A 52,823-nucleotide genomic window follows, 5' to 3' on the forward strand; every position below is an offset into this window, starting at 1 on the left:
GATCTCCGGCCGCGGTACCGTTGTGACCGGCCGTGTGGAGCGTGGCGTGATCAACGTTGGCGACGAAATCGAAATCGTCGGCATCCACGACACCAAGAAAACCACCTGCACCGGTGTGGAAATGTTCCGCAAGCTGCTGGACCGTGGTGAAGCCGGCGACAACATCGGCGCCCTGCTGCGCGGTGTTGACCGTGACGGCGTTGAGCGTGGTCAGGTTCTGTGTAAGCCGGGCTCCGTGACCCCGCACACCAAATTCGAGGCAGAAGCATACATTCTGACCAAAGAAGAAGGTGGCCGTCACACCCCGTTCTTTGCGAACTACCGTCCGCAGTTCTACTTCCGCACCACCGACGTGACCGGCACCGTGACCCTGCCGGAAGGCACCGAGATGGTGATGCCGGGCGACAACCTGAAGTTCGAAGTTGAACTGATCGCGCCGATCGCGATGGAAGACGGTCTGCGTTTCGCCATCCGCGAAGGCGGCCGCACCGTTGGCGCCGGCGTCGTGTCCAAGATCCTCGCGTAAGTCTCGCGAAGATCTGAGAGTAGAGAGGGCCTCCCAACGGGAGGCCCTTTTTTGTTGCGAGGCGCTGCCTCGCGCTCCGAGGTATTTGTAAAAAGATGAAGCGCTCGCCCCAGGGGATCCGGCGGCGCGCCACCTTAGCGCTGCGGTACCTCTATAGGTCCTCAAGCGCAGATCTGATCTCGTCGAGCTTGAACTGCGGGAGGGTTCTGACCTTGATGATAGAGGTCAGATGGTCTGGTTTACTGATGCCGACAAGGCTGCACAGCGACACTTCATTCAACAAAGCCGCAGCAATAGCAAACTCGCTGAGCGTGAGATCAAGGGCCTGGGCGACTGGGCGCAAGGCAGAGATTTTCTCGTGTATTTCGGCCAGAAGCGCCTGAGGAAGCTGGTCTCTGGCGTCATGAAAGCGGCAGGCCGGACCTTCGCGAAAGAAGGTCTCGGTTATCAGGCCGCGAAACAGGGTGGAGCGGCCAATAAACTTCTGCCCGCGCTGATGTAGCCTCGATAAGAACGGCTCATCGCATCGACGCTCGAGTGCTGAATAGTTCCATTGCAGATAGCTGCCAAACCCGATGTCAGCCGCATGTTGCAGCTCCTCCCAGCTGCGCGGGCTGACACCATAAGATCCGATGTAGCCCTCCTCTCGCGCCTTCTCAAACAGCGACCGGGTGTTATCGGAGAGCAGCGCTGGCGGTGGACCATGCAGCAACACCACATCGATCACATCCATCTGGAGCCGCCTGCGGCTATCATCGAGACAGGAGAGGAATGTCTGCCAATTGATCTCGTCCGGTGCAGCTGCGTTGAGGCGCGAGAGTTTTGTCACAATCAGCAGATTATCTCGCTGCCCGGAACGGTTTACGGCTGTCCCCAGCAGGGTTTCACTGACACCGTCACCATAGGCTTGCGCCGTGTCGAAAACATCAATCCCGCTCAAGATTGCGTCTTCGATCAGCTTGATGCGTTGCGCCTCGGGACCGGCGCGCCAACCGTTTTGCATTCCGTTGAGGGTCTGTTCCCCGCCAAGTTGCCAGCAACCAAACCCGATCTTGCCATAGCCCATTTGTCAGAGCTTTTCGTACAGTCTGAATTCGAAGGAGACGCGCGTTTCATCCTCGTTGTTGTTCAGGGCGAGACCATGAATCAGGTGGGAGGAAAAGATCAGGAATTCATCAGGTTTGGGGTTTTCACGGACCAGAGCGGTGTTTCCGCCCCAATCGAGAATACTTGCAACGCTGTAGCGCTGAGCGTTCATCGTGCTGCCGGCTTTGGTGCGGGTGATCTTGCTCTCAGGCAGAAGGTGGCTCCCAGGGGCCATCGGGAGCCCGCTACAGTCATTCACACCACACACGGGGATCCAGATATTGACCATTTTGGGCACGGAACCGTGTTGGTCGAAGGCTTCGTAGATGTCTTTGTGAACCGTATTGTAGTTGTGACTTTTGGGCTTGTTGATGCGCGCGATCATCCAGACATCCGTATTCGTCTGCGGATTGGTAAAGCTCAGATCAACCCCGAGATAGGCGCTGAAATTCTTGACGATCTTGGCACTGTCAAAGCCGAGGTCGGAGGGAAACAGGCGTCGGCTGCGTTTGATCACCTCGCCATGGAGCGCATCGTCGACGTAAGCGTGATACCGTTCAAGCGTGAAACCGCTAAGGTCGATTTCCGGGCGCAACTCTGAGACGATCTGCATGATTGCTGCTGTGGTTTCTGTATAGATCGCGTCGGGATCATAAAAATCATCAGCCTTCAGCGTCGTATAGCCGGCGTTATACCAGTCGGTGTGTTTGGTGATATCGTCGAACTTGGTGGACAACACCTCGTCTGATCCCACACCGTAAACGTCCTCAGCTGCAAGCTGTACTGGGATTTCTGTGCCGTTGATGAGATATTGGGTTTTCATAATTGGTCGCTCTAAAGTTGATTGGACCCGTTGCGAGTCGCTCAGAATGATGTCCATAATTCGTTTAAAACGAGTGAAAAATTCTAGCGATTGGGGCGCTGGCCACGTGCGGGGCAGTGGCGCATCGCGATCAGTCCAAAGGGGGAAAGACCAAACCGACTTAGGAGATCGTGGACCAAGTGGAGACGCTGCGGCCTTGCGCTCCGAGACATTTGCGCAAAGGTGAAACAAGCCATTGCCGCCCCGGGGATGGTGGGCTCGGCATCCTTGGAGCGCGTCGCGTGTGGAACCGACTTTGCTGAATTTGGCCCTTGGTCGCACCGCACTCGCGATGACGGCGGTGAGATGCTCTGGCTCGCTGACGCGCCCAACGTGGTGTGGACGTGATCCGAGGTGCGCGTCGTCATGAATGGCTGTCGAATTCGCGCGCCGATAGGTGCCGGGCTAGCGAATTCTGTCCAACTGTTTGCGCACGGCCAGGAGCATGTGTAGCGCGGTCTGTTGGTCCCCCTCCGAAAGATGGTATTGGGACAGCCTCAAATCAGTGCCTGATTGCGTCAGAATCTGATCCAGCGGCTCCCGTGGTGACCACACCCCGCCAGCGTGGACACGATAAATGGACGGCTCCACGTCCTGCATATACTTGAAGCCACCGTAGCTGCCGAGCGTGCTCCAGAGAACCCGGTCCTCATTGACCACAGTGCCGATTTTTTCAGGGATCGAGATTCCACCCCGGAAGAAGAGTGTGTTGGTCAACAGCCAACAGGCACATCTCTTCAATTCCGCGGGAGAATAGTCGCGCTGAAACGCCGGTGGTAGCTTACTGTCGGATTGTACGTCGTAGTTCACATCTACGACGGTAGAGTTGTGCCCGCATGCGACAAAGCTCTTGTTTGCCTCCAAGAAGTCAAATTGCTTCTGGATCTTGGATACATCCGACCAGGCGTCATCTCCATCGCAAAGAGCGATGTACTTCGGACTCATGGCGTTGACGATGCGCTTGAACGGAAAGGCGCCTTTGCTCCAGAAGTTGTCTGCGGCATTGATCACTCTGACTTCGATGGGTTTGTCCCGAAATCTCTCAAGGCACTCATGTATTTTCTGGGGTGTCTGATCGGTCGAGCAATCATTAAAGATCACGAGCCCTAATGTACCCGAAAACTCTTGGGTCAGTACGGAATTCAGGCACTGCTCGATGAAAGCTTCGTGGTTGTAGGTGACCGTGATGACAACGACGTCCAAATGGTCCATCTCAAGATTGGGTTTTGGCAGTTGCATCGAAAGATTTTCAATATGCATGGATCGGTTACACCTCAACTGAACAGCCCTCTAAGCCGCGTGCAAACGTGGTACGTTCAATTCCTTTAAATCGAGTGAAGCCTCTGCGCTTGCTTGCGAGGCAGGCCGCCCAGCGGTGCACCCGTTTGGGGGAGGGGGAAGCGCCGAGTGGCTATCCCCCTTTCTGATGTACGTCGCGCGGTCTATGTGGCATGTGGCTGGCACGCCGTTGCGGTGACCGGCCAGATTGACGACTGCATTTTTGGGGTTCGGATTTGATTGCGCAGCTGTTCTCTTTTCTGCGGAGCGTTGCGATTGGGATATGGGGCGCTGTTGTTATGTACATGGGAGGTGCCCTCATGCTTGTTGCGCTCCCTTCGCTTCAGGACAATGCCGAGAAATCCATCAATGACAATGGCGTGCGTCCGGAGGCTGTTCAGCTACGTTTTCTGCATCCCGGCTATTTTGTGGGTGCCTTCAATGAGTTTGAAGCCAGCGGTTGGTTCAACGGTTTGTTTGGCTCCTTCGTTGTCGAAAAGAACGACGTGAAATCCTACGCCGTGTTCAGCGCCGCCGCTGGTGACACCGACGGCCCGCATCTGATTGCAGTGCGACAAGATGATGGCATTCGCGCGTATCTGCGCGCCATCTTGCGGGGAAAGCAGTCGTTGCCCGCACAGGTGCGCATCCGTGGCTTCGTGACCGCCCGGGAGTATTACGATTTCGAGATTAAGCGGGACCTTCGACGCAAGGGGCACGTTCTGCGAGGCCGAATATACTATGTGGAGGTCTTCACGGATCGGCGCGGGCGAACACTTGCTTTCCTTTGGGGCCGTGAAGTTGGTCTCCTGGGCTTTAGTGTCGTCACGGTGTTTGTTGGCTTTGTTTTGATCCGTTCAGAGAGGGAGACCGCGCGATGATCTATAAAGCCGCTCCTCCCCCTTGCCACACTGTACCAACAGGTGTAACAGGCCCCATCCCGCACTGCGGGAAATGGGCGGGGTGATTCCCGCCTTTTGGGTTCGATGAGGGTACGTGATGAGCACGGGACCTTCCTCTCAACCCCAACGCCTGACTAAAAGGCTATACGATGCAAAGCCAAAACATCCGTATCCGGCTGAAGGCATTTGACTATCGCGTGCTGGATGCCTCCACGCAAGAGATCGTCAACACTGCCAAGCGGACCGGCGCACAAGTGCGCGGCCCGATCCCGCTGCCGAACAAGATCGAGAAATTCACCGTTCTGCGTGGTCCCCACGTGGACAAGAAATCCCGCGATCAGTTCGAGATCCGGACGCACAAGCGTCTTCTCGACATCGTCGACCCGACCCCGCAGACCGTGGACGCGCTGATGAAGCTCGACCTGGCTGCCGGCGTTGATGTCGAAATCAAGCTGCAGTCATAAGATCGGAGGGTAATTCATATGCGCTCTGGTATTATCGCAAAGAAAGTGGGCATGACCCGCTTGTTCATGGAAGACGGCAAGCAGATCCCTGTGACCGTTCTTTCCCTCGATGGCCTGCAGGTTGTCGCTCAGCGTACCGATGACAAAGACGGCTACACCGCCGTTCAGCTCGGTGCTGGTTCCGCAAAGGTCAAGCGCGTCTCCAAGGCGATGCGCGGTCACTTCGCGGCCTCCAAGGTTGAGCCCAAGCGCAAGTTGGTCGAGTTCCGCGTTCCCGCGGATGGCCTGATCGAAGTCGGCGCGGAAATCTCCGCCGAGCACTTCCTGGAAGGTCAGAAAGTCGACGTCACCGGGACCTCCATCGGTAAAGGTTTCGCCGGTGCGATGAAGCGTCACAACTTCGGCGGTCTGCGGGCTTCCCACGGTGTGTCGATCTCTCACCGTTCGCACGGTTCCACCGGTCAGTGTCAGGATCCGGGCAAAGTCTTCAAAGGCAAGAAGATGGCCGGTCACATGGGCGCTGCTCGCGTGACCACCCAGAACCTCGAGGTTGTCAAAACCGACGCCGACCGTGGTCTGGTCTTCATCAAAGGCGCTGTTCCCGGTCCGAAATCCGGCTGGGTCACCGTCAAAGATGCCGTGAAGAAGAAAGCACCCGAAGGTCTGCCGTTCCCGGCGGCTCTGAAGACTGCTGCTGAAGCTGCGGCTGAAGCACCCGCGGAAGGGGGTGAAGCATGAAACTTGACGTGATCAAACTGGACGGCGGCAAAGCGGGCGACATCGAACTGTCCGAAGACCTGTTCGGCCTGGAGCCGCGTGCGGACATCCTGCACCGTGTGGTCCGTTGGCAGCGCAACAACGCGCAGGCCGGCACCCACAAGGTGAAGACCCGCTCCGAGACCTCCTACTCCACCAAGAAGATCTATCGCCAAAAAGGCACCGGTGGCGCACGCCACGGCGACCGTAATGCGCCGATCTTCCGCAAAGGTGGTATCTACAAGGGTCCGACCCCGCGGAGCCACGGCCACGATCTGACTAAGAAATTCCGCAAGCTGGGTCTGCGCCACGCGCTGTCCGCCAAAGCAAAAGCGGGTGAACTGGTCGTGATCGAGAACGCCGAAGCCGAAGGCAAGACCGCCGCTCTGGCCAAACAGGTTGCAAACCTGGGCTGGAAACGCGCTCTGGTCATCGACGGTGCTGCCGTCAACGAAGGCTTCGCTCGTGCCGCCAAGAACATCGAAGGTCTGGATATCCTGCCGTCGATGGGCGCAAACGTCTATGACATCCTGAAGCGTGACACCCTCGTGCTCACGAAGTCGGCTGTCGAAGCACTGGAGGCTCGCCTGAAATGAGCGCGAAGGCAGAACACTACGACGTGATCCGCAAGCCGATCATCACCGAGAAATCCACCATGGCGTCCGAGCACGGCGCAGTGGTGTTCGAGGTGGCAATCGACTCCAACAAACCGCAGATCAAAGAAGCTGTCGAAGCTCTCTTTGGTGTGAAGGTCAAAGCGGTCAACACTACCGTCACCAAGGGTAAGGTCAAGCGCTTCCGCGGCCAGCTGGGCAAGCGGAAAGACGTGAAAAAAGCCTACGTCACCCTGGAAGAAGGCAACACCATCGACGTGTCCACCGGACTCTGAGATTTGGTTGCTTGAGAATTGAGAAGGCCCCTGCGAAAGCGGGGGCCTTTTTCTGTTAGTGGATACCACAAACGGCAGCGCCTGACTCTGGGTGGGCGTGAAGCGCCCTCCCGTGGGAGTAATAAGAAAACAAAAAAGGCTCACCCAAAGGGTGAGCCTTCTCTCAATTAGGCGGGGGGTCCGTCACTGCCAGAGCAGCGCTGCCGACCTTTTCCCCTGCCTTTCAAGGCTAGACATAGCATTGGCCGCACAGATATTCAAGGTGTTGTCAGGGGAGTTTTGATTTGAAAATTGTTGACTATATTTCCCAAGAGAGATTGGCCACGTTCGAGGGCTTTACGGACACTCAGGATAGGGCGATCATACTCCACAATCATACTTTGCAGCTTGGTTCGTCCCTGATGTCAATGATTGCGTTGTTCGAACTGGCCTTAAGGAACAGTACAAATCACCAATTGGTCACGGATTTTGGGGATGACCAATGGCTGCTACCGGGAAGTACATCGATTCCGCTGAAGCCATTCGAAGTGAAAGCACAAAAAACAGCGGTTCGTCATGCCAGAAAGGCCGCTTACTCTAAACTTAGTTACAAAGAGAAGACATATCTCGATGCTTTTGCATATCCGGGTGGTGTACCTTCTGGTGCCTCACATGATGAAAAAGCTAGGGAAAGGCAGAAGCTTTTTGTTGTGTCACACGGTCAAGTGATTTCGCAGACCACCTTTTCCTTTTGGAAGCGTCTATACTCCGGCGATTATGCTGGTACGCTATGGAAGAAATCCCTAAAAAAGGTTTTCCCCAACAAAGATATCGAGCGCTCTGACGTAGCAAGGGCGTTGGAGGTCGTCTATGCAACCAGAAATCGCGTCGCTCATCATGAGCCAGTTTACGGTGTTAGGTTGGGTGAAGCGATGGACGCGCTTAAATTCCTGCGGGATACGCTCGGTGCGAAGAGGGCGGAAAACCCATCTGAGTTTCAAAAATTTTCGAGAATTCAGTACTTACGACTGCGCATGGACTACGAGAGTTTTCAAGAGGTTTGGAATACTCTCACCTAGAGCATAGTCGGTATCCCCCATTGCCACCTCCCTCAACCTCTGCTACATCGCACCAATCCTGACAGGCCTCGGATTCGTTCCGGGGCCGTTATCTTTGTCGGGACATTCGACCCAGGGACCTTCGGGGCCCTTCATCGGTCACCTGAACCCGGCGCGGATGCGCCAAGGCAGGGGGCTTTAACATAGCTGGGCCAAAGATAATAACCTAAGGCTCGGCACGCTAAACGGAAGACAGAAAGCATGGCACTTAAGTCGTATAAACCGACGACGCCGGGCCAGCGTGGGCTGGTTCTGATCGACCGTTCGGAGCTTTGGAAAGGGCGTCCGGTCAAGTCTCTCACTGAGGGTTTGACCAAATCGGGCGGCCGGAACAACACCGGACGGATCACTTCTCGCCGCCGTGGTGGTGGCGCAAAGCGTCTTTACCGGATCGTTGACTTCAAACGGAATAAATTTGATGTCGCCGCGACCGTCGAGCGCATTGAATATGACCCCAACCGGACTGCCTTCATCGCATTGGTGAAGTATGACGACGGCGAGCAGGCTTATATCCTCGCGCCGCAGCGTCTGGCAGTTGGTGACAAGGTCATCGCCTCCGCAAAGGCAGACATCAAGCCGGGCAACGCAATGCCGTTCTCGGGCATGCCGATCGGTACCATCGTTCACAATATCGAAATGAAGCCCGGCAAAGGCGGCCAGATCGCCCGTGCAGCCGGTACGTATGCTCAGTTCGTTGGTCGTGATGGTGGCTACGCTCAGATCCGCCTGTCCTCGGGCGAACTGCGCTTGGTCCGTCAGGAATGCATGGCCACCGTTGGTGCCGTGTCCAACCCCGACAACTCCAACCAGAACTACGGTAAAGCCGGTCGTATGCGCCACAAGGGCAAGCGTCCGAGCGTCCGTGGTGTGGTTATGAACCCGATCGACCACCCCCATGGTGGTGGTGAAGGTCGGACCTCCGGTGGTCGTCACCCGGTGACCCCATGGGGTAAGCCGACCAAGGGTAAGCGCACCCGCAACACCAACAAGGCGTCGCAGAAGCTGATCATCCGCTCGCGTCACGCTAAGAAGAAAGGGCGCTAATCTATGACTCGCTCTGTATGGAAAGGCCCCTTCGTCGATGCTTACGTGCTGAAAAAAGCCGAAGCAGCGCGCGAGTCCGGCCGCAATGAAGTGATCAAGATCTGGTCCCGTCGTTCCACCATTCTGCCCCAGTTCGTGGGTCTGACCTTTGGTGTGTACAACGGCCAGAAGCACATTCCTGTCAACGTCTCGGAAGACATGATTGGTCAGAAGTTCGGTGAGTATTCCCCGACCCGCACCTATTATGGTCACGCCGCTGACAAAAAAGCGAAGCGGAAGTAAGTCATGGGCAAGGATAAAAACCCCCGCCGCGTGGCAGACAACGAAGCAATGGCGAAAATCCGCATGCTTCGCACCAGCCCGCAGAAACTGAACCTGGTGGCTCAGATGATCCGTGGCAAGAAAGTGGACAAGGCTCTGACCGACCTCACTTTCTCCAACAAGCGGATCGCGCAGGACGTGAAGAAATGCCTTCAGTCCGCCATCGCGAACGCCGAAAACAACCACAACCTTGACGTCGATGAACTGATCGTCGCCGAGGCATGGGTCGGCAAGAACCTGACCATGAAGCGCGGTCGTCCGCGGGCCCGTGGTCGCTTCGGCAAGATCCTGAAGCCGTTCGCTGAGATCACCATCAAGGTGCGTCAAGTTGAGGAGCAAGCCTAATGGGACATAAAGTCAATCCGGTTGGCATGCGCCTGCAGATCAACCGCACCTGGGACAGCCGCTGGTACGCTGACACCAAGGACTACGGTGATCTCCTCCTCGAGGACATCAAGATCCGTGAGTTCATCAAGGAAGAGTGCAAGCAGGCCGGTGTTGCCCGCGTGATCATCGAACGCCCCCACAAGAAGTGCCGTGTGACCATTCACACCGCGCGTCCGGGCGTGATCATCGGCAAAAAAGGCGCGGACATCGAAGTTCTTCGCAAGAAGATCGCTTCCATGACCGATTCCGAGCTGCACCTGAACATTGTTGAGGTTCGCAAGCCGGAACTCGACGCACAGCTCGTTGGCGAGTCCATCGCCCAGCAGCTGGAGCGCCGTGTGTCCTTCCGTCGCGCGATGAAGCGGGCCGTGCAGAACGCCATGCGCATGGGCGCCCTGGGTATCCGGGTGAACGTCGCTGGTCGTCTGGGCGGTGCAGAAATCGCACGGACCGAATGGTACCGTGAAGGTCGTGTGCCGCTGCACACCCTGCGCGCAGACATCGATTACGCACACTCTGAAGCCTCCACCCCCTATGGTATCATCGGTATCAAGGTGTGGATCTTCAAAGGCGAGATCATGGAGCATGATCCCCAGGCGCGTGATCGCAAGGCTCAGGAAATCCAGGACGGTCCGGCACCTCGCGGTGCAGGCGGTAACCGTCGTGGCGACCGCTAAGGAGTAACGCGATATGCTTCAGCCAAAGCGTACTAAATTCCGTAAGATGCACAAAGGCCGGATCAAGGGCGACGCCAAGGGTGGCTCTGATCTGAACTTCGGCACCTACGGCCTGAAGGCAGTGACACCCGAGCGTGTGACCGCCCGTCAGATCGAGGCAGCCCGTCGTGCCATGACCCGTCACATGAAGCGTCAGGGTCGTGTCTGGATCCGGATCTTCCCGGACACCCCGGTGACCTCCAAACCCGTCGAAGTGCGTATGGGTAAGGGTAAAGGCTCCGTGGACTTCTGGGCGTGCAAAGTGAAGCCGGGCCGTGTGATGTTTGAAATTGACGGCGTCAATGAAGACATCGCCCGCGAAGCGCTTCGCCTCGCAGCCATGAAGCTGCCGGTGCAGACCCGCATCGTGGTGCGTGAAGACTGGTAACTCCAGACTTCTGCAAATGAATGAAAGCCCCTCGTCAGGAAACTGGCGGGGGGTTTTTCTATGCGCGCTGCCTTCCGTTGGATGCGGCCTGATGTGCCGTCAGAACGTCCTCCGGAGGCGGGGGCGCGCAGGAGAACCGCCCCGTTTTGCGATCAGTTGTCGGAACAGAGAGTAAATGTTCACTTTATACCCCTATATCTGTTGACCTCCGCTTTTGATCCTCAGGAGGGCAGGTGATGAGACTTCAGGTTGGGCTGTTGGTGACATTGGTCGCGGTTGCCGGCTGTGATCTTTACGTCGGGCCGACCGGACAGGACGGTGCGACAGAGGCCGTCACGCGGCAGACGCGACTGGCGGCGATCAGTCAGGCGCCCTATCGCTACCGGCACGCCACCTATTGGACGCTGGCCAACGGCTGTACCTACTCCCCCGCACCCGGCGGGCCCGGTTCGACCGGGGGCTGGCGCTGGTTCCTGGTGAACAATCCGCTGTCACCGGAGCGGCCGATGGTGCACGAGGGCTGCGCCTATGTGTTCGAGGGCGATGGCCCGGGAATATGACTCCATTTGGGCGGCGGCGATGCCCGCTTTTGAAGCGCTAAAATTAGATTTGAAAACCTCAAATCCGGGAACGTTTCCTTTAACCTTGCGCGCTACGGTCCGGGCAGTTCAGCGATCACGGAAGGACCCTCACGATGAAGCTTGTTCCCACCTTTGCCACCGCGCTTTTTCTCGGCCTTGCCGGCGGCGCCCAGGCAGCAGATGTCATGCTGTTTACCGAAGACTACGCGCCCTTGAACTTTGAGCAGGACGGCGAGATCGTCGGTCTCGGCGCGGATCAGGTGTTCGAGATGATGGATCGGGCCGGTATCTCCTACGAGGTGGAGCTGACCCAGTGGTCCCGTGCCATCGGTCAGGCGGAGCGCCGCCCCAACACCTGCGTGTTCAGCACCACGCACACCGAAGAGCGTGATCCGAATTTCAAATGGGTGGAGCCTCTGGCCTCCGACAGCACCATTCTGGTGCGCAAGGCCGGCAGCGATGTGGCGCCCGCCACGATCGAGGAGGCCGCAGCCTACCGCACCGGCAGCCAGACCGGCGACTATACCGTTGGCGTGCTGGAGGAAGCGGGCTTTCAGCAAATCGATCTGGCCCCCAATCAGGCCGCGACGGTCAAGAAGCTGCTGCAAGGGCGCATCGACCTGATGGCCACCTCCGGTTCCTTCCTCGAAGCTTCGCGCGCGGATGGGGTCGAGGTCGAGGAAGCCCTGGTCCTCTCCACCACGACCATGTCGCTGGCCTGTAGCCTGAAGACCGATCAGGAGCTGGTCGACCGCATGCAGGCGGCGCTGCAATCGATGATCGACGACGGCACCCAGGCCGAGATCGCGGCGAAATACGAATAACATCGGCGGCCCGGGCAGCGCGCCCCGGCCGACCTGCCGAAACGACCTCGTGCCCCCAGCCGGGGCGCGGGGTCTTTTCTCAGGGGCCAGATCTTATGGGCGCAGACGCCTCTCGCCAAATCGCTGCGGCCTGCGGTAAGAGGACGCCATGGCCCAGATCGATTCCCTCTTTGTGACCCGCCTTTACCGTGCCGCGCTGTCCGAGCATGGTCCCAGCATTGACCCGCAGGAGATGGAAACCTCCTGCATCACCATCGCCGAAGATGACGAGGCGGGGCAGGACTGGTGCGAGCAGAACGGCTATCCCGGTTACACCTCCTATGCCTCGCTCACGGATCTGCCGTGGCGGTTTCCGATCTTTGCCGATCTGGTGACATCGCTCGATGCGCATGTGATGGCCTTCGCGCAGGATCTGGAACTGAACCTGGATGGGCGCGCGCTGAAGCTGGAGGATCTCTGGATCAATATCCTGCCCGAAGGGGGCACCCACGCCAGCCACATCCACCCGCATTCGGTGATTTCGGGCACCACCTATGTGGCCATGCCCGATGGCGCCTCCGCGCTGAAGCTGGAGGATCCGCGCCACGCGATGATGATGGCGCATCCGCCACGCAATAAGGACTGCCGCCGGGAGCTGAAGACCTTTGTCTATGAGAGCCCCAAGGTCGGCGATGTGTTGCTGTGGGAAAGCTTCATCCGCCATGAGGTGCCGATGAACATGGCCGAGGACGAACGGATCTCGGTCTCCTTCAACTACGCCTGGGCCTGAGCGGGCACGGGGCGAGAGGGCGCCGGCGCAATTTGGTCGTGAAATCACCGGGGACTTCAGGGTTCCTTAAGGCCCACCTGCGAGCTTGCCGCGGTGACCTCCGACCAACAGGTGCCCCATGATCGAATATCCAGAACACGCTGCTGCAAAGCAGACCGTGCCCGGTGATCTGGCCATAAAGTGGCTGGTTGAGACCTTTCAGCGGCCGTATTTCTTTGTCCATATTCCAAAATGTGGCGGCACCGCCGTCGCCGACGCGCTGAAGGGATACTACCTGCATGGCAAGGCGCGGGAATGGCGGCAGAAGACCGGCGGTGCGTCCTGGGACTCGCTCCGAACCTTTGCCTTGGTGCGTCGCCCATACGAGCGGGTCTGTTCGCTCTACCGGTACCGGTCCCAGATCGCGGAGGGCGAAGAGGCGGGGATCGATCTGTCGCTCAATGACTGGGTGGCCGAGGCTCTTGAGGATCGTGATCCGGAGGCGCTCGACACCGAAATGTCCCTGCACCCCTGTCTGCCCTGGGTCGTCGACCATGCCGGGGCACCATTGGTGAAACTGGTCTGCCGCCTGGAGGAAATCGACGACGACTGGACCATGGTTCAGCGGTTGACGCAATCCGATGTGGACCTGCCGATGCGCAACCGGACCGAACGGCTGTGCGGCACCACCGTCTCCGATCTGAATGCCCGCAGCCGCGCCATTATCGAGGATTATTATGCCGCCGATTTCGACAATTTCGGCTATCGCCGGATCGGTGCGGCCCAGAAACTGCGGCCCAAAGCGGAGGCGCCGATGGCCGGGGTGACCGAGGCCGCCTACGCACAGTGAGCGCAGACCGTGCTGCACCCGGCACGGGTGTGATTGTCAAAACGAGCAAAGCCGCATAGCGTCTGGGCGAAGTTTTCCAAGAGGCACAAGTATGACGCGGCGCTCCCCCTTTGACATCGGCGGCTTTCACATTCCTCCGGGCACCCGGCGCACGGTGGATCTGCCGGTCAGCGTGTTGTCGGATCACACGCCGGTCAACATGTCGGCCCATGTGATCCATGGCGCGGAGGCGGGGCCGACGCTGTTTGTCTCTGCCGCGATCCACGGCGACGAGGTGATCGGGGTGGAGATTGCCCGCCGGCTCTTGCGCAGCCGACAGTTCGCACGGCTGAAAGGCACATTGATCGTGGTGCCGATCGTCAATACCTTCGGCTTTCTCAATCACTCGCGCTATCTGCCGGACCGGCGGGATCTCAACCGCTGTTTCCCGGGCAGCGAGGGCGGCTCGCTCGCCAGCCGCCTGGCGCATCTGTTCATGACCGAGATCGTCGCCCGCTCCGACCTCGGGATCGACCTGCACTCCGCCGCCATCCACCGCACCAACATGCCGCAGATCCGGGTCTCCCCCAAGGCGCAGGAGACGCTGGCCTACGCCGATGCCTTTGGCGCGCCGGTGGTGATCCGCTCGGCCCTGCGCGACGGCTCGCTGCGGCACGAGGCCCAGAAGGCGGGCGTCGACATCCTGCTCTATGAGGCGGGGGAGGGGCTGCGCTTCGACGAACAATCGGCGCGGGTCGGGGTGGCGGGTATCCTGCGGGTGATGCACGCGCTTGGCATGATCCCCGATGACGGCGTGCCCCTGGCCGAAGTGGTGCCGGTGCGTGCCAGCGACTCCACCTGGGAGCGCGCGCCGGCGGGGGGGCTGCTGCGGGCCTACAAGACCACCGGCGAGATGGTGGAGGCCGGCGATGTGCTCGGCATCGTGGCTGACCCCTTTGGCGAGGAAGAGATGGAACTGACCGCCAGCCAGTCCGGCCTGGTGATCGGGCGCGCCAACCTGCCCATCGTCAACGAGGGCGACGCGCTGTTTCATATCGCCCGCGTCGTGAATACGTCAGAGGCGGAAAGCCGGATCGAGAGCCTGAACGCGCAGCTTGAAGGCGCGGCGATGTTTGATGAGGACGAGATCATCTGACGTCTCTCTGCGTCTGCAAAGGGGCGCGGGGGTGCGTTGCCCAGGCGTGAGCGCGCTGATCGGGGGGCTTAGAATGGGCGCGCGAACAAGCCGATAATACGGGTCATCTTGTCTCGGGGCAGGGCGGTCGGCTCCACCTCGAAGCGCGCCATGTAGCCGCGCATTTCCTTGAGCTCGAGGAACTCTTCGAGCACCTGATAGCGTTTGCGGTCGCGGTAGTCGTCAAACAGGATCGTTGCCTTCCGGGTGCAGCGCAGCATCGCCGTCAGCGCGCAGGCGACGCGAAACCTTCCGTCGATCAGGATCAGATCCGGATGGCGAAACCCCTCCTGGTCCCAGATCGCCAGCGGGTATTTGTGATAGCGGTGCTGCTGCTCGGTATTGACCGGCAGGCCCCATTTGCCGGTCTCGCCGATATTGACATAGTGCAGCTCGGGCGGCGAGGGGACGTCATTCTGTTCGAAATACCGCTGCATCATCAGGTGCCAGTCCCGGCTGCTCTCGACCGAGTAGAGCGTCTTGCCCGGCATTTCCGCGCCCAGAACGGTGGAGCCGCCGCTGCCGTATTCCAGGATCACATCCGCCGCGGCATAATGCGCCTCGACCCAGGCACAGACCTCGGGCGCGAAGGTCAGTTTCGGCCGTTCGACCAAGGCGTCATCGGTCTCGGTTGCAACCATAACAGGAGCCTTTTACAGGTGTGCGCAACGCCCAGTGCTGCGTGGTTGCAGGATCAAAGTCAAGCCCGCGCCCGGCGGCGGGGCGGCCCGGCGCAGACGCCGTTGCCAATGCATCCGCACCGGACCTTCCGAGGGAAGACCCGACCCGCCGGATAATCCGGAGGTTTCCCTTGCCCTCCCGGCCACCCTCCTGTAGAGGGACGCATCGCTCCCGCAATTCGCGAGTCGGATTGTGTCGGGCGATTCTTTTTTCTGCACGTTCTGTGCAGACGACATAACCCACCAGGGTAAAGGGTGACCCGCCATAAGGGGCCCTCTGGTGCCAAGGAAAGGAACGCAAGGCGATGAACGCCAAGGATCTGCGCGACAAAACCGTGGACGAGCTCCGCGACGAACTCGCAAACCTCAAAAAAGAGAGCTTCAACCTGCGCTTTCAACAAGCGACCGGTCAGCTGGAAAACACTGCAGGCATCAAGGCGGCCCGCCGCAACGCTGCTCGCGTGAAAACCATCCTGAACGAAAAAGCCGCAGCAGCGGCTGAATAAGGAGCTCTACAGATGCCCAAACGTATCCTGCAAGGCGTCGTGACCTCCGACGCAAACGCTCAGACCGTCACCGTGTCCGTGGAACGCCGTTTCACACACCCGGTTCTGAAGAAAACCATCCGTAAGTCCAAGAAGTACCGGGCTCACGATGAAAAGAACGCTTTCAAGGTCGGCGACTCTGTACGCATCATCGAATGCGCGCCGAAATCGAAAACGAAACGCTGGGAAGTCATTGACGCCTAAGAGCCTGTAACCACAGGCTCCTGGCGACTTTGCTGATCAGCACAGTCGAAACCCTGGGGGATCACAGCACGCATCGCTGCCCCAAAGGTCGGGAGAAACCACATGATCCAGATGCAAACAAATCTGGATGTAGCTGACAACTCCGGCGCACGCCGAGTTCAGTGCATCAAGGTTCTGGGTGGCTCCAAGCGTAAATACGCTTCCGTTGGCGACATCATCGTCGTCTCGGTTAAAGAAGCCATCCCGCGCGGTCGCGTGAAGAAGGGTGACGTCCGCAAGGCCGTTGTCGTTCGCACCGCCAAAGAGGTCCGTCGTGAAGACGGCACCGCCATCCGTTTTGACCGCAACGCTGCTGTTATCCTGAATAACAACAACGAGCCGGTCGGCACCCGTATCTTCGGCCCGGTTGTTCGCGAACTTCGCGCGAAGAACTTCATGAAGATCATCTCGCTCGCTCCGGAGGTGCTCTAATGGCTGCTAAACTGCGCAAAGGCGACAAGGTCGTCGTGCTTGCTGGTCGCGACAAGGGCAAGGAAGGCACCATTTCTTCCGTTGACCCCAAAGCCGGCAAAGCTGTCGTAGATGGCGTGAACATGGCCATCCGTCACACCCGTCAGACCCAGACGTCGCAAGGCGGCCGCCTGCCCAAGGCCCTGCCGATCGACCTGTCGAACCTGGCTCTGCTGGACTCCAACGGCAAAGCAACCCGCGTCGGCTTCCGCGAAGAAGACGGCAAGAAGGTGCGCTTTGCAAAAACCACCGGGGAGACTGTCTGATGCTTGACGATGCAACCTACACCCCGCGTCTGAAGACCCTCTACAAGGACACCATCCGTGGCGCCCTGAAAGAGGAATTCGGCTACAAGAACGAGATGCAGATCCCCAAGCTGGAGAAGATCGTTCTGAACATCGGCTGCGGCCGTGCAGCCGTCAAGGACAGCAAGAAGGCGAAATCGGCTCAGGAAGACCTGACCAAGATCGCCGGTCAGAAAGCGCTGACCACCGTTGCAAAGAACTCCATCGCTGGCTTCCGCGTTCGTGAAGGCATGCCGATGGGTGCAAAGGTGACCCTGCGTGGCGAGCGGATGTATGAATTCCTCGACCGTCTGATCACCATCGCGATGCCCCGGATCCGCGACTTCCGCGGTGTGTCCGGCACCTCTTTCGACGGTCGTGGCAACTACGCCATGGGCCTGAAAGAGCACATCGTGTTCCCGGAAATCGATTTCGACAAGATCGACGAATCCTGGGGCATGGACATCGTAATTGCCACCACCGCGAACACCGACGCGGAAGCTAAGGCGCTGTTGAAAGCTTTCAACATGCCCTTCAACAGCTGATCGCGGAGAGGAAGAGACCATGGCTAAAAAAGCAATGATCGAACGCGAAAAGAAGCGCGAGCGCCTGGTGGCCAAATACGCTGCCAAACGTGCCGAGCTCAAAGAGATCGCGAATGACGAATCCCGCCCAATGGAAGAGCGTTTCAAAGCGCGTCTGAAACTGGCGAAACTGCCGCGCAACTCGTCGGCAACCCGTCTGCATAACCGCTGCCAGCTGACCGGCCGTCCCCACGCTTACTATCGTAAGCTGAAGGTCAGCCGGATCGCTCTGCGGGACCTTGGCTCCAACGGCCAGATCCCCGGCATGGTGAAATCGAGCTGGTAAGGGAGAGACAATATGAACGATCCTATCGGCGATATGCTCACCCGTATCCGTAACTCTCAGCTGCGTGGCAAATCCACTGTCATGACTCCGGCGTCCAAACTGCGCGCCTGGGTTCTGGATGTGCTGCAGTCCGAGGGTTACATCCGCGGCTATGAGAAAGCGACTGATGAACGCGGCCACCCGGCGCTGGAAATCAGCCTCAAGTACTACGAAGGCGAACCTGTCATTCGCGAACTGAAGCGTGTCTCCACGCCCGGTCGTCGCGTGTACATGGGCGTCAATGACATTCCGCAGGTCCGTCAGGGCCTTGGCGTGTCGATTGTCTCCACCCCCAAAGGTGTGATGTCGGATGCAAATGCACGCGCGGCCAACGTCGGTGGCGAAGTGCTTTGCACCGTATTCTAAGGAGGCCTCAGCACAATGTCTCGTATTGGTAAGAAACCGGTCGAACTGCCCAGCGGCGTCTCCGCCAGCCTGTCCGGCCAGACCATCGAAGTGAAGGGCCCGAAAGGCGCCCAGACCTTCACCGCAACCGACGACGTCACCCTGACTGTCGAGGACAACCTGGTGAAAGTTGAGCCGCGCGGCAAATCCAAGCGCGCGCGCCAGCAGTGGGGCATGTCCCGCACCATGGTTGCCAACATGGTTCACGGCGTCACCCAGGGCTTCAAGAAAGAGCTTGAGATCCAGGGTGTTGGTTACCGGGCGCAGATGCAGGGCAACACCCTGAAGCTGAACCTCGGTTACAGCCACGACGTCGATTTCACTGCTCCGGAAGGTGTCACCATCACCGCGCCGAAGCAGACCGAAGTCGTTGTGGAAGGTGCAGACGCACAAGTGGTGGGCGAAGTGGCGGCACAGATCCGCGACTGGCGTCGTCCCGAGCCCTACAAAGGCAAAGGCATCCGCTACAAGGGCGAATTCATCTTCCGCAAGGAAGGCAAGAAGAAGTAAGGACAAGCAAAATGGCAAACAGCAAACGTACCCTGTTTCTGAAGCGTCGTCTGCGCGTCCGGAACAAGCTTCGCAAGGTGAACGCAGGCCGTCTGCGTCTCTCCGTGCACCGCTCGAACAAGAACATCTCTGTTCAGCTGATCGACGACGTCAAAGGTGTGACCCTGGCCGCAGCCTCGACCCTGGAAAAGGATCTTGGTTTTGTGGGCAAGAACAACATCGAAGCGGCAACCAAAGTCGGTTCCGTGATCGCAGAGCGCGCGAAAGCCGCTGGCGTGAGCGAAGCCTACTTCGATCGTGGCGGTTTCCTGTACCACGGCAAAGTGAAGGCTCTGGCCGACGCTGCGCGTGAAGGTGGTCTGAAGATCTAAGGATCAACCGGGCGCCGCGCTGGCCGGGGCGCCCGACCGATTTTGACAGAGTGGATCACGTCAGTGGTCCCGATGATCCGGGAGCAGGTCTGTTGATCCGCTCACCAGGATTGGAACATTTGACGGGGCGGTCTGACGTCCTCGTCACATCATGAAGGAATGCCAAATGGCAGAACGTGAAAACCGCCGCGGCAACCGCCGCGACCGTGAAGAGACACCGGAATTCGCAGATCGTCTGGTCGCGATCAACCGCGTGTCCAAAACCGTTAAGGGTGGTAAGCGCTTCGGCTTCGCCGCGCTCGTCGTCGTAGGTGACCAAAAAGGTCGCGTCGGCTTCGGCAAAGGTAAAGCCAAAGAGGTGCCCGAGGCGATCCGCAAGGCAACCGAGCAAGCCAAGCGCCAGATGATCCGCGTGCCGCTGAAAGAGGGTCGTACCCTGCACCACGACATGTACGGTCGCCACGGCGCCGGCAAGGTGGTCATGCGCACCGCTCCGGAAGGTACCGGGATCATCGCAGGTGGTCCGATGCGTGCCGTGTTTGAAATGCTGGGCATCAAGGACGTGGTTTCCAAGTCCGTTGGCTCTCAGAACCCTTACAACATGATCCGCGCCACCATCGACGGTCTGAAGAAAGAGCAGAGCCCCCGCGCTGTTGCTCAGCGTCGTGGCAAGAAAGTTGCGGACATCCTGCCCAAGCGGGACGAGGCTCCGGCCGAGTCCAGCCAAGTGGCTGAAGAAGCGTAAGGAACCTGATCCATGGCTAAAACCATCGTCGTGAAACAGATCGGCTCTCCGATCCGTCGCCCCGCCGACCAGCGCGCAACCCTGATCGGTCTGGGCCTGAACAAGATGCACAAGACCCGCGAGCTGGAGGACACCCCCTCCGTGCGCGGCATGATCAACAAGATCCCGCATCTGGTGGAAATCGTCGAAGAGCGCGGCTAAGCCTCTTTCGACCTTCCCAATAGAAGCGCCCTCGGAGTGATCCGGGGGCGTTTTTTATTGGCGGGGGTGGTGGCACAGAAAAAACGTCGGTGGGGCGAATAGAAACCGTCGCCGGGGTGTTCTCCTTGTACCTGCACCCACGCAGGCATTTGACTGGAGAATGACATGATCCGCTTTGCCGCCCTCACCACCTGTTTTGCCCTCACCGCTGCCACCAGCGCCATTGCCGGCGACCACAGCGCCGCAGCCGTGCAGACCTCTGACGCCGGCTACCTGACCGATGCGCATGGGATGACGCTCTATTCCTTCGACAAGGATGCCGACGGCCAATCCAACTGCTATGGCGGTTGCGCCCAGAAATGGCCGCCGCTGGTGGTCGAGGCAGGCACCGACCTGCCCGAGGGGGCCTCGCTGGTGTCCCGCACGGATGGAAGCCAGCAGGTCGCCTTTGACGGCAAGCCGCTGTACCTCTGGGTCAATGACACGGCCCCGGGACAGACCAGCGGCGACGGTGTCGGCGGCGCCTGGCATATCGTGAAGCCGTAAGACGCGGCTGATCCCGGCGCCTTCGCATGCCTGCGGAGGCGCTTTTTTGGGCAGTCCAAAAGGTGTGGCGCGGATTTGTGCAAAACATGTGAAATTCGCGTTAACGACAACTGCGCTTACTATGCATCTGCGGCATAGCGGGTGTTCCGAACCGTCAGTTGTTAGCGCCAACGCCCTGCCTTATCTTCGCAAGTGTCAAAGGAATTGAACAGAGACACCAAGAGCCGCGGAAACCCGTCCCGGCTAGAGATAAGGAAAGACCACTATGGCACACGCACTGAACAGCACCGTTGCAACCCCCTCCGTCGTCGCCCGTCTGCGCGGCCTGGCAGAGAACGCCCGCACCAGCTGGGATCTCTACAAGGAGTACAAGCGGACCTACGAGGAGCTGGATGCGCTGACCGACCGCGACCTGGCCGACATCGGCATCCGCCGCTGCGACATCGCGGATCTGGCCCGGACCCACGTTTACGGCGCCTGAAGACATTCCCATACAGCGGCCGCGCCCTTCCTCCTCCCTCGGGGTGCATGCCGGCTGAACAGAACGCCTCCACATCGTGGGGGCGTTTTTGTTGCGCGCCCGGCGCGCGCCCTGGTGAGGGGATCTTTGGGCGGATAGGGCATTGTGTTCGGCGAGTTGCGCAACTCGCGGGCCGGTGTGGCAAGCCGGACCCAACCTGGAACTGGGCTTTGGGGGTGACGCCCCGGAGCGCGAGGTCAGATATCTGGTCTTCTTGGAGGGTGACGCCTCCGATCCTCTTCCGACCCGGCGGCGCCGCCTTTCTCAACAACCGCGCCAGCGACACAGACACGACACATATCGATCCCATGCGCCGGTGGCGGTGCATCCGGGATCTACATCCGTGGCCGCGAGGGGGCACGGTCCACTCAGCCTGCCTGAGAGGGCTATGCCATATCTCGCACCCGACGCAGCCTGATTGCCCTGTTTTGTCCGACTGTGGCCGCAGGCTGCATGAGCGATGACATCAGCGGCTCTGATCAAATCGGGAATGTGCCGGAGGGGCGTACAGCACTGATGCGCGCGATTGAACCCGGACGCACCACGAGTTCAGAGGTGATTGCTCGCTACGGGAAGCCGGTGGCCAAAAACCCGCAGGGTGGGCGAAACATGCAGGCGAATTTCTCCAGCTATTCTGGCACGTCGGGGTATAGCGCGGTGCAGTATAACGCCGATACTGGCGTGATCTACCGTGTAGAAAACTACCGTTTCGATACGGAGGCGCAGCGATATGTGTTGGAGGCGCGCAAGGGCAGCTCTGGCGCGGGGCGCTCCGCCACGTCAGGCACGCCCCCTGTGGCAAGCGCACCCAAGATGCCATGGCCCCCAGAGAGATCATCGAGCCGGGTCAGACGCGTGCGTTTCCGGTGCAGCTCGGGTGCCATGACGATCATGCCTGGGGCTATGAGTTGGGGCGCCTTCTGGGCGAGGTCTCGGTGACGGGTGGGACGGTCAATGTGGGGTCCGGTGCCAAAGAGACGGTCACCATCTCCAGCGCGTTGAAGAAATCGCCCCTCGGCACCGCGCCCGGCTGGGGCCGCGCGGCGGGATCGGGCGAGGCCGCTCTTGATCCTGCGGGGTATCCCGTCTATACGCCCCCGGTGGCATCCCGCGCCACAGAATCAAAACCAAGAAATGCCGTGTCTGGCCCCATACGCTTCAGGGGGCCACTTCCGGCTTTAGGAGAAGCGATATGAAACTCAACGAACTGCGCGACAACCCAGGTGCAGCCCCGAAACGGACCCGCGTTGGCCGTGGTCCGGGCTCCGGCAAAGGTAAAATGGGTGGCCGCGGTATCAAAGGTCAGAAGTCCCGTTCCGGTGTGGCGATCAACGGCTACGAAGGTGGCCAGATGCCGCTCTACCAGCGTCTGCCCAAGCGTGGCTTCAACAAGCCCAACGCCAAGAAATACGCTGTTGTGAACCTCGGCCTGATCCAGAAATTCATCGACGCAGGCAAGCTCGACGCCGCTTCCGTGACCGAGGACAGCCTGGTGGCATCCGGTGTCGTGCGCCGCAAGCTGGACGGCATTCGCGTGCTGGCCAAGGGTGAATTCACCGCGAAGGCGACCATCGCCGTGACCGGTGCATCCAAAGCTGCCGTCGAGGCAGTTTCCAAGGCAGGCGGCGCCCTGACCGTGGCATCCGAGGCCGCAGCTGAGTAACGGCTTGTGAGCGGCGCGCAAGCCGCTTACATAAGTCATCAGTTTTCCTATACGCCGTCCGAGCCGGAAAACGGTTCCGGGCGGCGTTTTCGCAAGAAGAGACCTATTTCATGGTATCAGCAGCAGAACAAATGGCGGCGAACACCAGCTGGGCCGCGCTCGGCAAGGCCACTGATCTGCGCAACCGCATCCTGTTCACGATCGGACTTTTGATTGTCTATCGTCTGGGCACCTGGATTCCCGTGCCGGGAATCGACACCGATGCATTGCGCCAGTTCATGGATTCAGCGGGGCAGGGCATTGGCGGCATGGTGTCGATGTTCACCGGCGGCGCGCTTGGGCGCATGGGCATCTTTGCCCTCGGGATCATGCCCTATATTTCGGCCTCCATTATCGTGCAGTTGCTGACCTCCATGGTGCCCGCGCTCGAACAGCTGAAAAAAGAGGGCGAGCAGGGCCGCAAGAAGATCAACCAGTACACCCGCTACGGCACCGTGCTGCTGGCCACCGCGCAGTCCTACGGTCTGGCCGCCTCGCTTGAGGCCGGCGACCTGGCGCTCGATCCCGGGCTCTACTTCCGTCTGGCCTGCATGATCACCCTGGTGGGCGGCACCATGTTCCTGATGTGGCTGGGTGAGCAGATCACCAACCGCGGCATCGGCAACGGCATCTCCCTGATCATCTTCGTCGGCATCATCGCCGAGGTTCCCGCCGCGATGGCACAGTTCTTCGCCTCCGGTCGCTCCGGTGCGATCTCGCCGGCGGTCATCATCGCGGTGATCGTGATGGTGGTGGCTGTCATCATGTTCGTGGTGTTCATGGAGCGCGCCCTGCGCAAGATCCACATCCAGTACCCGCGCCGTCAGGTGGGCATGAAGGTCTATGACGGGGGCTCCTCGCACCTGCCGGTCAAGGTCAACCCGGCGGGCGTGATCCCGGCGATCTTTGCCTCCTCGCTGCTGCTCTTGCCGACCACGATCTCCACCTTCAGCCAGGGCTCTGCCACCAGCCCGGTGATGAGCTGGCTCCTGGCGAACTTCGGTCCCGGTCAGCCGCTCTATCTGCTGTTCTTTACCGCGATGATCGTGTTCTTTGCCTATTTCTACACCTTCAACGTCTCCTTCAAACCGGATGACGTGGCGCAGAACCTGAAGAACCAGAACGGCTTTGTGCCCGGCATCCGTCCCGGCAAGAAGACTGCGGAATACATCGAATATGTGGTGAACCGCATCCTCGTTCTGGGCTCCGGCTACCTGGCTCTTGTCTGTCTGCTGCCAGAGGTCCTGCGCGCCAACTTTGCCATTCCGGTGTATTTTGGCGGCACCTCGGTGCTGATTGTGGTCTCCGTGACCATGGACACCATCCAGCAGGTTCAGAGCCATCTCCTCGCGCATCAATACGAAGGCCTCATCGAGAAGAGCCAGCTGCGCGGGCGCAACAAGAAACGCACCAAACGGGGGCCCGCACGTCGATGACCAATATCATTCTCCTGGGCCCGCCGGGCGCCGGCAAGGGTACGCAGGCCAGCCATCTGGTCGAAAGCCGCAACATGACCCAACTGTCCACCGGTGACATGCTGCGCGCGGCACAGTCCTCCGGCACGGAAATGGGCAAGAAGGTCGCGGCGATCATGGCCGAAGGCAAGCTGGTCACCGACCAGATCGTGATCGGCCTGATCCGCGAACGCCTGCAGGAAGGGTCCAAGGGCGGCTTCATCTTCGACGGCTTCCCGCGCACGCTGGCGCAGGCGGATGCGCTGGAGAAACTGCTGGCGGACATGGATCTGAAACTCGACGCGGTGATCGAGATGCAGGTCGATGACGAGGTGCTGGTCAAGCGCATCGTCAACCGCGCCGAGGAAGCCCGCGCTGCAGGCAAGGAAGCGCGCGCGGACGACAACGAGGAATCGGTCCGTATTCGCCTGATGGAATACTACAAGAAGACCTCGCCGCTGATCGGCTACTACTGGGCCAAGGGCAATCTGCAACGGCTGGACGGCATGGCCTCCATCGACGAGGTGCAGAAATCCATCGCCTGGATCCTGGGCGATTGATCCCCGCATCCAGCACGGAACGTTCTGACAACAGGCCGCCCCCCCCCGGGCGGCCTGTTTTGTAATCGGGCAGGGGGCAGGTCGCGGCAGAATATCGCGAAGCCCGCAGCCTGCCGCGCCGGATGCTGGTTTGAGGGTTGACCCATCCGCCAATTCCAAATACGAACCGACATCCCTGCTGGGAATCATTCCAGGCGGGCAATTTGCGTTGTCCACCTGACCACCTCGAGACATGCTGGACCCTCTGGCCTCACTGCCACGGTCAAGTGTTGTGAAAAAAGGTTCTGGAGTTACGGAACCGCAACCAAAAAGGAAAGTGACACGTGGCACGTATTGCCGGCGTTAACATCCCGACTGCCAAACGGGTTCCGATCGCCCTGACCTATATCACGGGTATCGGTCCTGCCTCCGCCAAAGCCATCTGCGAGGCCGTGAACATCGACGCAACCCGTCGTGTGAACGAACTCTCCGACGCAGAAGTTCTGGCCATCCGCGAGCACATCGACGCGACCTACACCGTCGAAGGTGACCTGCGTCGTGAAGTGCAGATGAACATCAAGCGCCTGATGGACCTGGGCTGCTACCGTGGCCTGCGCCACCGTCGCAACCTGCCGGTTCGTGGTCAGCGCACCCACACCAACGCTCGTACTCGCAAAGGCCCCGCAAAGGCCATTGCCGGTAAGAAGAAGTAAGGGAGGGTCTGACCAATGGCACGTGATAAAACCCGCGTTAAACGCAAGGAACGCAAGAACATCGCCTCCGGTGTTGCGCATGTGAATTCCTCGTTCAACAACACCAAGATCCTGATCTCCGACGTTCAGGGCAATGCGATCTCCTGGTCCTCCGCTGGCACCATGGGCTTCAAGGGCTCCCGTAAGTCCACGCCCTATGCTGCGCAGATGGCTGCCGAGGACGCAGGCCGCAAGGCACAGGATCACGGCGTAAAGACGCTTGAGGTCGAAGTTCAGGGCCCCGGTTCGGGTCGTGAATCCGCCCTGCGCGCGCTGGCCGCGATCGGCTTCAACATCACCAACATCCGTGATGTGACCCCGATCGCCCACAACGGCTGCCGCCCGCCGAAGCGCCGCCGCGTCTAAGCGACACCCAGAAAAACAGGGGCCTTGCCGCGCGCAGGGCCCCCGTTCGTCATTAGAAACCTCGGGCGTCTGATCCTTTGGACATGGGGACCAGACAGGAATGGAGGGAACGCATGATCCATAAGAATTGGGCAGAATTGATCAAGCCCACGCAGCTTGAGGTGAAACCGGGCAATGATCCGGCACGTCAGGCAACGCTTGTGGCGGAACCGCTGGAGCGTGGCTTTGGTCTGACGCTCGGCAACGCACTGCGCCGCATCCTGATGAGCTCGCTGCAAGGCGCCGCCATCACATCCGTTCAGATCGACAACGTGCTGCACGAGTTTTCCTCCGTGGCCGGTGTTCGTGAAGACGTCACAGACATCATCCTGAACCTCAAGCAGGTGTCCCTGCGCATGGAAGTCGAAGGGCCCAAGCGCCTGTCGATCAATGCCAAGGGTCCGGCCGTCGTCACCGCAGGCGACATTGCCGAAACCGCTGGCATCGAGGTTCTGAACCGCGAGCACGTCATCTGCCACCTCGACGATGGTGCGGATCTGTTCATGGAGCTGACCGTCAACACCGGCAAAGGCTATGTCTCTGCCGACAAGAACAAGCCCGAGGACGCACCGATCGGTCTGATCCCGATCGACGCAATCTATTCCCCGGTCAAGAAGGTCTCCTACGACGTTCAGCCCACCCGTGAGGGCCAGGTGCTGGATTATGACAAGCTGACCCTCAAGGTTGACACCGACGGCTCCATCACGCCCGAGGACGCGCTGGCGTTTGCGGCCCGCATCCTGCAGGACCAGCTGTCGATCTTCGTGAACTTCGACGAGCCGGAATCCGCAGGCCGTCAGGACGAGGACGATGGTCTCGAGTTCAACCCGCTTCTGTTGAAGAAAGTGGACGAACTGGAACTGTCCGTACGTTCGGCAAACTGCCTCAAGAACGACAACATCGTCTATATCGGCGATCTGATCCAGAAAACCGAAGCCGAGATGCTCCGCACCCCGAACTTCGGCCGCAAGTCCTTGAACGAGATCAAGGAAGTGCTGTCTGGCATGGGTCTGCACCTCGGTATGGACGTCGAGGACTGGCCGCCGGACAACATCGAAGAGCTGGCCAAGAAATTCGAAGACAGCTTCTAAGCTGGACTTTCGATCCGGAGGGGGCTAAGGCCCCCTTCAAAATTCCCGGACCTGCCGGGGAATGAAGGCGAGAAAGGCTCCGGTGGAGCGTTTCGACCCTGAATGGGCCTTCCGCCCCAAGGTGAGCAGCCGACACGCATCAGCTGCCTGACAAAGCAAAACGCAAGTTAAAGGATATAGAAAATGCGTCACGCACGTGGTTATCGCCGCCTGAACCGTACTCACGAGCACCGTAAGGCCCTGTTCTCCAACATGGCTGGCTCGCTGATCGAACACGAACAGATCAAGACCACCCTTCCGAAAGCAAAGGAACTGCGTCCGATCATCGAAAAGATGATCACGCTGGCAAAGCGCGGCGACCTGCACGCCCGCCGTCAGGCCGCGTCCAAGCTGAAACAGGAAAAGGACGTCGCGAAACTGTTCGAAGTCCTGGGCCCGCGCTACAAGGATCGTCAGGGCGGTTACGTCCGCATCCTGAAAGCCGGTTTCCGTTACGGTGACATGGCACCGATGGCGATCATCGAATTCGTCGACCGCGACCTCAACGCCAAAGGCGCAGCCGACAAGGCCCGCCTGGCGGAGCTGGAAGCCGTCGAAGACGAAGAATAAGATCTCGCGGTCATCTGACCGACGGACTTTCCCCCGCTCTGGCAACAGGGCGGGGTTTTTCTTTGGGCTGCAGGCAAAACTGCGGCATACTCGCGGGCATTCACGTGTTGAGAGTTTGCCAGTGGGAGTTGTGTCATGCCCAAAGGGTTGGACAAGATAGAAGGTGATTTCAAAAAGCTGTTGCCCAAGCTGAAGCCATTGACCAAGGCGGATGCGCTGAAGCAGCTCAAATCCATTACCCTTGCGCTCAATACATGCTGGGATCGGGAGGACGACCTGCGCGCCGCACTCGCCGCCGCCCGCGAGAACGGCCACGCCGGCAAATCGGTGTCCGAGCTCGACAAGGACCGCGGCTTCAAATCCGCGCGGGTGCTGTGGGAAAAGGCAGTGGCGGCGCAGAAGAAAGAGCTGACCGCGCTGGCGCAGATGACCGTCGCCGCCAAGTCTGCGCAAAAGGACATCGACAGCCTCGCCAAGCTGACGGAAAAGGAGGCCAAGGCCGCCGCCAAGGGCTCTGCCGACAAGAAGGCCGCGGAGGCGCTGGCGGCGCGGCTGGGAGCGGCCGGAAAAGAGCTGGCCTCGGTGGTCAAATGTGAGGGCAAGCTGAAGCCAGCCGAAAAGTTCTATGCGCTTCAGTACAAGAAGATCCTCGACAAGATGATCAAGGACGCAGGCAAGGAGGCCACCGCGGAGGCCGATCTGCCCAAGCTGCTGGACGCGGCCCAACTGAAGCGCAACGGCGCCCGGATCAAGAAGCTGCTCGGCGAGATCCTTGCCGCGCACAAGAAAGGCAGCGCCCTCGCAGAAACCGATGCGCGGGGGGCCGAAGGCCAACTGAAGACCGGCGCCCGAAAACTGAAAGACCTGAAAAAACTGGTCGGAGATTATCAGAAGGCGCGCAAGAAATGCGTCAAGGACATCAAGGCGGCGGACAACAGCAAGACGCTGACCGATCTCCTCGACGGTTTTGACAAATCTCTGAAGCTTGCAGACCTCAAGATCCGGGAGCTGGCCAGCACGGTGGAAAAATCGACCGCCTGACGCCCCGGCCTATGCGATCCGCATCAGTCCGCCGCCTTTTTCACAAACTGGCTCTTGAGGCCCATCTGGCCGATGCCCGGCACCTTGCAATCAATGTCGTGGTCGCCGTCAACAAGACGGATGCCGCGCACCTTGGTGCCGACTTTGACGACACTCGATGATCCCTTGACCTTGAGGTCCTTGATCACCGTCACCGTGTCGCCGTCGGTCAGGATGTTGCCGACGCTGTCGCGCACCACGGCGGCGTCCTCTTCGGCGGTGGCGGACCATTCGTGGCCGCATTCCGGGCAGACCAGCAGCGCGTCCATCTCGTAGGTGTAGACGGAGGCACAGGCGGGGCAGGGGGGCAGGGTCTCAGGCATCAGCGGGCTCACTTGACAAAGGGGATGGGGTGCAGGGCGGCTGCATGGTGCCGCCCCTCAAGGCGCAGGTGCAGCCCGTCGGCGGCCTCGGCGAGATCCGCGCGGATCAGCGCATGGGCGATGGTGGTGCCGAGGCGGGGAGAGTAGGCAAATTCGGTCACATGGCCCACCTGCGCGTCGCCCTGCCACAGTGGCACCGGGTTGCCCGGCAGGGGCGGCGTGTCGGCGATGGTCAGACCAACCCGCTGGCGCGCGGGCGGTTCCGCCGCCAGGCGCGACAGGGCGGCGCGGCCGACAAAGTCATGCCCGCTGTCGAGGTCGATCAGCGGACCAAATCCCATCTCGAACGGCGTGGCGCGCGTGTCCTGCCAGCGCATGTCAGCGCCATAGGAAATGAGGCCGCTCTCCAGCCGTTCGATGTCGTTGGGGGCGCCGGGGCCGATGTCAAAGGGCGCGCCCGCCGCCTTGACCCGATCCCAGAGATCCAGCCCACGGCTGCGGTCTTGCAGGTAGAGTTCAAATCCGCCCTGTTTGGACCAGCCCGAGCGCGCCAGCACCAGCGGAATGCCGTCTAGCTCCGTCTGGCGGAAGCCGAAATAGCGCAGCTCGCGCACCCAGTCGCCGAACAAGGCGGCGGTGACATCGGCGGCCTTTGGCCCCTGGATTGCCAGCGGCGAGACATCGGGCTCGCTGACCTCCACCGCCCAGCCGCGCTCGCGCCCGATGGCGGCGGCCCAGAGGTGGATGTCGCTGTCGGCCACCGACAGCCAATAGCGATCCTCCGAGAGCTTCAGCAGCACCGGGTCATTGATCAGCCAGCCGGCATGATCGCACAGGGGCACATAGCGCCCCTGACCGACCCTGGTCTTGGACAGGTCGCGCGGTGTCAGATATTGCGCCAGCCGTCCGGCGTCCGGTCCATGCAACTCCACCTGCCGCTGTGCTGCCACGTCCCACATGGCGACACCATTGATGAGCCGGTCGTATTCGCCCGCCGGATCGCCGAAATTGCCAGGGATATACATGTGATTGTAGACCGAAAACCCGCGCACCCCGTCGCGCACGGTGGCGTCGAAATAGGCGGATTTCCGGATGTTGGGTCCGATCGCGATCGAAAACGTCATGGGCACTCCCCGGGCATGGCACATCATCTGTGTCCTGCATTCCACCCGGGCAGCGCAAGCGCAAGGGGATTTGCCGCGTCCCGGCTCAGACCTCGCGCGGGTCGTCCAGATACATGCGCCAATTGTGCTGCGGATCAAAGCCCAGCATCCGCTCCGCCTTGCGGATCGAATAGAAGGTCTCGCGCGCGCCCATCTCCCGGGCCGGGACACCCTCGTAATAATGGGTGATGATCTCCGAGGTGGAGAGGTTCACGGAATGATCGCGATTGGCGACGTTGAAAATCTGATACCCCAGCCCGTCCGCCTCGAGGCATTTCTGCACCATATGGCCCAGATCCCGGGCGTCGATATAGGCAAAGATATTGCGCCGCCGCATGTCCGGGTCGGCCATATAGGCGGGGAAGTTCGCCTTGTACTCATGCGGCTCGATCACATTGTTGATGCGCAGCCCGTAGATGTCGGCGCCGGTGCGGCGTTGAAAGCTCTGCGCGGCGTGCTCGTTGGCCACTTTGGACATGGCATAGGCGTCCTCGGGCACCACCGGGTGATCCTCGTCGATGGGCAGATACTCCGGCAGGCGCTCCCCGCCCGCAAAACAGATCCCGTAGGTGGTTTCCGAGGAGGCAAAGATCACCTTGTGCACGCCAGCCTTGAGCGCGGCGTCGATCACATTGTAGGTGCCCACCGTATTGATCCGGTAGCACTCGTTGTCCGAGGTCATCAGCAGGCGCGGCACGGCGGCAAAATGCACCACCGCGTCAAAGCGCGGCGGGCTGCGGTGGCTTTCCATCTCGTCATATCCGGCCCAGGCGTGCATCACGTCATGCATCTGGCCGGCATCGGTCATATCAGCGATGCGGTTGTCGACCCCCGGCAGGTCGAGCGGCTTGAGATCCACATTGACCACCCGATGCCCCTGCGCCAGCAGATAGGCGATGGCGTGACGTCCGGCCTTGCCGGAGCCGCCGGTGAACAGAATGCGCATTGTGAGCCTCCTCATTATCCTTGCGGGGGAGGATAGTGGTGATCCGGGCAAGGTCCAGTCGAAGATGTAGACATCTCGACCGTTGTTTTCTGCAATGCAGCGGCCTATCACGGAGGCACCCCATCACCGAGGATCCACCATGCGCAGCGCCGCCCCAAAGCCCCTGTTGACCGCCTTCGACCTGCAAGGTCTGGTTTTTGGCGTGGTGATGTGTTCGCTCGGCGTGGTGTTCCTCAAGGCCGCCGGGCTGGTGACCGGGCAGACCGCGGGCATCGCGCTGCTGCTCTCTTATGTGTTGCCGCTGGGGTTCGGGCCGCTGTTCTTTGCCATCGGCGTGCCGTTCCTGATCCTCGCCTGGACGAGACGCGGCGCGGTTTTTGCCCTGCGCACGGTGATGGTGGTCCTGGGGATCTCCGCCGGGGCGCAGATCCTGCCGCACTACCTGAGCTTTGATGCGCTGCACATCGGCGTTGCGGCGCTCTTGGGTGGGGCGTGCAGCGGGGCCGGGCTGATCGCGATCTTTCGCCACAATGCCTCTGCCGGTGGCATGACCATCCTCGGCATCATCATCGAGCACCGCACCGGGTTCAAGGCCGGCTGGTTCCAACTGGGCGTCGACGCCTGTGTCTTTGCCGCCTCGGCGCTGGTGCTGTCACCTGAACAGCTGATCTATTCCTTTATCGGCGCGATGATCACGAACCTCTGCATCGTGTGGAATTTCGACGTCGCCCAAAGCGGCACCGGGCGCCCCGGCTATGGGCGCGCCACGCCGAAAGAGCCTAGCGCCGACTGAAGGCAAGGATGATCTGGCGCGCCTGACGCTGGAACAGGCCGGGGCCTTTGGGAGCGCCACCTGTGGCCTCAACCTCGGCAATCACGCGCCGCGCAAGCCAGATCGCAAAAACGCCAAAGATCACACCGCCCACCGCCTGACCGATCAATGCGCCGGATGCGCCATAAAGATGCGCGCCGAGCCACACCAGCGGGATGGTCCCGATGGTATTGCGCCCCCAGTTCAGCCAGGTGGAGTTGAACGGGCGGCCAAGGTTGTTGAAGCTGGCATTGGCCACAAAGATCGCTCCGTTGAAGAAGAACGCCAGCGCAAGCGGGCCGCAAAACAGATAGATCAGCGTGAGCGCGGTGCCGTCGGCGTCAAATAGGGCTGCAACATGCGTGCGCATGGCAAACAGGATCGCCGTCATCACCGCCACAAAGAGGCCGGTGAACAGGAGCGCATCCCAGAACGCGCGCCGCACACGGGCAAAATTCCCCGCGCCGTAGTTCTGTCCGACAATTGGCCCCACGGCACCCGACAGCGCAAAGATGGTGCCAAAGGCCAGCGGCGACATCCGGGCGATAATCGCCATGCCCGCCACCGCATCCTCGCCAAACTCCGCCATGGCGCGAGTGACAAAGGCCTGTCCGACCGGCGTGGCCAGCTGCGTGAGAATCGCCGGAAAGGAAATCGCAAAGATCGGCGCAAGCCCGGCAATGAACAGCGACAGCGGCGGGCGCTCCAACCCGCCGTGGTGGCGAAAGATCGGCCCCAAGGCAAAGACCGCAACCGCCACGCGCGAGGCCGCACTGGCCAGGGCCGCGCCGGTCAGTTCCAGATTGAGGCCAAAGATCAGGATCGGGTCCAAGATCGCATTGACCAGCCCCCCGGCAATGGTGGCCATCATGGCGCGGCGCGCATCGCCATGGGCGCGCAGGATTGCCCCTCCCGCCATCCCCATCAACAGCAGCGGCAAGGTCGGCACGATGATTTGCAGATAGTCCACCGCCAGATCATGCGCCCGTCCGCTGGCCCCAAGGAGCGTGACCAGCGGCGAGAGGTATATCCAGATCACCACGGCAAAGAGAGCCGAGAAAACCCCGCCCCATATCAAGGCGTTAGAGGCCTGCTGCCGCGCCAGGACATGATCGCCTGCGCCCAGGGCCCGCGCGACCAACGCACCTGCCGCAATGGCAATCCCGATGTTGAATGAGGTGGTGAAAAACAGGATCGCACCGGCATAGCCCACGGCCGCCGCCAGCTCTTCTTTGCCGAGCATGGCGATAAAGACCATGTCGATGAAATCCACCGCAAACACCGCCATCAACCCCACCGAGGAGGTGAGTGACATCACCGTGATATGGCGCAGCAAATTGCCCTTGAGAAACTTGGCCTGTTGCATGTGCGGATCTCCGTCATCCTGGTCTTTGCGGAGAATCCGCTGGTCCTATCTAGTCACACGGCGCGCAGGTACAATCACCTTGCGCCGGCTAACAGCTGCGTTTGGGGATCGACAGGGGCGCGAATCTTCGCTAGCGTCCGGCGCATGACCCAACAGTTCGCTCAGTTCTGGTATTACTTTTATCCGCGCCACATGGCGGACGGAGGGTCTTCGCGTTTCTGAATTGAACTGACAGAAACACCAGAACACCGCACCAAACCGCCCCGGGACCAAGGGCGGTTTTTTGTTGTCCAGAGGTCCAGACGGGGCACCCGCCAAAGGAAAGCCCCGATGACAACGCTCTCTGCGACCCCGACAAATGACCTCCGGATTACCGATATGCAGGAATTGATCTGCCCCGAAGCCCTCGCGGTGAAACACCCGCTGACCGATGCCGCGCGCGAGACCGTATTGAACGCACGCGCCAGCATTCAGAAGATCCTGCATGGCGCGGACGACCGGCTGGTCGTGGTGGTTGGCCCCTGTTCCATCCACGACCCGGAGGCCGCACTGGACTACGCCCGCCGCCTCGCCCCGCTGCGCGCCGAGCTGGGCGACCATCTGGAGATCGTGATGCGGGTCTATTTTGAAAAACCCCGCACCATCGCGGGCTGGAAGGGGCTGATCAACGACCCCAACCTTGATGGCTCCTTCCGCATCAACAAGGGCTTGTCGATTGCCCGCAAACTCTGCCTCGACCTGAGCGAGATGGGCCTGCCGGTGGGGACCGAGTTCCTCGATGCGGCGGTGCCGCAATACATTAGCGATCTGGTCAGCTGGGCGGCGATTGGCGCCCGCACCACCGAGAGCCAGATCCACCGCGAGATGGCCTCGGGCCTGAGCTGCCCGGTGGGGTTCAAGAACGGCACCCGCGGCAATGTGCAGATCGCCATCGACGCGGTGCGCTCTGCCGCAACACCGCATCATTTCATGGCGCTGGCCCCCTCGGGCCTTGCGGCGATTGCCGCCACGGCGGGCAACCCGGATTGCCATATCATCCTGCGCGGGGGCGGTGGCACCAATTATGACGCGGCCAGCATTGATGCCGCCTGCCAGAAGGCCGCCGCCGACGGCATCCGCCCGCAGGTGATGATCGACGCAAGCCATGCCAACTCCGCCAAAGACCCGGCCAAACAGCCCGAGGTGCTTGCGGATGTGGCCGGTCAGATGGCGCAGGGCGAAACCCGCATCACCGGCATCATGATCGAAAGCCACCTTGTGCATGGCCGACAGGATCTGCCCAAGGACGGGGATCTGTCGAAACTCACCTACGGTCAGTCGATCACCGACGGCTGCATCGGTTGGGAGGAAACCGAGGCCGAGCTGCGCAAACTGGCACAGGCGGTCGAGACCCGCCGCACCCAGGGCGCCCGCCTTGCTGGCTGATCGGAACCGGGGGCGGCGCAATCCCGCCCCCTTCATCTTCTAACCAAAAATATCCCGGGGTGAACTGACCGCAGGTCAGGAGGGGCAGCGCCCCTTAAGCCCCGGTTTTTCTGCACATGCTTGCAATCCCCTGCGCACCTTCGCATATCATCAGGACCAAAATAACGTCCCGGAGGCCCCATGATCCGCAGTCTTGCCCTTCCCCTGACCCTTGCTCTGGTGACCAGCTTGCCGCTTGCGGCGCAGGCCGAGACCAAAGTCCCGCAGAGCCAGACCGAGATTTCACTGGGGTTTGCGCCACTGGTCAAAGAGGCCGCACCGGCGGTTGTGAATATTTACGCCAAGATCATCCGACAGGACCGCGCCCGCAGCCCCTTTGCCGATGATCCGTTCTTTGATGATTTCTTTCGCCAGTTTGCCCAGCCCCGCCCGAGGGTACAGAACTCGCTCGGCTCTGGTGTGATCCTATCCGAAGATGGCATCGTGGTCTCAAACTATCACGTGGTCGGAGAGGCGTCCGATATCCGCGTGGTGACCAATGATCGGCGCGAGTATCAGGCCGAGGTGATCCTTGCGGATCAGGCGTCCGATCTGGCGATCTTGCAGTTGAAAGACGCCGAAGGCTTGCCCTTCCTTGGCCTGCGCAACAGCGACGAGGTCGAGGTGGGCGAGCTGACCCTGGCCATCGGCAACCCCTTTGGGGTGGGGCAGACGGTGTCCTCGGGCATTATCTCGGGCCTTGCGCGCACGGGCACCGGTGGCGGGCAGGGGTTTGGCTATTACATCCAGACCGACGCGCCGATCAATCCGGGCAACTCCGGCGGCGCCTTGATCGATGTGAATGGCGATCTCATTGGCATCAACACCCGGATCCTCAGCCGCTCGGGCGGCTCGAACGGTATTGGCTTTGCCATTCCTGCCAATCTGGTGCGCGAATTTGTGCGTCAGGCGCGTGAGGGCGAAGGCGAATTTCAGCGCCCCTGGGCGGGGATGACGGGCCAGCCGGTGGATTCCGATCTGGCCGAGGCGCTGGGTCTGGGCCAGGTGGATGGGATGCTGATCTCCGAACTGCACCCGCAAAGCCCCTTTGTCGCGGCGGGTTTTGAGGTGGGCGATGTGGTGCTGGCCGTGGACGGCGAGCCGGTGAACTCGCCCTCCGAGATGGCCTTTCGTCTGTCGGTGGCGGAACTGGGCGGCACCAGCGCGGTGACGCGGGTGCGTCAGGGCGAAACAGAAACCGTGGAGGTCGCCCTGATGGAGGCGCCCAACTCTCCGGCCGCTGATCCGATCACGCTGAACGAGCAAACCCCGATGCCGGGGTTGGTGGTGGGGCTTGTGAACCCGCAGGTCATCACCAAGATGCAGCTGCCGCTGTCGACCGAAGGAGTGGTTGTGATGGACCCCGGCCCCTATGCCGGGCGCGGCGGGGTGCGCGCGGGGGATCTCCTGCTGGCCATCAATGGCGAGGAGATTGCCGCACCGGAGGATGTGGCGAACCTCTTGATGAACAGTGGCCGCTGGATGCGGCTGGATCTGTTGCGACAGGGCCAGCGCGTGTCGCTGCGGTTCCGGCTCTGAGCAATGGCGGATCTGTTTGACAGCGGGGAGGCGGGCGCTCAGCGCGATCACGATGCGGCCAATGACGCGCCGCGCCCGCTCGCGGACCGGTTGCGGCCCCGCACACTTGCCGAGGTGATCGGTCAGGAGCAGGTCTTGGGCGAAGAGGCACCGCTGGGGGTGATGCTGGCCTCCGGGGCGCTGTCGTCGCTGATCTTCTGGGGGCCGCCGGGGGTGGGCAAGACCACCATCGCGCGGCTGTTGGCGCAGGAAACCGACCTGCACTTTGTGCAGATCTCGGCCATTTTCACCGGCGTGCCGGACCTCAAGAAGGTGTTCGAGGCGGCCAAGATCCGGCGCCAGAACGGGCAGGGCACGCTGCTCTTTGTCGACGAGATCCACCGTTTCAACAAGGCGCAGCAGGACGGGTTCCTGCCGCATATGGAGGATGGCACCATCCTTCTGGTGGGGGCCACGACGGAAAACCCGAGCTTTGAGCTCAATGCCGCGGTGTTGTCGCGCTCGCAGGTTCTGGTGCTGGAACGCCTGAGCCTTGCGGATCTGGAGCGGCTGACGCAGCGTGCGGAACAGGCGCTGGAACGCCGGTTGCCGCTGTTGCCCGAGGCGCGCGATGCGCTGCATCAGATGGCCGATGGCGACGGGCGGGCGCTCTTGAACCTGATCGAGCAGGTCGCGGCCTGGAAGGTCGATCAGCCCCTGGGCCGGGAAGCGCTGGCGACGCGGCTGATGCGGCGGGCGGCGAAATACGACAAATCCGGCGATGAGCATTATAACCTCATCTCGGCGCTGCATAAATCCGTGCGCGGCTCCGACCCGGATGCGGCGCTGTATTGGTTCGCGCGGATGCTGGAGGGCGGCGAAGACCCAAAATACCTCGCCCGGCGTCTGACCCGGATGGCGGTGGAGGATATTGCGCTGGCCGACCCGCAAGCGCAGGCGATCTGCCTGCAAGCCTGGGAAGCCTATGAGCGGCTTGGCTCGCCCGAGGGGGAGTTGGCGCTGGCGCAGGCGGTGATTTACCTCGCGCTCGCGCCCAAGACCAACGCGGGATACATGGCCTATAAGGCGGCGCGACGTCTGGCCAAGGAGACGGGGTCAGAGCCGCCGCCCAAACATATCCTCAATGCGCCGACCAAGCTGATGGAACAGCAGGGCTATGGCAAAGGCTATGACTATGACCACAACGCAGAGGATGGGTTTTCGGGGCAGAACTACTTTCCCGATGGGGTGAAGCGACCTGTGCTCTATCAGCCGGTGGAACGCGGGTTTGAGCGCGAGCTGCGCAAGCGCACGGAGTTCTTTGCCAAGAAGCGCATCCAGCGCCAGGGAGAGTAATTCAGGTTTTGCGGGCAAAACCTGAAGGCCTCCGGCGGGGATATTTGCGGTTAGAAGAACAAGGGCGTCAGGCTGTCACCCGCACCCATGTGCCCATGCCCGCGGCGTGATGCGACAGCATATGACAGTGAAACAGCCAATCACCCGGGTTATGGGCCTGAAAGGCGATCTCGCGGGTCTCTCCGCGCAGCATCAGGAGCGTGTCGCGCAACGGGCCGAGGGTGCCGTCTGGCAGGACCTCGGAAAAATGCATCCCGTGCAGATGCATGGCGTGCGGGAACTGGGTGTCGTTGGCCATTCGGATGCGGATGGTCTCGCCGAGGCGCGCGGTGATCAGCGGCTCAATCGGGCGGCCTGCGGTGCCGTTGAAGGACCAGAACTGGCCCAATTGTGCGAGGTCCTGGCCGGAGAGGTTTTCGCCTTTGAAATTGGCGTTTTGCAGCCACGCCATCGCGCCGCCTTCGGTGATCAGATCGACGCTGCGGGCTGAATTCAGATCGATGGGAAAGTCGGGATTGGGCGGTAGTGCAGCGGGCGCGGTGCGGCGGGTGCGGGTGCCGGATGTCACCGGAAAGCGGGCCAGCTCATAGCCGCCATCGCGCTCAAACTGGACGAGAAATGCGTCCTCGCCAGCCTTGGCAGTCACGTCGACAAACAGATCAATGCGCTGGGCGGGGGCGAGGACAAGCTGGTCCGGCAGCGGCATCGGCGTGGCCAGTGGCATGCCGTCATAGGCCATCACCCAGCCCTCAAGCCCTTGTAGCCCGAGGGTGAAAATGCGCGCATTGGCGCTGTTGATGAGGCGCAGGCGCAGGCGGTCGCCGGTTTTGACGGGGTGGTCCGCCACCATCTTGCCGTTGCACAAGAGCACATTGCCCATACGGCCCGCGTGCGACAGGTCATGCGGGGCATTGAACGCGGTATCGACAGCGGCCTCAGCCGTGACACGCAGGTCGTCAATCACCAGCGGGAGGTCCTGATCCACATCCGGCGCGTCCGGTTCCTCGACGATCAACACGCCTTGCAGGCCGCGTTCGACCTGTTCCACCGATTGCGCGTGGGAATGGTACCAGTAGCTGCCCGCATCTGGCAGGGCGAAATCATACGTGAAGGTTTCACCGGGCTGGATCGGGTCCTGCGTGACGCCGGGCACCCCGTCCATGGCGTTATCGATGCGGATGCCGTGCCAATGGAGGCTGGTGGGTTGTGGCAGGCGGTTTACGACCTCGGCCACCAGCCGCGCGCCCTGTTTCAGGCGCAGGGTCTCGCCCGGCATGGTGCCGTTGACGCACCACAGATCCGTGGCCGGGTAGTTGGGCGGGGCGATCTGCTGCGATGCCGGTGCAAGCGTCAGGCGGTGCGGCGCCGCCTGCGCGATCCGAGGCAGGGCGGGCAACAGGGGCAGCGTGGCAAGGGTGCTGAGGAACTGGCGGCGGCTTGGTGTCATCGGCGGGGCTTTCTCTGGTTTTGCCGCAGAGGGTAGAGGGCGCAGGCGCGGGCGCAAAGACTTCCACCCACTGGAAGCTGACGCGTTTGTGAAAGGGGCCGGGGGCGCCGCAGGGCTGCCGCCGCGCTCTGCATGCGGTGCAGAGCGGCCAATCGCGCGGAAAACTTGACATCCCCAGCCGCCCGCGCGAAGGGAGCGGGCATGTTGATAACCGTGTTGAATGTGGCGCTGGGCGGCGCGATCGGGGCAAGCTGCCGCTACCTCGTGGGGGTGGGCGTGCTGCGCATGCTTGGGCCGACCTCGTTTCCGCTGGGGGTGCTGGGGGTGAATATCCTGGGCTCTGCCCTGATGGGCGCTTTTGTGGTGCTGGCGGCGCATAAGGGGCTGACGCATCTGTCGCCCTTTGTGATGACCGGCGTTCTGGGCGGTTTCACCACGTTTTCGGCCTTCTCGCTGGAGGCGGTTACCTTGTTCGAGCGCGGGGCCTACGGGCAGGCCGCGCTTTATATTGGCCTCTCCGCAGGCCTGTCTATTGCAGCCCTTGCCCTTGGCATGATGGCGGCCAGAGGAGTGCTGACATGAGCGGCGTGCAGATGATCACCGTCACCGAAGACGACGGCGGCCAGCGGATCGACCGCTGGTTGCGGCGGCTTTTCCCGCATGTAAACCAAGGCCGCATCGAGAAGATGTGCCGCAAGGGCGAGCTGCGTCTGGACGGGGGCCGTGTGAAGGCCAACACCCGCGTTGAGGCCGGACAGGTGGTGCGGGTGCCGCCGCTGGCCGAGAGCGATATGAAACCGGCCGAGGCGCGCCCGGTGAAGATCTCGGATGCCGACGCCAAGATGATTCGCGATTGCGTGGTCTACAAGGACGACGATGTTCTGGTGATCAACAAACCGGCGGGGCTGGCGGTGCAGGGCGGTTCCGGCACCACCAAACACGTCGATGGGCTCTCCGAGGCACTGCGCTTTGACGCCGAGGACAAGCCGCGGCTGGTGCATCGTCTCGACAAGGACACCTCCGGCCTGCTGGTGCTGGCGCGCAACCGCAAGGCCGCGCAGGGGCTCACCGCAGCCTTTCGCCACAAGAACACCCGCAAGATCTACTGGGCCTTGGTCGCAGGCGTGCCGACGCCCTACCTCGGCGAGATCAAGACCGGGTTGGTGAAGGCACCGGGGCACGGCAAATCCGGCGAGGGGGAAAAGATGATCCCCGTTGATCCACGCGATGTGGATGCCACGCCCGGGGCCAAGCGCGCGCATACCTTTTATGCCACCCTCTACCGCGTGGCGAGCCGTGCGAGCTGGGTCGCGATGGAGCCTGTGACGGGCCGCACCCACCAGCTGCGCGCGCATATGGCGGGCATGGGGCATCCGATCATTGGCGATGGCAAATATGGCGGCTCCAGTCAGGAGAACCTCGGCGATGGCTGGGGCGCGCAAATTGGCGGTCTGATCTCGAAGAAACTGCACCTGCACGCGCGCCGTTTGCAGTTCGAACACCCCGTCACCGGCAAAGTGGTGACAGTGACCGCTGCGCTGCCGGATCATATGAAAGAGAGCTGGGACACCTTTGGCTGGACCGAGGATCTGGCCGCCGACGATCCCTTCGAGACGCTGTTTTGACCTCTGCGCTGAAACTCATTCTGTTTGATGTGGACGGGACCCTGGTGGACAGTCAGGGGACGATTGTGTCTTGCATGAATGAGGCCTTTGCAGGGGCTGGGGTGGAGCCTCCCTCACGCGCGGCGATCCTGTCCATCGTGGGGCTGTCGCTCCCGCAGGCGATGACGCGTTTGGCGGAGGATCAGTCCGCGCAGGTTCAGGACGCGTTGGTCGAGGGCTACAAAAAGGCCTATCAGGCGGCGCGGCTGCGCGAGGGCGCGGCGCATTCGCCGCTCTATCCCGGGGCGCGGGCGGTGCTGGACGCGCTGCATGCGGTGCCGGAATACATCCTTGGCGTGGCCACCGGAAAATCCCAGCGCGGGTTGGATGCGCTGATCGAGGGGCATGATCTGGGAATGTTCGTCACCCGTCAGGTGGCCGATCACCACCCCTCCAAGCCACATCCGTCGATGATCCTCGCGGCGATGTCGGAGACGGGCATCCCGCCCGCCGACACGGTGATGATTGGCGACACCACATTTGACATGGACATGGGCCGCGCCGCCGGGGTGACGACCATCGGCGTGGACTGGGGCTACCATGCGGCTGCGCATCTGGGGGCGGATCACATGCTGGCGGAGTTCGCCGCGCTGCCGGATCTGTTGCGCCGGATCTGGCCGGGCTGAGCCTGCCGCGACCACGCCCGAGACGAAGAAGGACGGACCAAGATGAGTGAATGGAAACAGAAGCGATTCTGGAAAGAGGTGAGCGTCGAGGAAGACGGCGCGGGCTTTGCCGTGGCGCTGGACGGGCGGCGCGTGACAACACCGGCAAAAACCGCGCTGGTGGTGCCGACGCGGGCGCTGGCTGAGGCGATTGCCGCCGAGTGGGACGCACAGGAAGACCAGATCGACCCGCTGTCGATGCCCAACACGCGGTCGGCCAATGCGGCGATCGACAAGGTGGCGGTGCAGTTCACTGAGGTCGCCGATATGCTGGCGGAATACGGCGACAGCGATCTGTTGTGTTACCGCGCCGAAAGCCCCGAGGGGCTGGTTGCCCGTCAGAGCGAATCCTGGGATGCGGCGCTGGATTGGGCCGAGGCTGCGCTGGGCGCACGCCTGCTGCCGCGCGCTGGCATCCTGCATGCGCCGCAAGACGGGGCTGCACTGGAGGTGCTGCGCAAACGGGTGCATCAAATGACGCCGTTTCAGCTGGCGGCCTTTCACGATTTGGTGGGGTTGACCGGCTCCTTGATCCTGGGATTTGCAACGGCTGCGAACTGGCGGTCCTTGGATGAGATCTGGGAAATCTCGCGCATCGACGAGCGCTGGCAAGAGGAGCTCTGGGGCCCGGACGACGAGGCGCAGGCGATCGAGGCGCAGAAGAAACAAGCCTTTGTGCACGCCGCCGGTTTCTACGCGCGGGTTTGATTCCCGGCTCCAGTCCCGGCTCCATTCCCGGCCACAAACCGGCGCAAGGCGGCGCGAAGCAACGGGTTTGTGGCCATGGCGGGGCGTCAGGCCGGAAAATCGCCGCGCAACAATCCTGCTATAAACCCGGCCCTGGCGAAGTTTGTCGCATTCCTCACCGCAATATTCGCAAAGTTAGCGCCCAAAATAAAGCAGCGCCCCGGGGCTCAGGGTGAAAAGCCCATTGAAACCGGTGATCCTACCCTTGACGTTCGTTGATGAATCCGCCCAAACTCGGCATCGAAAACGGGGGCGAACCCTGTTTCAAACAGCCCGCACCGTGACGGGTGGGCTATAAAGAACCACCAAACTCAGGTGGATAGTCAGGAAGAGGTAAACATGAACACATCCGTATTCTTTGGCGCGCTGACCGTGGCCGGTCTCGCAGCCGGTGCAGCCGCTGCCGGCACGCTGGACGACGTCAGGGCACGTGACAAGCTGAACTGCGGCGTCACCACCGGTCTCGTCGGGTTCGCAGCGCCGAATGCAAACGGCGAATGGGAAGGCTTCGACGTCGCGGTCTGCCGCGCTGTCGCCGCTGCCGTGCTGGGCGATTCGAGCAAGATCGAATTCGTTCCGACCACCGGCAAGACCCGCTTCACCGCGCTGGCGTCGGGCGAAATCGACATGCTGGCCCGCAACACCACCTGGACCTTCAGCCGCGACGTCGACCTGAAGTTCGAATTCGTCGGCGTGAACTACTACGACGGTCAGGGCTTCATGGTGCCCAAGGAGCTGGGCGTGTCCTCCGCGAAGGAACTGGACGGCGCCACCGTCTGCATCCAGACCGGCACCACCACCGAGCTGAACCTGGCGGACTTCTTCCGCTCCAATAACATCAGCTACGAGCCGGTTCCGATCGAAACCAACGCCGAAGCGCAGCAGCAGTATCTGGCTGGCGCCTGTGACGTCTACACCACCGACGCGTCCGGCCTGGCGGCCACCCGCGCGACCTTTGACGATCCGACCGCGCATGCGATCCTGCCGGAGATTATCTCCAAAGAGCCGCTCGGCCCGCTGGTCCGCCACGGCGACCACGAGTGGGGTGACGTTGTGCGCTGGACCCTCAACGCGCTGGTCGCGGCAGAGGAACTGGGCGTGACTTCCGCCAACCTCTCCGAGATGGCGTCCGGCACCGACAACCCGGAAATCAACCGTCTGCTCGGCACCGAAGGCAACCTGGGCGAGATGCTCGGCCTGGACGCCGACTGGGCCGCAAAAGCCCTGTCCGTGGGCGGCAACTACGGTGAGGTCTTTGCCAAGAACATCGGTGAAGACACTCCGATCGGTCTCGCACGTGGCCTGAACGCCCAGTGGACCGATGGTGGCCTGCTCTACGCACCGCCGTTCCGTTAAGTTTGGCAACCGGAAAGGGCGCGGGGGATACCTCGCGCCCTTTTCCAAAGTTTATAACGAATTCTGCGGCCAGACACAGAGCGGGGCAAACCTCGCCGGGATGACTGGAACCGCAGGCCTCGGGGATCCCTACATATGTCGATTTTGACTGACCCGCCGAAAGAGAGTTTTCGGCCGTCGATGCTTATCAACGATACCCGCTATCGATCACTGACGTTTCAGGCGATTGCGGCGATCGTGCTTGCCCTCTGCATCTGGTATCTGGGCAATAACCTCATCCAAAACCTGCGCGAAGCCGGATTGAACATCTCCTATGGGTTCCTCGGGGACCCGGCCGGGTATGACATCAACCAGCGGCTTGTCGACTACGACAGCCAGTCCTCGCACGCCAAAGCGGCCCTGGTCGGGCTGCTGAACACCCTGCTGGTGTCGTTTCTGGCCTGTGTCACCGCGACTGTGTTCGGCGTGATTGCCGGCGTGCTGCGCCTGTCGAACAACTGGCTCGTGTCGAAGGTCATGGCCGTTTACGTCGAGATCTTTCGCAACATCCCGGTGCTGATCTGGATCATCATCATCTTTACGATCATGACCGCCGTGTTGCCGGGGCCGCGGGCCTTCCGGGGCGATAATGCGACGCACAGCATGCTGTTTGACGCCTTCGCCTTCACCAACCGGGGGATCTATATCCCGGCGCCCTTCTTCGAGCGGGGCCTGTTTGCCAGCACCAGCCTGAACTGGCTGTTGGTGATTGCCGTGCTGGCGGGGTCTGCCGTTGCCGCGCGCAAGATCAATGCCTGGGCGACTGCAAAACAGGAAGCGACCGGGCTGCGTCCCAATACCCTTCCGATGATCCTCGGGGTCTGGATCGTTCCCTTTGCCCTGCTGATGCTGATCATGGGGCTGACCTGGGAATTCCCGGTTCTGAAAGGGTTCAATTTCGGGGGCGGGATCAAGATCGGCGGGCCGCTGATTGCGCTGTGGTTTGCGCTGTCGATCTATACCGGGGCCTTTATCGCGGAGAACGTCCGCGCGGGGATCCAGGCGATTTCCAAAGGCCAGACCGAGGCGGCTGCTGCGCTGGGTCTGCGTCAGGGCCGGATTATGAACCTCGTGATCCTGCCGCAGGCCTTGCGGGTCATCATCCCGCCGTTGATTTCGCAATATCTCAACATCACCAAGAACTCGTCGCTGGCGATCGCCGTGGGCTATGCGGATATCACCGCCACGCTGGGCGGCATCACGCTGAACCAGACCGGCCGTGCGATCGAATGTGTGCTTCTGCTGATGCTCTTCTATCTCACCGCATCCCTGCTGATTTCGATGGGGATGAACCTCTACAACGCATCGGTCAAGTTGAAGGAGCGCTGAGATATGAGTGATCAAACCAACACTGGTATCGCGTTTGTCGCAACCGAAATGATCCCCGAGTCGCCGCCGCCGGCGCGCGAAACCGGGATCGTGAAGTGGCTGCGCGAGAACCTGTTCTCCAATGCCGTCAACTCGGTTCTGACATTGGTGACACTCTGGGCGATCTACCTCGTCCTGAGCGCGACCCTGCCGTGGATCTTCAACGGCGTCTGGACGACGACCTCTCTGAACGAGTGCCGCGAGGTGCTGCAGGGCGAGGTCGGGGCCTGTTTCTCGGTGCTGACGGAGCGCTGGAACCAGCTGCTCTACGGGTTCAAATATCCGACGGATGCCTATTGGCGCCCGAACCTGGCGCTTGTGCTGCTGCTGATCGCGATGGCGCCGGTGCTGTTCTTTGACCTGCCGCGCAAGATGCTGGCCTTTACCGCCATCTATCCCTTTCTGGCCTTCTGGCTGATCTGGGGCGGTACGGTCCTGGCACCGATCGTGGCCTTCCTGGGCTTCGGCGCTGCGGCCTATGTGTTCCAGCGTCTGGGGCGTGGCAGTTTTGCTGCCGGGTTCTTTGGCGCCATTCTCACCGCCTTTGCGGTCTGGTTCGTCGGCGGTCTGCTGATCCCGGAAGGGGCGTCGGAGAATGCCTTGCTGTCGCCTGTGCCCTCGCGGGATCTGGGCGGGTTCATGCTGAACCTGATGCTCGGGGTGACCTGCGTGTCGCTGTCGCTGCCGCTGGGGATTGCCCTGGCGCTGGGGCGGCAGTCGGACATGCCGCTGATCAAGTGGATCTGCGTGGTCTTCATCGAATTCGTCCGCGGTGTGCCCTTGATCACCCTGCTGTTCGTGGCGTCGGTGATGCTGTCCTACTTCTTCCCGCCGGAAAGCACGGTGGACCTGTTCCTTCGGGTGGTGATCATGATCACCATGTTCTCTTCGGCCTATATCGCCGAGGTGATCCGGGGTGGGCTCGCCGCCTTGCCAAAGGGGCAGTATGAGGCGGCCGACAGTCTGGGACTGGATTATCCGCAGGCGATGCGCATGATCATCCTGCCGCAGGCGCTGAAGATCTCCATCCCGGGGATCGTGAACGTGGCCGTGGGGCTGTTCAAGGATACCACCCTGGTGTCGGTCATCTCGATGTTCGACCTCGTGGGCATGATCCGGGGGCCGATCCTGGCATCCACCGAATGGAACGGGGTCTACTGGGAGCTTCTCGGCGCCGCCGCCTGTCTTTTCTTCGTCGTCTGTTACGGCATTTCTCAATACTCGCAGTGGCTGGAGCGTCGTCTCGCCACCGATCACCGCTAAGGGGTTCACTCAATGTCTGAACTTGCACTCGACCGCGAAATCGACCGCTCCAAGATGAAAGTCTCGGATGAGGTCGCCATCCAGATCACCGATATGAACAAGTGGTACGGCTCCTTCCACGTGCTGCGCGATATCAATCTGACGGTGAACCAGGGCGAACGCATCGTCATCGCGGGGCCTTCGGGCTCCGGCAAATCCACCTTGATCCGCTGCCTCAATGCGCTCGAAGAGCATCAGGCGGGCAAGATCCTGGTGGATGGCACGGAACTGTCGAATGATCTCAAGAACATCGACAAGATCCGCTCCGAGGTTGGCATGGTGTTCCAGCACTTCAACCTGTTCCCGCATCTGACCATTCTGGAAAACTGCACGCTGGCCCCGATCTGGGTGCGCAAGACGCCCAAGAAAGAGGCCGAAGAGCGCGCGATGCATTTCCTGGAGAAGGTGAAGATCCCCGAGCAGGCCGACAAATACCCCGGCCAGCTGTCCGGTGGTCAGCAGCAGCGGGTGGCGATTGCACGGAGCTTGTGCATGATGCCGCGGATCATGCTGTTTGACGAGCCGACCTCGGCGCTGGATCCGGAGATGATCAAAGAGGTGCTCGACACCATGATCGAGCTGGCCGAAGAAGGCATGACGATGCTCTGTGTGACGCATGAGATGGGCTTTGCCCGTCAGGTGGCGAACCGGGTGATCTTTATGGATGCCGGCCAGATCGTGGAGCAAAACGAGCCGGAAGAGTTCTTCAACAACCCGCAGAGCGAACGCACCAAACTGTTCCTCAGCCAGATCCTGGGTCACTGAGACCTGTTGCCAAATTGAGAAAAGGCCGGGCAATGCCCGGCCTTTTCGCTTGTATTTGGGGTGTGAGGGGGCGCTGCCCCCTTTCGAGCCCTGCGGGCCCGACCCCCGAGATATTTGCAAAAAGCTGAAGGCAGAGCGGGATCGCGCCGCGTCAGCGGCGCGCCCGGCCCAACGGGCGAACTCGCATTTCAATGCGAGGGAGACGGGCGGGAGTGCTCCCCCGCCCGTTTGCGTGTTGTTAGCGTGAAAGATGCATCACGATTTCAGGTTGATCGAAGAAGCTGTTGAGCCGTTCTTCCCCGGCCTGAAAACCATAAGCCTTGTAGAAACCGCGCGCTTGGTGGTTGGCGGCAAACACGCAGAGTTCCAGTTCTGTGCGGGTGTGCAGCGCGTGATCCAGCAGCGCGCGTCCGTAACCTTTGCCTTGGTGCGAGGGCAGTACAAAAAGGCCGCCGACCTCATTGCCGAGTAGGGCGATAAAGCCTGCGGGCGTGTTATCTGCGTCAATCATCCAGGTTTCGGCGAGATCCAGAAACTGGTCACGGATCATCGCTTCGGCCTGAGCAACCAGGGCTTCGCTCAGGAAGGGATGCGCGATGGCGTTGGCCTCGCGCCAGATGTGGAGGACCGTCGGCTTGTCCGACGGAGAATAAGGTCTGATCATGGTCAGGAATATCTCGTAGAGGGCCGCCTTTCAGCGGCAGATTTGATAGATGGATTGCGCAAGTCAAACGCGGCGGCTCCGACGGCCACCTTTGCATTTTGATACTTGCGGCACTGGCGCCCATGCGCCGGCATCAACGGGACATCAAATCTCCTGTGTCGGTAGGAGGGTGGTAGCGCAGTGTCTGTCGATGTGCAAGTACACCCTCCTGCCTTTGTCGAGGCTCACTCCCCCAGCAGTTCGCGCGGGACCACGAAGTCGATCACCTTGCCGCTGGCAGGCTGCATCTCGGCCCAATGCGCGATGTCGAACTCGACCATCAGCGTGGCGCCGGTCGGATAGTCGTCAAAGCGCGAGTGGGGCGGGGGGTGTTTCACGATCTCATGGGCAAATTCCATCAGCCCGGGGTTGTGACCGAGCAGCAGCACCTGCGGCTGCGTTGCTTCGCGCAGCACATCATAGAGGATCTCTGGCGTGGCGTGATACAGGCGTTCGGTAAAGGTCGCCGGGGCGGCCAGCTCCATCAACTCGTAGGTTTCGCGAGTGCGTTGCGCCGAGGAGGACAGAACCTGGGCCGGCTGCAGCGCCTGGTCGCGCAGCCAGTTCCCTAGGGCGCCCGCAGAGCGGCGACCGCGTTTGTTGAGCGGGCGGGCGTGATCGCTTGGGGCGTCGGTGTTCCAGGCGGATTTGGCGTGGCGGGTCAGAAACAGGGTACAGGTCATGGGTGGTGAAAATACCTCATGTGGTGGGCAGTCTGCGCAGGCGGGCGCCCGGCACCGTCACTGAGCGGGCAGGCCCGGCGCGCGATACAGCCCGATGCCATGCACTCCGTTCCCTGCGGTGTGTCCAGGTGATCGTGACAGGCTGCCAGTTTGTAGGGGCCGCCGTCAACCAGTGCGTGTACCGGGCAGGCGGAAAGACAGGGGCGATCCGCGCAGTCCACACAGGGGGACGTTGTGCGCGCAGGCGCGGGGATGTCGAGTATCTTATCAAAATGCAGTGCTCCGCGGTAGGAAATCAGCATGCCGACCTCATCATGCACCAGCATCTGCGACGGGGATGTGAAAGCGCGCCCCGAGGCCAGCGCCCAGGCCACAAACGGGGTATAGGGCGGGCCGCCAAAGGGATAATACGCCACCGCGCGATAGCGATCTGCCAGAGCCCCGATGGTCCGACGCGAATAGCTATCAACCGGATCGGGCGTGCCGTCCTGGCCCTCTGGCGCCGCGGTGAGGCAGGTCCAGAAGTCTTGAGCGGTGCCGATCAGGATCAGCGTGCCCGTCCCAAGCTGGGGCACAGGCACACGGTGCGGGTGAACACCGCCATAGATCATCAGGCCCAGTGGGCGCAGGTCGCTGGCAAGCTGTTCATAGATCCGCTTTGAACGGGTCGGGGTCGGGGTCGGGGTGGGAAGCGTCATGTCCCCAGAGAAGCCGCGAACCGCGCGCCGGGCAAGCCCGTCGGCGACATTCGGCAGGCCGCTGCGGACGCTCCCAGGCGAATCAGTCGCGGATCATCGAGCCCGCGCCGTGGTCGGTGAACAGCTCCAGCAACACCGCGTTGGGCACGCGGCCATCGACGATGGTACAGGCGCGGACACCGCCGCGCACGGCGGCCAGCGCCGTCTCGGTCTTGGGGATCATGCCGCCGGCGATCACGCCTGCGGCGGTCATCGCCTCGACATCGGTGGCCTTGAGTTCGGTGACCACCACGCCCTCGGCATTCTTGACACCCGCCACATCGGTCAGCAGCAACAGCCGGTCGGCCTTGAGCGCGGCGGCGACGGCACCGGCGGCGGTGTCGCCGTTGATGTTGAACGTCTCGCCCGCGCGGCCCGCACCAATGGGGGCGATCACGGGGATGAATTCCTTTTCAAAGAGGTTCCGCAGCATGTCGGCGTTGACCTCGGACGGGGTGCCGACGAAGCCAAGCGCCGGGTCGGTCATCTCGCAGGTGATGAGGTTGGCGTCCTTGCCCGAGAGGCCAATTCCCTTGCCGCCCTGAGCGTTGATCGCCTGCACGATGCGTTTGTTGACCATGCCGGAGAGCACCATCTCCACCACTTCCATGGTGGCGGTGTCGGTCACGCGTTTGCCGTTCACGAACTCGGATTGGATCTGCAATTTGTCGAGCAGCGAGTTGATCATCGGCCCGCCGCCGTGCACGATCACCGGGTTGACGCCGACCTGACGCAAGAGCACCACATCGCGGGCGAAGCTTTCCATGCCCTCGTCGCTGCCCATGGCGTGACCGCCGAGCTTGATGACCACGATGGCGTCGTCATAGCGCTGCAGATAGGGCAGGGCGCTCGAGAGGGTTTCGGCAGTGGCAATCCAGTCGCGGTTCATGTCTCTGGTCTTCATCGCTGTCAGGTCCTGAGGTGGCCCGGGGCGCGGGCGCGGGGTGTCACAAGGGTGTTACGCATTTCCGCTGCCGCTGCCAAGGGGGGGCTCCGCGTCCCATTGCAGATGCCGTTGCCGGTGCTACTGTTGCGGGTGCAGCATCAGCCCGCGAGAGGACATTCCATGCGTCGCAAAACCCTGCTTCTGACCGGCGCCAGCCGGGGCATCGGCCATGCCACCGTGCGCCGGTTCAATGCCGAGGGCTGGCGGGTGATCACCTGTTCGCGCCAGCCTTTCCCCAAGGAGTGTCCCTGGGGGGGGGGCGAGGAAAACCACGTGCAGCTGGATCTGTCGGACCCTTCGGACACCATCAACGCGGTTGGCGTCATTCAGGAACGGCTGGAGGATGGCAAGCTGGATGCGCTGGTGAACAACGCCGGGATTTCGCCCAAGGGACCGGAAGGGGAGCGCCTGAGCACGCTCAACACCGATTTGATGGACTGGGCCAAGGTGTTTCACGTCAACTTCTTTGCCTCGGTGGTGCTGGCGCGCGGCCTGCGGGAGGAACTGGCGGCCGCCAAGGGTGCGGTGGTCAATGTGACCTCGATTGCGGGCAGCCGGGTGCATCCTTTTGCGGGCGCGGCCTATGCGACCTCCAAGGCGGCGCTGGCGGCGCTGACGCGCGAAATGGCGCATGACTTCGGGCCGATGGGCGTGCGGGTCAATGCGATTGCGCCGGGTGAGGTGGAGACCTCGATCCTCAGCCCCGGCACCGACAAGATCGTGGAAAAACTGCCGCTGCGCCGGCTGGGCCAGCCCTCTGAGGTGGCGGATGCGATCTATTTCCTGTGCTCCGAACAGAGCAGCTATATTTCCGGCACCGAGATCGAGGTGAACGGCGCGCAGCACGTCTGAGCGGAGCGGGATTGGCCCGGCCTTGCGCGCAAAGCCGGGCCGAGGGTCAGCTGACCACGCGTTTGAGGCGGGGCAGGTTCGACAGGATCAGCACATCCAGTGCCAGCACCGCCAAGAGCGTCAGACCCACCAGCGGGAAGGCCAATGAGGCAAGGAGCCCGATCAGTACGGCACCTTTCCAGAACGGCAGGTCCTGAGGCACCGGCGGCGCGGCAAGACGTCCGGCACGCGCGGGGCGGCGCTTGAGCCACATCACCACGCCCGACACACAGACGAAGATCACCGAGAGGCAGAACACCGTGTTCAGCACGATGTTCCAAAGCCCCATGTCGCCCTCGTGAAAGGCAATGCCCACCGCCATGGACTTCCCGGCCAGTGAGTAGTCGGAGAATTTCACATCGGCGAGGATCTTGCCGGTGAACTGATCGACATGGACGGTGCGGTCGCACGTCGGGCAGGCGCTGTCGTTGCTCATGCTGTCCTGGTTGAGCGTGTAAACGCCGGTTTCATTGCCCGGAAACACGATGCGAAAACGGCCCTCGTAGCCCAGCGTACGCGCCAGCGCGTAGATGCTGTCTCCGGTCACAGCGCTGCCTTCGGGCAGGCCCGTGATCCCGGCGTCAGAGCCGGATTCGGGCATCGGGGTCTGCTCCAGCGCCCAAGGCGTGTCCTTCATGGCGCCATGGTTCATGTGGTCCGCGTGGGTGCTGTCCGAGAGCGGCACGGCCTCCCATTTCTGCGCCGGGAAGGTGGACCATGCCTGCACAAAACGCTCGCCCCAGATCCCGGCCCAGGACAGGCCGGACACCAGAAACACCACCAGAATGAGCGAGATGTAGACGCCGATCACCGCATGAAGGCTCTTCCACAGGGCGCGGCCCTTGGCGCGCAGGCGCGGCACAAAGGCAGAGGTCCAGTCGCCGCGGGGCCACCACAGATAAAGCCCGGTCAGCACCAGAACGATGGCGAGACCTGCGGCGATCTCGATGAGGCGATCACCGGTGTCGCCGATCAGCAATGTGCCGTGAATGTCTGAGAGGAAGTCATACCAGCCCGCGCGGCGGTCCCATGTCTCCACAACCTCGGCGGTGTAGGGGTCAACGGCGACCATACGCATGCCGCCCTCGGTGGCGACGCGCACCACGGCGGCGCGATCTGCGGCCTTGGGGCCGATCCATTCAACACGCGTGGCGCCGGGAATGGCGTTCACGGCCGCTTGGGTTTGCAGTTCGATGGGCTGCACGGTCTCGCCGACAGGCACGGCGACATACTCGCCGTCACGCCCATCGAAGACCGAGATATACATCATGCCGAGCCCGGTGAGCGCCAGCATGATGAGGAAGGGGATTACGTAGAGGCCCGCATAGAAATGCCAGCGCCATGCGGCGAAATAGAATTTTTGCGACAGGTTCGGGGTGGCGGGACGTCTATCCGCGCCAGCGGTTTGGCTGAGTGCCATTGTGGGAGTTCTCCATACCAGTAAAGCCGCGACAAAGCGCGGTGCAATCAGGGTGATTTTGCAAAGGATCAGGAGAGAGCGGGCGGGCCACGGGCATCATAGCGCCAGTGAAACCCGGCGCTGTGATGGGTGAAGGGCGCGCGCAACCACAGGTCGCGCTCCGGCCCCATCAGGGGCAGAGGCAGTTG

Annotated in this window: 67 protein-coding genes (1 of these 67 running past the window's edge); 52 read left to right on the forward strand and 15 right to left on the reverse strand. The window is 61.4% G+C overall.

From position 1 onward, the window contains the following. Positions 1-526 (forward strand): EF-Tu/IF-2/RF-3 family GTPase (locus MHM88_RS13495; RefSeq protein WP_255734649.1); only part of this gene is annotated, 526 nt, incomplete at its 5' end. Between the two features lie 151 nt (positions 527-677). Here MHM88_RS13495 and MHM88_RS13500 read toward each other — a convergent pair. The 3 genes from MHM88_RS13500 to MHM88_RS13510 all read right to left on the reverse strand — a co-directional run bounded on the left by MHM88_RS13500 (position 678) and on the right by MHM88_RS13510 (position 3,734). Continuing rightward, positions 678-1,592 (reverse strand): aldo/keto reductase, encoded by a 915-nt coding sequence (locus tag MHM88_RS13500; protein ID WP_239366046.1) that lies wholly within the window; start codon positions 1,590-1,592, stop codon positions 678-680. Between the two features lie 3 nt (positions 1,593-1,595). Next, positions 1,596-2,435, reverse strand: coding sequence for a phytanoyl-CoA dioxygenase family protein (locus MHM88_RS13505; protein ID WP_239366049.1), 840 nt, complete (start codon positions 2,433-2,435; stop codon positions 1,596-1,598). Between the two features lie 444 nt (positions 2,436-2,879). Then, the gene (locus MHM88_RS13510; protein WP_239366052.1) at positions 2,880-3,734 is read right to left on the reverse strand and encodes a glycosyltransferase family A protein; all 855 of its coding nucleotides are present in this window, start codon (positions 3,732-3,734) and stop codon (positions 2,880-2,882) included. A gap of 338 nt (positions 3,735-4,072) precedes the next feature. On the opposite strand from MHM88_RS13510, the gene MHM88_RS13515 reads away from it, so the two are divergent. The 16 genes from MHM88_RS13515 to MHM88_RS13590 all read left to right on the forward strand — a co-directional run bounded on the left by MHM88_RS13515 (position 4,073) and on the right by MHM88_RS13590 (position 14,854). Next, complete coding sequence (locus MHM88_RS13515; RefSeq protein WP_239366054.1) at positions 4,073-4,633, forward strand: hypothetical protein; 561 nt, start codon at positions 4,073-4,075, stop codon at positions 4,631-4,633. Between the two features lie 170 nt (positions 4,634-4,803). Continuing rightward, positions 4,804-5,118 (forward strand): 30S ribosomal protein S10, encoded by a 315-nt coding sequence (rpsJ, locus tag MHM88_RS13520; RefSeq protein ID WP_005621947.1) that lies wholly within the window; start codon positions 4,804-4,806, stop codon positions 5,116-5,118. An 18-nt stretch (positions 5,119-5,136) separates the two neighbouring features. Continuing rightward, positions 5,137-5,856, forward strand: coding sequence for a 50S ribosomal protein L3 (gene rplC / locus MHM88_RS13525; protein WP_239323307.1), 720 nt, complete (start codon positions 5,137-5,139; stop codon positions 5,854-5,856). Beyond that, a complete protein-coding gene (gene rplD, locus MHM88_RS13530; RefSeq protein WP_011537608.1) occupies positions 5,853-6,470 on the forward strand; it encodes a 50S ribosomal protein L4 in 618 nt (205 codons plus the stop codon). Before rplC ends, rplD begins: the two co-directional genes overlap by 4 nt. Further along, a complete protein-coding gene (locus tag MHM88_RS13535; RefSeq protein ID WP_005621923.1) occupies positions 6,467-6,763 on the forward strand; it encodes a 50S ribosomal protein L23 in 297 nt (98 codons plus the stop codon). The genes rplD and MHM88_RS13535 overlap by 4 nt, the downstream gene beginning before the upstream one ends. Before the next feature lie 284 nt (positions 6,764-7,047). Next, complete coding sequence (locus MHM88_RS13540; RefSeq protein WP_239366057.1) at positions 7,048-7,821, forward strand: hypothetical protein; 774 nt, start codon at positions 7,048-7,050, stop codon at positions 7,819-7,821. A 240-nt stretch (positions 7,822-8,061) separates the two neighbouring features. Next, a complete protein-coding gene (gene rplB / locus MHM88_RS13545; protein WP_005621914.1) occupies positions 8,062-8,904 on the forward strand; it encodes a 50S ribosomal protein L2 in 843 nt (280 codons plus the stop codon). A gap of 3 nt (positions 8,905-8,907) precedes the next feature. After that, entirely contained in the window at positions 8,908-9,186 is a 279-nt protein-coding gene (rpsS, locus tag MHM88_RS13550) for a 30S ribosomal protein S19 (RefSeq protein WP_005621910.1), read from the forward strand. A 3-nt stretch (positions 9,187-9,189) separates the two neighbouring features. Next, positions 9,190-9,570 carry a 50S ribosomal protein L22 gene (gene rplV / locus MHM88_RS13555; protein ID WP_005621907.1) on the forward strand — a complete coding sequence of 127 codons (381 nt, stop codon included), beginning with the start codon at positions 9,190-9,192 and terminating at the stop codon, positions 9,568-9,570. Continuing rightward, a complete protein-coding gene (gene rpsC / locus MHM88_RS13560; protein ID WP_239323305.1) occupies positions 9,570-10,289 on the forward strand; it encodes a 30S ribosomal protein S3 in 720 nt (239 codons plus the stop codon). The genes rplV and rpsC overlap by 1 nt, the downstream gene beginning before the upstream one ends. 13 nt (positions 10,290-10,302) lie before the next feature. Further along, the gene (rplP, locus tag MHM88_RS13565; protein WP_239323304.1) at positions 10,303-10,716 is read left to right on the forward strand and encodes a 50S ribosomal protein L16; all 414 of its coding nucleotides are present in this window, start codon (positions 10,303-10,305) and stop codon (positions 10,714-10,716) included. Positions 10,717-10,952: 236 nt separating this feature from the next. Continuing rightward, complete coding sequence (locus MHM88_RS13570) at positions 10,953-11,276, forward strand: hypothetical protein (RefSeq protein ID WP_239366060.1); 324 nt, start codon at positions 10,953-10,955, stop codon at positions 11,274-11,276. A 134-nt stretch (positions 11,277-11,410) separates the two neighbouring features. Continuing rightward, the gene (locus MHM88_RS13575; RefSeq protein WP_239366063.1) at positions 11,411-12,121 is read left to right on the forward strand and encodes an ABC transporter substrate-binding protein; all 711 of its coding nucleotides are present in this window, start codon (positions 11,411-11,413) and stop codon (positions 12,119-12,121) included. Between the two features lie 148 nt (positions 12,122-12,269). Continuing rightward, positions 12,270-12,890, forward strand: a complete 621-nt coding sequence (locus MHM88_RS13580) for a TIGR02466 family protein (protein WP_239323301.1) — start codon at positions 12,270-12,272, stop codon at positions 12,888-12,890. A 118-nt stretch (positions 12,891-13,008) separates the two neighbouring features. Then, positions 13,009-13,719, forward strand: a complete 711-nt coding sequence (locus tag MHM88_RS13585; protein WP_239366066.1) for a sulfotransferase family 2 domain-containing protein — start codon at positions 13,009-13,011, stop codon at positions 13,717-13,719. Between the two features lie 91 nt (positions 13,720-13,810). After that, positions 13,811-14,854, forward strand: coding sequence for a succinylglutamate desuccinylase/aspartoacylase family protein (locus tag MHM88_RS13590; RefSeq protein WP_239366069.1), 1,044 nt, complete (start codon positions 13,811-13,813; stop codon positions 14,852-14,854). A 68-nt stretch (positions 14,855-14,922) separates the two neighbouring features. Here MHM88_RS13590 and MHM88_RS13595 read toward each other — a convergent pair whose 3' ends face one another. Further along, a complete protein-coding gene (locus MHM88_RS13595; protein WP_239323298.1) occupies positions 14,923-15,534 on the reverse strand; it encodes a hypothetical protein in 612 nt (203 codons plus the stop codon). Between the two features lie 344 nt (positions 15,535-15,878). Here MHM88_RS13595 and rpmC point away from each other — a divergent pair, with 344 nt between their 5' ends. The 22 genes from rpmC (at position 15,879) to MHM88_RS13705 (ending at position 28,916) form a co-directional block, all read left to right on the forward strand. After that, positions 15,879-16,079: a 50S ribosomal protein L29 gene (gene rpmC, locus MHM88_RS13600; protein WP_005621881.1), complete on the forward strand. Its 201-nt coding sequence runs from the start codon at positions 15,879-15,881 to the stop codon at positions 16,077-16,079. A gap of 12 nt (positions 16,080-16,091) precedes the next feature. Further along, positions 16,092-16,322, forward strand: a complete 231-nt coding sequence (gene rpsQ, locus MHM88_RS13605) for a 30S ribosomal protein S17 (RefSeq protein WP_239323297.1) — start codon at positions 16,092-16,094, stop codon at positions 16,320-16,322. 102 nt (positions 16,323-16,424) lie between these two features. Further along, positions 16,425-16,793, forward strand: a complete 369-nt coding sequence (gene rplN / locus MHM88_RS13610) for a 50S ribosomal protein L14 (protein WP_005621870.1) — start codon at positions 16,425-16,427, stop codon at positions 16,791-16,793. Then, positions 16,793-17,098: a 50S ribosomal protein L24 gene (gene rplX / locus MHM88_RS13615; protein WP_239323296.1), complete on the forward strand. Its 306-nt coding sequence runs from the start codon at positions 16,793-16,795 to the stop codon at positions 17,096-17,098. Before rplN ends, rplX begins: the two co-directional genes overlap by 1 nt. Further along, positions 17,098-17,661, forward strand: coding sequence for a 50S ribosomal protein L5 (gene rplE / locus MHM88_RS13620; protein ID WP_239323295.1), 564 nt, complete (start codon positions 17,098-17,100; stop codon positions 17,659-17,661). Before rplX ends, rplE begins: the two co-directional genes overlap by 1 nt. A gap of 19 nt (positions 17,662-17,680) precedes the next feature. Continuing rightward, entirely contained in the window at positions 17,681-17,986 is a 306-nt protein-coding gene (gene rpsN / locus MHM88_RS13625) for a 30S ribosomal protein S14 (RefSeq protein WP_239323294.1), read from the forward strand. 12 nt (positions 17,987-17,998) lie between these two features. After that, a complete protein-coding gene (gene rpsH / locus MHM88_RS13630) occupies positions 17,999-18,391 on the forward strand; it encodes a 30S ribosomal protein S8 (RefSeq protein ID WP_239323293.1) in 393 nt (130 codons plus the stop codon). Between the two features lie 15 nt (positions 18,392-18,406). Continuing rightward, positions 18,407-18,940 (forward strand): 50S ribosomal protein L6, encoded by a 534-nt coding sequence (gene rplF, locus MHM88_RS13635; protein WP_239323292.1) that lies wholly within the window; start codon positions 18,407-18,409, stop codon positions 18,938-18,940. 11 nt (positions 18,941-18,951) lie between these two features. Continuing rightward, on the forward strand, positions 18,952-19,311 hold the full coding sequence (gene rplR / locus MHM88_RS13640; RefSeq protein WP_239323291.1) for a 50S ribosomal protein L18: 360 nt from the start codon (positions 18,952-18,954) through the stop codon (positions 19,309-19,311). A gap of 166 nt (positions 19,312-19,477) precedes the next feature. Continuing rightward, positions 19,478-20,056 carry a 30S ribosomal protein S5 gene (rpsE, locus tag MHM88_RS13645; RefSeq protein WP_239323290.1) on the forward strand — a complete coding sequence of 193 codons (579 nt, stop codon included), beginning with the start codon at positions 19,478-19,480 and terminating at the stop codon, positions 20,054-20,056. Between the two features lie 12 nt (positions 20,057-20,068). Next, the gene (gene rpmD / locus MHM88_RS13650; RefSeq protein ID WP_239323289.1) at positions 20,069-20,257 is read left to right on the forward strand and encodes a 50S ribosomal protein L30; all 189 of its coding nucleotides are present in this window, start codon (positions 20,069-20,071) and stop codon (positions 20,255-20,257) included. Positions 20,258-20,422: 165 nt separating this feature from the next. Further along, on the forward strand, positions 20,423-20,803 hold the full coding sequence (locus MHM88_RS13655) for a hypothetical protein (protein ID WP_239323288.1): 381 nt from the start codon (positions 20,423-20,425) through the stop codon (positions 20,801-20,803). A gap of 265 nt (positions 20,804-21,068) precedes the next feature. Next, positions 21,069-21,284, forward strand: a complete 216-nt coding sequence (locus tag MHM88_RS13660) for a DUF1127 domain-containing protein (RefSeq protein ID WP_239323287.1) — start codon at positions 21,069-21,071, stop codon at positions 21,282-21,284. Between the two features lie 857 nt (positions 21,285-22,141). Continuing rightward, positions 22,142-22,519: a hypothetical protein gene (locus MHM88_RS13665; protein WP_239366072.1), complete on the forward strand. Its 378-nt coding sequence runs from the start codon at positions 22,142-22,144 to the stop codon at positions 22,517-22,519. Further along, positions 22,516-22,986 carry a 50S ribosomal protein L15 gene (gene rplO / locus MHM88_RS13670; protein ID WP_239323285.1) on the forward strand — a complete coding sequence of 157 codons (471 nt, stop codon included), beginning with the start codon at positions 22,516-22,518 and terminating at the stop codon, positions 22,984-22,986. Before MHM88_RS13665 ends, rplO begins: the two co-directional genes overlap by 4 nt. A 110-nt stretch (positions 22,987-23,096) precedes the next feature. Next, entirely contained in the window at positions 23,097-24,461 is a 1,365-nt protein-coding gene (gene secY, locus MHM88_RS13675; protein ID WP_239323284.1) for a preprotein translocase subunit SecY, read from the forward strand. Continuing rightward, the gene (locus MHM88_RS13680) at positions 24,458-25,039 is read left to right on the forward strand and encodes an adenylate kinase (protein WP_239323283.1); all 582 of its coding nucleotides are present in this window, start codon (positions 24,458-24,460) and stop codon (positions 25,037-25,039) included. Before secY ends, MHM88_RS13680 begins: the two co-directional genes overlap by 4 nt. A gap of 323 nt (positions 25,040-25,362) precedes the next feature. After that, a complete protein-coding gene (rpsM, locus tag MHM88_RS13685; protein WP_011537626.1) occupies positions 25,363-25,731 on the forward strand; it encodes a 30S ribosomal protein S13 in 369 nt (122 codons plus the stop codon). A gap of 15 nt (positions 25,732-25,746) precedes the next feature. Further along, the gene (gene rpsK / locus MHM88_RS13690; protein WP_239323282.1) at positions 25,747-26,136 is read left to right on the forward strand and encodes a 30S ribosomal protein S11; all 390 of its coding nucleotides are present in this window, start codon (positions 25,747-25,749) and stop codon (positions 26,134-26,136) included. Between the two features lie 113 nt (positions 26,137-26,249). Beyond that, entirely contained in the window at positions 26,250-27,266 is a 1,017-nt protein-coding gene (locus MHM88_RS13695; protein ID WP_005621805.1) for a DNA-directed RNA polymerase subunit alpha, read from the forward strand. A gap of 183 nt (positions 27,267-27,449) precedes the next feature. After that, positions 27,450-27,875, forward strand: a complete 426-nt coding sequence (gene rplQ / locus MHM88_RS13700; RefSeq protein WP_239323281.1) for a 50S ribosomal protein L17 — start codon at positions 27,450-27,452, stop codon at positions 27,873-27,875. A 135-nt stretch (positions 27,876-28,010) separates the two neighbouring features. Beyond that, a complete protein-coding gene (locus MHM88_RS13705; RefSeq protein ID WP_239323280.1) occupies positions 28,011-28,916 on the forward strand; it encodes a hypothetical protein in 906 nt (301 codons plus the stop codon). 23 nt (positions 28,917-28,939) lie between these two features. On the opposite strand, the gene MHM88_RS13710 is transcribed toward MHM88_RS13705, so the two are convergent. The 3 genes from MHM88_RS13710 to MHM88_RS13720 form a co-directional block, all read right to left on the reverse strand. Beyond that, a complete protein-coding gene (locus tag MHM88_RS13710) occupies positions 28,940-29,278 on the reverse strand; it encodes a zinc ribbon domain-containing protein YjdM (RefSeq protein ID WP_239323279.1) in 339 nt (112 codons plus the stop codon). A gap of 8 nt (positions 29,279-29,286) precedes the next feature. Beyond that, a complete protein-coding gene (locus MHM88_RS13715) occupies positions 29,287-30,402 on the reverse strand; it encodes a glycine cleavage T C-terminal barrel domain-containing protein (protein ID WP_239366075.1) in 1,116 nt (371 codons plus the stop codon). Between the two features lie 85 nt (positions 30,403-30,487). Then, the gene (locus MHM88_RS13720) at positions 30,488-31,387 is read right to left on the reverse strand and encodes an NAD(P)-dependent oxidoreductase (RefSeq protein WP_239323277.1); all 900 of its coding nucleotides are present in this window, start codon (positions 31,385-31,387) and stop codon (positions 30,488-30,490) included. A gap of 139 nt (positions 31,388-31,526) precedes the next feature. Between MHM88_RS13720 and MHM88_RS13725 the strand changes: the two genes are divergently transcribed. Further along, positions 31,527-32,180, forward strand: coding sequence for a YitT family protein (locus MHM88_RS13725; RefSeq protein WP_239323276.1), 654 nt, complete (start codon positions 31,527-31,529; stop codon positions 32,178-32,180). Here the strand turns inward: MHM88_RS13725 and MHM88_RS13730 are convergent. Continuing rightward, on the reverse strand, positions 32,167-33,564 hold the full coding sequence (locus tag MHM88_RS13730; protein WP_239366078.1) for an MATE family efflux transporter: 1,398 nt from the start codon (positions 33,562-33,564) through the stop codon (positions 32,167-32,169). The genes MHM88_RS13725 and MHM88_RS13730 overlap by 14 nt on opposite strands. Before the next feature lie 330 nt (positions 33,565-33,894). On the opposite strand from MHM88_RS13730, the gene MHM88_RS13735 reads away from it, so the two are divergent. The 3 genes from MHM88_RS13735 (at position 33,895) to MHM88_RS13745 (ending at position 37,902) form a co-directional block, all read left to right on the forward strand. Continuing rightward, positions 33,895-34,989 carry a 3-deoxy-7-phosphoheptulonate synthase gene (locus tag MHM88_RS13735; RefSeq protein ID WP_239366081.1) on the forward strand — a complete coding sequence of 365 codons (1,095 nt, stop codon included), beginning with the start codon at positions 33,895-33,897 and terminating at the stop codon, positions 34,987-34,989. A 180-nt stretch (positions 34,990-35,169) separates the two neighbouring features. Continuing rightward, the gene (locus MHM88_RS13740; protein ID WP_239366084.1) at positions 35,170-36,567 is read left to right on the forward strand and encodes a trypsin-like peptidase domain-containing protein; all 1,398 of its coding nucleotides are present in this window, start codon (positions 35,170-35,172) and stop codon (positions 36,565-36,567) included. Positions 36,568-36,570: 3 nt separating this feature from the next. Then, entirely contained in the window at positions 36,571-37,902 is a 1,332-nt protein-coding gene (locus tag MHM88_RS13745) for a replication-associated recombination protein A (protein ID WP_239366087.1), read from the forward strand. 67 nt (positions 37,903-37,969) lie between these two features. Here the strand turns inward: MHM88_RS13745 and MHM88_RS13750 are convergent, their stop codons facing one another. Continuing rightward, positions 37,970-39,349 carry a multicopper oxidase family protein gene (locus tag MHM88_RS13750; RefSeq protein WP_239366117.1) on the reverse strand — a complete coding sequence of 460 codons (1,380 nt, stop codon included), beginning with the start codon at positions 39,347-39,349 and terminating at the stop codon, positions 37,970-37,972. 201 nt (positions 39,350-39,550) lie between these two features. On the opposite strand from MHM88_RS13750, the gene crcB reads away from it, so the two are divergent. The 8 genes from crcB (at position 39,551) to MHM88_RS13790 (ending at position 47,255) form a co-directional block, all read left to right on the forward strand. Further along, on the forward strand, positions 39,551-39,931 hold the full coding sequence (gene crcB, locus MHM88_RS13755; protein ID WP_009176317.1) for a fluoride efflux transporter CrcB: 381 nt from the start codon (positions 39,551-39,553) through the stop codon (positions 39,929-39,931). Next, positions 39,928-40,974, forward strand: coding sequence for an RluA family pseudouridine synthase (locus tag MHM88_RS13760; RefSeq protein ID WP_239366120.1), 1,047 nt, complete (start codon positions 39,928-39,930; stop codon positions 40,972-40,974). Before crcB ends, MHM88_RS13760 begins: the two co-directional genes overlap by 4 nt. Beyond that, entirely contained in the window at positions 40,971-41,639 is a 669-nt protein-coding gene (locus tag MHM88_RS13765) for an HAD-IA family hydrolase (RefSeq protein ID WP_239366123.1), read from the forward strand. Before MHM88_RS13760 ends, MHM88_RS13765 begins: the two co-directional genes overlap by 4 nt. Positions 41,640-41,681: 42 nt before the next feature. Next, the gene (locus MHM88_RS13770; protein ID WP_239366126.1) at positions 41,682-42,386 is read left to right on the forward strand and encodes an ATP12 family chaperone protein; all 705 of its coding nucleotides are present in this window, start codon (positions 41,682-41,684) and stop codon (positions 42,384-42,386) included. A 378-nt stretch (positions 42,387-42,764) separates the two neighbouring features. Next, positions 42,765-43,781 (forward strand): amino acid ABC transporter substrate-binding protein, encoded by a 1,017-nt coding sequence (locus tag MHM88_RS13775; protein WP_239366129.1) that lies wholly within the window; start codon positions 42,765-42,767, stop codon positions 43,779-43,781. Positions 43,782-43,916: 135 nt separating this feature from the next. Further along, positions 43,917-45,149: an amino acid ABC transporter permease gene (locus MHM88_RS13780; RefSeq protein WP_239366132.1), complete on the forward strand. Its 1,233-nt coding sequence runs from the start codon at positions 43,917-43,919 to the stop codon at positions 45,147-45,149. A 3-nt stretch (positions 45,150-45,152) separates the two neighbouring features. Then, a complete protein-coding gene (locus tag MHM88_RS13785) occupies positions 45,153-46,451 on the forward strand; it encodes an amino acid ABC transporter permease (RefSeq protein ID WP_239366135.1) in 1,299 nt (432 codons plus the stop codon). Between the two features lie 12 nt (positions 46,452-46,463). Beyond that, on the forward strand, positions 46,464-47,255 hold the full coding sequence (locus MHM88_RS13790) for an amino acid ABC transporter ATP-binding protein (protein ID WP_305037631.1): 792 nt from the start codon (positions 46,464-46,466) through the stop codon (positions 47,253-47,255). Positions 47,256-47,493: 238 nt separating this feature from the next. Here the strand turns inward: MHM88_RS13790 and MHM88_RS13795 are convergent, their stop codons facing one another. The 4 genes from MHM88_RS13795 to argB form a co-directional block, all read right to left on the reverse strand. Next, positions 47,494-47,919: a GNAT family N-acetyltransferase gene (locus tag MHM88_RS13795; protein ID WP_239366138.1), complete on the reverse strand. Its 426-nt coding sequence runs from the start codon at positions 47,917-47,919 to the stop codon at positions 47,494-47,496. 224 nt (positions 47,920-48,143) lie between these two features. Then, complete coding sequence (locus MHM88_RS13800; protein WP_239323264.1) at positions 48,144-48,641, reverse strand: histidine phosphatase family protein; 498 nt, start codon at positions 48,639-48,641, stop codon at positions 48,144-48,146. Further along, a complete protein-coding gene (locus MHM88_RS13805; RefSeq protein ID WP_239366141.1) occupies positions 48,638-49,339 on the reverse strand; it encodes a ferredoxin in 702 nt (233 codons plus the stop codon). The genes MHM88_RS13800 and MHM88_RS13805 overlap by 4 nt, the downstream gene beginning before the upstream one ends. Before the next feature lie 82 nt (positions 49,340-49,421). Continuing rightward, positions 49,422-50,282: an acetylglutamate kinase gene (argB, locus tag MHM88_RS13810; RefSeq protein ID WP_239323262.1), complete on the reverse strand. Its 861-nt coding sequence runs from the start codon at positions 50,280-50,282 to the stop codon at positions 49,422-49,424. A gap of 162 nt (positions 50,283-50,444) precedes the next feature. Here argB and MHM88_RS13815 point away from each other — a divergent pair, with 162 nt between their 5' ends. Next, on the forward strand, positions 50,445-51,176 hold the full coding sequence (locus tag MHM88_RS13815) for an SDR family NAD(P)-dependent oxidoreductase (protein ID WP_239366144.1): 732 nt from the start codon (positions 50,445-50,447) through the stop codon (positions 51,174-51,176). A 46-nt stretch (positions 51,177-51,222) separates the two neighbouring features. Here MHM88_RS13815 and MHM88_RS13820 read toward each other — a convergent pair whose 3' ends face one another. Both MHM88_RS13820 and MHM88_RS13825 read right to left on the reverse strand, forming a co-directional pair. Next, entirely contained in the window at positions 51,223-52,635 is a 1,413-nt protein-coding gene (locus MHM88_RS13820; RefSeq protein WP_239366147.1) for a PepSY domain-containing protein, read from the reverse strand. A gap of 68 nt (positions 52,636-52,703) precedes the next feature. Beyond that, positions 52,704-52,823, reverse strand: partial view of a DUF2946 family protein gene (locus MHM88_RS13825; protein WP_239366150.1) — the 3' portion only. The gene runs 231 nt beyond the window's last position; 120 of the gene's 351 nt are visible here — the last part of the coding sequence; its start codon lies beyond the right edge, outside the window; it ends in the stop codon at positions 52,704-52,706.

The sequence above is a fragment of the Epibacterium sp. MM17-32 genome, from assembly GCF_022348205.1.
In the GTDB taxonomy this organism is placed as follows: Bacteria; Pseudomonadota; Alphaproteobacteria; order Rhodobacterales; family Rhodobacteraceae; genus Epibacterium.

What these genes read in the sequence shown, in the direction of transcription:
- MHM88_RS13515 (WP_239366054.1), top strand. Translation starts at nt 4,073, where the DNA reads ATGCTTGTTGCGCTCCCTTCGCTTCAGGACAATGCCGAGAAATCCATC.
- MHM88_RS13590 (WP_239366069.1), top strand. Translation starts at nt 13,811, where the DNA reads ATGACGCGGCGCTCCCCCTTTGACATCGGCGGCTTTCACATTCCTCCG.
- MHM88_RS13740 (WP_239366084.1), top strand. Translation starts at nt 35,170, where the DNA reads ATGATCCGCAGTCTTGCCCTTCCCCTGACCCTTGCTCTGGTGACCAGC.
- MHM88_RS13660 (WP_239323287.1), top strand. Translation starts at nt 21,069, where the DNA reads ATGGCACACGCACTGAACAGCACCGTTGCAACCCCCTCCGTCGTCGCC.
- rplE (WP_239323295.1), top strand. Translation starts at nt 17,098, where the DNA reads ATGCTTGACGATGCAACCTACACCCCGCGTCTGAAGACCCTCTACAAG.
- rplB (WP_005621914.1), top strand. Translation starts at nt 8,062, where the DNA reads ATGGCACTTAAGTCGTATAAACCGACGACGCCGGGCCAGCGTGGGCTG.
- rpsH (WP_239323293.1), top strand. Translation starts at nt 17,999, where the DNA reads ATGAACGATCCTATCGGCGATATGCTCACCCGTATCCGTAACTCTCAG.
- rplC (WP_239323307.1), top strand. Translation starts at nt 5,137, where the DNA reads ATGCGCTCTGGTATTATCGCAAAGAAAGTGGGCATGACCCGCTTGTTC.
- MHM88_RS13655 (WP_239323288.1), top strand. Translation starts at nt 20,423, where the DNA reads ATGATCCGCTTTGCCGCCCTCACCACCTGTTTTGCCCTCACCGCTGCC.
- rpsN (WP_239323294.1), top strand. Translation starts at nt 17,681, where the DNA reads ATGGCTAAAAAAGCAATGATCGAACGCGAAAAGAAGCGCGAGCGCCTG.
- MHM88_RS13800 (WP_239323264.1), bottom strand. Translation starts at nt 48,641, where the DNA reads ATGACCTGTACCCTGTTTCTGACCCGCCACGCCAAATCCGCCTGGAAC.
- MHM88_RS13795 (WP_239366138.1), bottom strand. Translation starts at nt 47,919, where the DNA reads ATGATCAGACCTTATTCTCCGTCGGACAAGCCGACGGTCCTCCACATC.
- MHM88_RS13705 (WP_239323280.1), top strand. Translation starts at nt 28,011, where the DNA reads ATGCCCAAAGGGTTGGACAAGATAGAAGGTGATTTCAAAAAGCTGTTG.
- secY (WP_239323284.1), top strand. Translation starts at nt 23,097, where the DNA reads ATGGTATCAGCAGCAGAACAAATGGCGGCGAACACCAGCTGGGCCGCG.
- MHM88_RS13585 (WP_239366066.1), top strand. Translation starts at nt 13,009, where the DNA reads ATGATCGAATATCCAGAACACGCTGCTGCAAAGCAGACCGTGCCCGGT.
- MHM88_RS13790 (WP_305037631.1), top strand. Translation starts at nt 46,464, where the DNA reads ATGTCTGAACTTGCACTCGACCGCGAAATCGACCGCTCCAAGATGAAA.
- rpmC (WP_005621881.1), top strand. Translation starts at nt 15,879, where the DNA reads ATGAACGCCAAGGATCTGCGCGACAAAACCGTGGACGAGCTCCGCGAC.
- rpsJ (WP_005621947.1), top strand. Translation starts at nt 4,804, where the DNA reads ATGCAAAGCCAAAACATCCGTATCCGGCTGAAGGCATTTGACTATCGC.
- rpsK (WP_239323282.1), top strand. Translation starts at nt 25,747, where the DNA reads ATGGCACGTGATAAAACCCGCGTTAAACGCAAGGAACGCAAGAACATC.
- MHM88_RS13680 (WP_239323283.1), top strand. Translation starts at nt 24,458, where the DNA reads ATGACCAATATCATTCTCCTGGGCCCGCCGGGCGCCGGCAAGGGTACG.
- MHM88_RS13760 (WP_239366120.1), top strand. Translation starts at nt 39,928, where the DNA reads ATGAGCGGCGTGCAGATGATCACCGTCACCGAAGACGACGGCGGCCAG.
- MHM88_RS13745 (WP_239366087.1), top strand. Translation starts at nt 36,571, where the DNA reads ATGGCGGATCTGTTTGACAGCGGGGAGGCGGGCGCTCAGCGCGATCAC.
- MHM88_RS13595 (WP_239323298.1), bottom strand. Translation starts at nt 15,534, where the DNA reads ATGGTTGCAACCGAGACCGATGACGCCTTGGTCGAACGGCCGAAACTG.
- MHM88_RS13725 (WP_239323276.1), top strand. Translation starts at nt 31,527, where the DNA reads ATGCGCAGCGCCGCCCCAAAGCCCCTGTTGACCGCCTTCGACCTGCAA.
- rplO (WP_239323285.1), top strand. Translation starts at nt 22,516, where the DNA reads ATGAAACTCAACGAACTGCGCGACAACCCAGGTGCAGCCCCGAAACGG.
- rplN (WP_005621870.1), top strand. Translation starts at nt 16,425, where the DNA reads ATGATCCAGATGCAAACAAATCTGGATGTAGCTGACAACTCCGGCGCA.
- MHM88_RS13785 (WP_239366135.1), top strand. Translation starts at nt 45,153, where the DNA reads ATGAGTGATCAAACCAACACTGGTATCGCGTTTGTCGCAACCGAAATG.
- MHM88_RS13510 (WP_239366052.1), bottom strand. Translation starts at nt 3,734, where the DNA reads ATGCATATTGAAAATCTTTCGATGCAACTGCCAAAACCCAATCTTGAG.
- MHM88_RS13735 (WP_239366081.1), top strand. Translation starts at nt 33,895, where the DNA reads ATGACAACGCTCTCTGCGACCCCGACAAATGACCTCCGGATTACCGAT.
- rplP (WP_239323304.1), top strand. Translation starts at nt 10,303, where the DNA reads ATGCTTCAGCCAAAGCGTACTAAATTCCGTAAGATGCACAAAGGCCGG.
- rplX (WP_239323296.1), top strand. Translation starts at nt 16,793, where the DNA reads ATGGCTGCTAAACTGCGCAAAGGCGACAAGGTCGTCGTGCTTGCTGGT.
- rpsC (WP_239323305.1), top strand. Translation starts at nt 9,570, where the DNA reads ATGGGACATAAAGTCAATCCGGTTGGCATGCGCCTGCAGATCAACCGC.
- MHM88_RS13695 (WP_005621805.1), top strand. Translation starts at nt 26,250, where the DNA reads ATGATCCATAAGAATTGGGCAGAATTGATCAAGCCCACGCAGCTTGAG.
- MHM88_RS13815 (WP_239366144.1), top strand. Translation starts at nt 50,445, where the DNA reads ATGCGTCGCAAAACCCTGCTTCTGACCGGCGCCAGCCGGGGCATCGGC.
- rplR (WP_239323291.1), top strand. Translation starts at nt 18,952, where the DNA reads ATGGCAAACAGCAAACGTACCCTGTTTCTGAAGCGTCGTCTGCGCGTC.
- argB (WP_239323262.1), bottom strand. Translation starts at nt 50,282, where the DNA reads ATGAAGACCAGAGACATGAACCGCGACTGGATTGCCACTGCCGAAACC.
- MHM88_RS13715 (WP_239366075.1), bottom strand. Translation starts at nt 30,402, where the DNA reads ATGACGTTTTCGATCGCGATCGGACCCAACATCCGGAAATCCGCCTAT.
- rplD (WP_011537608.1), top strand. Translation starts at nt 5,853, where the DNA reads ATGAAACTTGACGTGATCAAACTGGACGGCGGCAAAGCGGGCGACATC.
- MHM88_RS13775 (WP_239366129.1), top strand. Translation starts at nt 42,765, where the DNA reads ATGAACACATCCGTATTCTTTGGCGCGCTGACCGTGGCCGGTCTCGCA.
- MHM88_RS13500 (WP_239366046.1), bottom strand. Translation starts at nt 1,592, where the DNA reads ATGGGCTATGGCAAGATCGGGTTTGGTTGCTGGCAACTTGGCGGGGAA.
- MHM88_RS13570 (WP_239366060.1), top strand. Translation starts at nt 10,953, where the DNA reads ATGAGACTTCAGGTTGGGCTGTTGGTGACATTGGTCGCGGTTGCCGGC.
- rpsQ (WP_239323297.1), top strand. Translation starts at nt 16,092, where the DNA reads ATGCCCAAACGTATCCTGCAAGGCGTCGTGACCTCCGACGCAAACGCT.
- MHM88_RS13770 (WP_239366126.1), top strand. Translation starts at nt 41,682, where the DNA reads ATGAGTGAATGGAAACAGAAGCGATTCTGGAAAGAGGTGAGCGTCGAG.
- MHM88_RS13575 (WP_239366063.1), top strand. Translation starts at nt 11,411, where the DNA reads ATGAAGCTTGTTCCCACCTTTGCCACCGCGCTTTTTCTCGGCCTTGCC.
- MHM88_RS13730 (WP_239366078.1), bottom strand. Translation starts at nt 33,564, where the DNA reads ATGCAACAGGCCAAGTTTCTCAAGGGCAATTTGCTGCGCCATATCACG.
- MHM88_RS13750 (WP_239366117.1), bottom strand. Translation starts at nt 39,349, where the DNA reads ATGACACCAAGCCGCCGCCAGTTCCTCAGCACCCTTGCCACGCTGCCC.
- MHM88_RS13535 (WP_005621923.1), top strand. Translation starts at nt 6,467, where the DNA reads ATGAGCGCGAAGGCAGAACACTACGACGTGATCCGCAAGCCGATCATC.
- rpsS (WP_005621910.1), top strand. Translation starts at nt 8,908, where the DNA reads ATGACTCGCTCTGTATGGAAAGGCCCCTTCGTCGATGCTTACGTGCTG.
- rplF (WP_239323292.1), top strand. Translation starts at nt 18,407, where the DNA reads ATGTCTCGTATTGGTAAGAAACCGGTCGAACTGCCCAGCGGCGTCTCC.
- MHM88_RS13580 (WP_239323301.1), top strand. Translation starts at nt 12,270, where the DNA reads ATGGCCCAGATCGATTCCCTCTTTGTGACCCGCCTTTACCGTGCCGCG.
- rplQ (WP_239323281.1), top strand. Translation starts at nt 27,450, where the DNA reads ATGCGTCACGCACGTGGTTATCGCCGCCTGAACCGTACTCACGAGCAC.
- MHM88_RS13665 (WP_239366072.1), top strand. Translation starts at nt 22,142, where the DNA reads ATGGCCCCCAGAGAGATCATCGAGCCGGGTCAGACGCGTGCGTTTCCG.
- rpsE (WP_239323290.1), top strand. Translation starts at nt 19,478, where the DNA reads ATGGCAGAACGTGAAAACCGCCGCGGCAACCGCCGCGACCGTGAAGAG.
- rpmD (WP_239323289.1), top strand. Translation starts at nt 20,069, where the DNA reads ATGGCTAAAACCATCGTCGTGAAACAGATCGGCTCTCCGATCCGTCGC.
- crcB (WP_009176317.1), top strand. Translation starts at nt 39,551, where the DNA reads ATGTTGATAACCGTGTTGAATGTGGCGCTGGGCGGCGCGATCGGGGCA.
- MHM88_RS13720 (WP_239323277.1), bottom strand. Translation starts at nt 31,387, where the DNA reads ATGCGCATTCTGTTCACCGGCGGCTCCGGCAAGGCCGGACGTCACGCC.
- rplV (WP_005621907.1), top strand. Translation starts at nt 9,190, where the DNA reads ATGGGCAAGGATAAAAACCCCCGCCGCGTGGCAGACAACGAAGCAATG.
- MHM88_RS13805 (WP_239366141.1), bottom strand. Translation starts at nt 49,339, where the DNA reads ATGACGCTTCCCACCCCGACCCCGACCCCGACCCGTTCAAAGCGGATC.
- MHM88_RS13505 (WP_239366049.1), bottom strand. Translation starts at nt 2,435, where the DNA reads ATGAAAACCCAATATCTCATCAACGGCACAGAAATCCCAGTACAGCTT.
- MHM88_RS13820 (WP_239366147.1), bottom strand. Translation starts at nt 52,635, where the DNA reads ATGGCACTCAGCCAAACCGCTGGCGCGGATAGACGTCCCGCCACCCCG.
- MHM88_RS13710 (WP_239323279.1), bottom strand. Translation starts at nt 29,278, where the DNA reads ATGCCTGAGACCCTGCCCCCCTGCCCCGCCTGTGCCTCCGTCTACACC.
- MHM88_RS13780 (WP_239366132.1), top strand. Translation starts at nt 43,917, where the DNA reads ATGTCGATTTTGACTGACCCGCCGAAAGAGAGTTTTCGGCCGTCGATG.